The sequence below is a fragment of the Agromyces subbeticus DSM 16689 genome, assembly GCF_000421565.1.
Lineage (GTDB): Bacteria > Actinomycetota > Actinomycetes > Actinomycetales > Microbacteriaceae > Agromyces > Agromyces subbeticus.
This window is the reverse complement of record NZ_ATXG01000010.1, coordinates 1-57,671: the sequence shown is the minus strand read 5'-3', so window position 1 is coordinate 57,671 and position 57,671 is coordinate 1. Positions and strand designations below refer to the sequence as shown.

48 protein-coding genes (1 of these 48 running past the window's edge) are annotated in these 57,671 nt (G+C 69.7%); 27 read left to right on the top strand and 21 right to left on the bottom strand.

The window, feature by feature from the left end:
- Nucleotides 1-728 carry the 3' portion of a hypothetical protein gene (locus H521_RS0113745; protein ID WP_022893608.1) on the top strand. Its footprint begins 1,075 nt before the window's first position, so 728 of the gene's 1,803 nt are visible here — the last part of the coding sequence; the start codon falls outside the window, past its left edge; it ends in the stop codon at nt 726-728.
- Here H521_RS0113745 and H521_RS23410 read toward each other — a convergent pair.
- The 3 genes from H521_RS23410 to H521_RS0113730 all read right to left on the bottom strand — a co-directional run bounded on the left by H521_RS23410 (nt 707) and on the right by H521_RS0113730 (nt 4,675).
- Nucleotides 707-2,014 (bottom strand): O-antigen ligase family protein, encoded by a 1,308-nt coding sequence (locus H521_RS23410; protein ID WP_022893607.1) that lies wholly within the window; start codon nt 2,012-2,014, stop codon nt 707-709. The genes H521_RS0113745 and H521_RS23410 overlap by 22 nt on opposite strands.
- Entirely contained in the window at nt 2,011-3,393 is a 1,383-nt protein-coding gene (locus H521_RS23405; RefSeq protein WP_022893606.1) for an O-antigen ligase family protein, read from the bottom strand. The genes H521_RS23410 and H521_RS23405 overlap by 4 nt, the downstream gene beginning before the upstream one ends.
- A 103-nt stretch (nt 3,394-3,496) precedes the next feature.
- Nucleotides 3,497-4,675: an acyl-CoA dehydrogenase family protein gene (locus H521_RS0113730; protein ID WP_022893605.1), complete on the bottom strand. Its 1,179-nt coding sequence runs from the start codon at nt 4,673-4,675 to the stop codon at nt 3,497-3,499.
- Between the two features lie 105 nt (nt 4,676-4,780).
- On the opposite strand from H521_RS0113730, the gene manA reads away from it, so the two are divergent.
- On the top strand, nt 4,781-6,058 hold the full coding sequence (manA, locus tag H521_RS0113725) for a mannose-6-phosphate isomerase, class I (RefSeq protein WP_022893604.1): 1,278 nt from the start codon (nt 4,781-4,783) through the stop codon (nt 6,056-6,058).
- Nucleotides 6,059-6,382: 324 nt separating this feature from the next.
- A complete protein-coding gene (locus H521_RS23400; RefSeq protein ID WP_084512373.1) occupies nt 6,383-11,044 on the top strand; it encodes a family 78 glycoside hydrolase catalytic domain in 4,662 nt (1,553 codons plus the stop codon).
- On the opposite strand, the gene H521_RS0113715 is transcribed toward H521_RS23400, so the two are convergent.
- Nucleotides 11,041-11,997, bottom strand: a complete 957-nt coding sequence (locus tag H521_RS0113715; protein WP_022893602.1) for a GlxA family transcriptional regulator — start codon at nt 11,995-11,997, stop codon at nt 11,041-11,043. The two genes, H521_RS23400 and H521_RS0113715, sit on opposite strands and share 4 nt — an antisense overlap.
- An 86-nt stretch (nt 11,998-12,083) precedes the next feature.
- Here H521_RS0113715 and H521_RS25880 point away from each other — a divergent pair, with 86 nt between their 5' ends.
- The 5 genes from H521_RS25880 (at nt 12,084) to H521_RS0113690 (ending at nt 18,591) form a co-directional block, all read left to right on the top strand.
- Complete coding sequence (locus H521_RS25880; RefSeq protein WP_022893601.1) at nt 12,084-12,233, top strand: hypothetical protein; 150 nt, start codon at nt 12,084-12,086, stop codon at nt 12,231-12,233.
- A 124-nt stretch (nt 12,234-12,357) separates the two neighbouring features.
- Complete coding sequence (gene galE / locus H521_RS0113705) at nt 12,358-13,326, top strand: UDP-glucose 4-epimerase GalE (RefSeq protein ID WP_022893600.1); 969 nt, start codon at nt 12,358-12,360, stop codon at nt 13,324-13,326.
- Nucleotides 13,327-13,478: 152 nt separating this feature from the next.
- Complete coding sequence (locus tag H521_RS0113700) at nt 13,479-13,799, top strand: WhiB family transcriptional regulator (protein ID WP_022893599.1); 321 nt, start codon at nt 13,479-13,481, stop codon at nt 13,797-13,799.
- A 120-nt stretch (nt 13,800-13,919) separates the two neighbouring features.
- Entirely contained in the window at nt 13,920-17,132 is a 3,213-nt protein-coding gene (locus tag H521_RS23395) for a glycosyltransferase family 2 protein (RefSeq protein WP_022893598.1), read from the top strand.
- On the top strand, nt 17,122-18,591 hold the full coding sequence (locus tag H521_RS0113690; RefSeq protein WP_022893597.1) for a DUF5719 family protein: 1,470 nt from the start codon (nt 17,122-17,124) through the stop codon (nt 18,589-18,591). Before H521_RS23395 ends, H521_RS0113690 begins: the two co-directional genes overlap by 11 nt.
- Before the next feature lie 17 nt (nt 18,592-18,608).
- Here the strand turns inward: H521_RS0113690 and H521_RS0113685 are convergent, their stop codons facing one another.
- Nucleotides 18,609-19,052: a hypothetical protein gene (locus H521_RS0113685; RefSeq protein ID WP_022893596.1), complete on the bottom strand. Its 444-nt coding sequence runs from the start codon at nt 19,050-19,052 to the stop codon at nt 18,609-18,611.
- An 85-nt stretch (nt 19,053-19,137) separates the two neighbouring features.
- On the opposite strand from H521_RS0113685, the gene H521_RS0113680 reads away from it, so the two are divergent.
- Genes H521_RS0113680 through ahcY form a run of 3 tightly spaced genes read left to right on the top strand, consistent with a single transcriptional unit; the run spans nt 19,138 to nt 22,303 of the window.
- Nucleotides 19,138-19,353 (top strand): DUF3499 family protein, encoded by a 216-nt coding sequence (locus tag H521_RS0113680; RefSeq protein ID WP_022893595.1) that lies wholly within the window; start codon nt 19,138-19,140, stop codon nt 19,351-19,353.
- Nucleotides 19,350-20,783: a phosphomannomutase/phosphoglucomutase gene (locus H521_RS0113675; protein ID WP_022893594.1), complete on the top strand. Its 1,434-nt coding sequence runs from the start codon at nt 19,350-19,352 to the stop codon at nt 20,781-20,783. The genes H521_RS0113680 and H521_RS0113675 overlap by 4 nt, the downstream gene beginning before the upstream one ends.
- A gap of 41 nt (nt 20,784-20,824) precedes the next feature.
- Entirely contained in the window at nt 20,825-22,303 is a 1,479-nt protein-coding gene (gene ahcY / locus H521_RS0113670) for an adenosylhomocysteinase (protein ID WP_026482282.1), read from the top strand.
- Nucleotides 22,304-22,335: 32 nt separating this feature from the next.
- Here ahcY and H521_RS0113665 read toward each other — a convergent pair whose 3' ends face one another.
- The gene (locus H521_RS0113665; RefSeq protein ID WP_022893592.1) at nt 22,336-23,178 is read right to left on the bottom strand and encodes an RDD family protein; all 843 of its coding nucleotides are present in this window, start codon (nt 23,176-23,178) and stop codon (nt 22,336-22,338) included.
- A gap of 17 nt (nt 23,179-23,195) precedes the next feature.
- Here H521_RS0113665 and H521_RS0113660 point away from each other — a divergent pair, with 17 nt between their 5' ends.
- The gene (locus H521_RS0113660) at nt 23,196-24,191 is read left to right on the top strand and encodes a stage II sporulation protein M (RefSeq protein ID WP_022893591.1); all 996 of its coding nucleotides are present in this window, start codon (nt 23,196-23,198) and stop codon (nt 24,189-24,191) included.
- 98 nt (nt 24,192-24,289) lie between these two features.
- Here H521_RS0113660 and aqpZ read toward each other — a convergent pair whose 3' ends face one another.
- The 6 genes from aqpZ to H521_RS26450 all read right to left on the bottom strand — a co-directional run bounded on the left by aqpZ (nt 24,290) and on the right by H521_RS26450 (nt 30,807).
- Nucleotides 24,290-25,045 carry an aquaporin Z gene (gene aqpZ / locus H521_RS0113655; RefSeq protein WP_022893590.1) on the bottom strand — a complete coding sequence of 252 codons (756 nt, stop codon included), beginning with the start codon at nt 25,043-25,045 and terminating at the stop codon, nt 24,290-24,292.
- Between the two features lie 172 nt (nt 25,046-25,217).
- Nucleotides 25,218-26,555 (bottom strand): DUF58 domain-containing protein, encoded by a 1,338-nt coding sequence (locus H521_RS0113650; protein ID WP_022893589.1) that lies wholly within the window; start codon nt 26,553-26,555, stop codon nt 25,218-25,220.
- Between the two features lie 19 nt (nt 26,556-26,574).
- Complete coding sequence (locus tag H521_RS0113645; protein WP_022893588.1) at nt 26,575-27,564, bottom strand: AAA family ATPase; 990 nt, start codon at nt 27,562-27,564, stop codon at nt 26,575-26,577.
- Nucleotides 27,561-28,871: a DUF4350 domain-containing protein gene (locus H521_RS23390; RefSeq protein ID WP_022893587.1), complete on the bottom strand. Its 1,311-nt coding sequence runs from the start codon at nt 28,869-28,871 to the stop codon at nt 27,561-27,563. The genes H521_RS0113645 and H521_RS23390 overlap by 4 nt, the downstream gene beginning before the upstream one ends.
- Nucleotides 28,868-29,581 carry a DUF4129 domain-containing protein gene (locus H521_RS26455; RefSeq protein ID WP_022893586.1) on the bottom strand — a complete coding sequence of 238 codons (714 nt, stop codon included), beginning with the start codon at nt 29,579-29,581 and terminating at the stop codon, nt 28,868-28,870. Before H521_RS26455 ends, H521_RS23390 begins: the two co-directional genes overlap by 4 nt.
- The gene (locus H521_RS26450) at nt 29,578-30,807 is read right to left on the bottom strand and encodes a glycerophosphoryl diester phosphodiesterase membrane domain-containing protein (protein ID WP_022893585.1); all 1,230 of its coding nucleotides are present in this window, start codon (nt 30,805-30,807) and stop codon (nt 29,578-29,580) included. Before H521_RS26450 ends, H521_RS26455 begins: the two co-directional genes overlap by 4 nt.
- 171 nt (nt 30,808-30,978) lie before the next feature.
- On the opposite strand from H521_RS26450, the gene mtrA reads away from it, so the two are divergent.
- The 6 genes from mtrA to secA all read left to right on the top strand — a co-directional run bounded on the left by mtrA (nt 30,979) and on the right by secA (nt 39,742).
- Entirely contained in the window at nt 30,979-31,659 is a 681-nt protein-coding gene (gene mtrA / locus H521_RS0113625; protein WP_022893584.1) for an MtrAB system response regulator MtrA, read from the top strand.
- A gap of 8 nt (nt 31,660-31,667) precedes the next feature.
- Entirely contained in the window at nt 31,668-33,410 is a 1,743-nt protein-coding gene (gene mtrB / locus H521_RS23380) for an MtrAB system histidine kinase MtrB (RefSeq protein WP_022893583.1), read from the top strand.
- Entirely contained in the window at nt 33,403-35,088 is a 1,686-nt protein-coding gene (locus H521_RS23375) for an LpqB family beta-propeller domain-containing protein (protein ID WP_169513994.1), read from the top strand. The genes mtrB and H521_RS23375 overlap by 8 nt, the downstream gene beginning before the upstream one ends.
- Before the next feature lie 94 nt (nt 35,089-35,182).
- Nucleotides 35,183-35,935 carry a ComF family protein gene (locus H521_RS23370; protein WP_022893581.1) on the top strand — a complete coding sequence of 251 codons (753 nt, stop codon included), beginning with the start codon at nt 35,183-35,185 and terminating at the stop codon, nt 35,933-35,935.
- 101 nt (nt 35,936-36,036) lie between these two features.
- Entirely contained in the window at nt 36,037-36,744 is a 708-nt protein-coding gene (hpf, locus tag H521_RS0113605) for a ribosome hibernation-promoting factor, HPF/YfiA family (RefSeq protein WP_022893580.1), read from the top strand.
- A 214-nt stretch (nt 36,745-36,958) separates the two neighbouring features.
- Entirely contained in the window at nt 36,959-39,742 is a 2,784-nt protein-coding gene (gene secA / locus H521_RS0113600; RefSeq protein WP_022893579.1) for a preprotein translocase subunit SecA, read from the top strand.
- Nucleotides 39,743-39,826: 84 nt separating this feature from the next.
- On the opposite strand, the gene H521_RS23365 is transcribed toward secA, so the two are convergent.
- The gene (locus H521_RS23365) at nt 39,827-40,279 is read right to left on the bottom strand and encodes an Rv3235 family protein (protein WP_022893578.1); all 453 of its coding nucleotides are present in this window, start codon (nt 40,277-40,279) and stop codon (nt 39,827-39,829) included.
- Nucleotides 40,280-40,462: 183 nt separating this feature from the next.
- Here H521_RS23365 and H521_RS0113590 point away from each other — a divergent pair, with 183 nt between their 5' ends.
- Nucleotides 40,463-41,062 carry a hypothetical protein gene (locus H521_RS0113590; protein ID WP_022893577.1) on the top strand — a complete coding sequence of 200 codons (600 nt, stop codon included), beginning with the start codon at nt 40,463-40,465 and terminating at the stop codon, nt 41,060-41,062.
- A gap of 47 nt (nt 41,063-41,109) precedes the next feature.
- Here H521_RS0113590 and H521_RS0113585 read toward each other — a convergent pair whose 3' ends face one another.
- Nucleotides 41,110-41,403: a helix-turn-helix domain-containing protein gene (locus H521_RS0113585; protein ID WP_022893576.1), complete on the bottom strand. Its 294-nt coding sequence runs from the start codon at nt 41,401-41,403 to the stop codon at nt 41,110-41,112.
- A gap of 122 nt (nt 41,404-41,525) precedes the next feature.
- Between H521_RS0113585 and H521_RS23360 the strand changes: the two genes are divergently transcribed.
- The 3 genes from H521_RS23360 to H521_RS0113570 are packed head-to-tail and all read left to right on the top strand — an operon-like array spanning nt 41,526 to nt 44,924.
- Entirely contained in the window at nt 41,526-42,155 is a 630-nt protein-coding gene (locus H521_RS23360) for an SAF domain-containing protein (protein ID WP_022893575.1), read from the top strand.
- 1 nt (nt 42,156) lies between these two features.
- The gene (locus H521_RS23355) at nt 42,157-43,404 is read left to right on the top strand and encodes a CpaE/TadZ family protein (protein ID WP_022893574.1); all 1,248 of its coding nucleotides are present in this window, start codon (nt 42,157-42,159) and stop codon (nt 43,402-43,404) included.
- A 26-nt stretch (nt 43,405-43,430) separates the two neighbouring features.
- A complete protein-coding gene (locus H521_RS0113570; protein ID WP_022893573.1) occupies nt 43,431-44,924 on the top strand; it encodes a sensor histidine kinase in 1,494 nt (497 codons plus the stop codon).
- A 65-nt stretch (nt 44,925-44,989) separates the two neighbouring features.
- Here H521_RS0113570 and sigJ read toward each other — a convergent pair whose 3' ends face one another.
- Nucleotides 44,990-45,907 (bottom strand): RNA polymerase sigma factor SigJ, encoded by a 918-nt coding sequence (sigJ, locus tag H521_RS0113565; RefSeq protein WP_022893572.1) that lies wholly within the window; start codon nt 45,905-45,907, stop codon nt 44,990-44,992.
- A 107-nt stretch (nt 45,908-46,014) separates the two neighbouring features.
- On the opposite strand from sigJ, the gene H521_RS0113560 reads away from it, so the two are divergent.
- Nucleotides 46,015-46,947, top strand: coding sequence for an NAD-dependent epimerase/dehydratase family protein (locus H521_RS0113560; RefSeq protein ID WP_022893571.1), 933 nt, complete (start codon nt 46,015-46,017; stop codon nt 46,945-46,947).
- Nucleotides 46,948-47,060: 113 nt separating this feature from the next.
- Complete coding sequence (locus H521_RS0113555) at nt 47,061-47,981, top strand: cation diffusion facilitator family transporter (protein ID WP_022893570.1); 921 nt, start codon at nt 47,061-47,063, stop codon at nt 47,979-47,981.
- A 41-nt stretch (nt 47,982-48,022) separates the two neighbouring features.
- Here H521_RS0113555 and H521_RS0113550 read toward each other — a convergent pair whose 3' ends face one another.
- Both H521_RS0113550 and H521_RS0113545 read right to left on the bottom strand, forming a co-directional pair.
- Complete coding sequence (locus H521_RS0113550) at nt 48,023-48,763, bottom strand: DedA family protein (RefSeq protein ID WP_026482279.1); 741 nt, start codon at nt 48,761-48,763, stop codon at nt 48,023-48,025.
- 174 nt (nt 48,764-48,937) lie between these two features.
- On the bottom strand, nt 48,938-49,591 hold the full coding sequence (locus tag H521_RS0113545) for a biliverdin-producing heme oxygenase (protein WP_022893568.1): 654 nt from the start codon (nt 49,589-49,591) through the stop codon (nt 48,938-48,940).
- Between the two features lie 169 nt (nt 49,592-49,760).
- On the opposite strand from H521_RS0113545, the gene H521_RS0113540 reads away from it, so the two are divergent.
- Complete coding sequence (locus tag H521_RS0113540; protein ID WP_022893567.1) at nt 49,761-50,627, top strand: LLM class flavin-dependent oxidoreductase; 867 nt, start codon at nt 49,761-49,763, stop codon at nt 50,625-50,627.
- A 78-nt stretch (nt 50,628-50,705) separates the two neighbouring features.
- On the opposite strand, the gene H521_RS0113535 is transcribed toward H521_RS0113540, so the two are convergent.
- Nucleotides 50,706-51,404 carry a response regulator gene (locus H521_RS0113535; RefSeq protein ID WP_022893566.1) on the bottom strand — a complete coding sequence of 233 codons (699 nt, stop codon included), beginning with the start codon at nt 51,402-51,404 and terminating at the stop codon, nt 50,706-50,708.
- Nucleotides 51,397-53,109, bottom strand: coding sequence for an ATP-binding protein (locus H521_RS23350; RefSeq protein ID WP_022893565.1), 1,713 nt, complete (start codon nt 53,107-53,109; stop codon nt 51,397-51,399). Before H521_RS23350 ends, H521_RS0113535 begins: the two co-directional genes overlap by 8 nt.
- A 164-nt stretch (nt 53,110-53,273) precedes the next feature.
- Between H521_RS23350 and H521_RS23345 the strand changes: the two genes are divergently transcribed.
- Together H521_RS23345 and H521_RS23340 are read left to right on the top strand one after the other, a co-directional pair.
- Complete coding sequence (locus tag H521_RS23345) at nt 53,274-54,701, top strand: cation:dicarboxylate symporter family transporter (RefSeq protein ID WP_022893564.1); 1,428 nt, start codon at nt 53,274-53,276, stop codon at nt 54,699-54,701.
- Nucleotides 54,691-55,599: an HpcH/HpaI aldolase/citrate lyase family protein gene (locus H521_RS23340; protein ID WP_022893563.1), complete on the top strand. Its 909-nt coding sequence runs from the start codon at nt 54,691-54,693 to the stop codon at nt 55,597-55,599. Before H521_RS23345 ends, H521_RS23340 begins: the two co-directional genes overlap by 11 nt.
- A gap of 46 nt (nt 55,600-55,645) precedes the next feature.
- Here H521_RS23340 and H521_RS0113515 read toward each other — a convergent pair whose 3' ends face one another.
- Nucleotides 55,646-55,825, bottom strand: a complete 180-nt coding sequence (locus H521_RS0113515) for a hypothetical protein (RefSeq protein WP_022893562.1) — start codon at nt 55,823-55,825, stop codon at nt 55,646-55,648.
- A gap of 161 nt (nt 55,826-55,986) precedes the next feature.
- Nucleotides 55,987-57,671: YncE family protein (locus tag H521_RS25875; protein WP_040424708.1), on the bottom strand; the 1,685-nt coding region annotated here is incomplete at its 5' end.

Below are 57,671 nucleotides of genomic sequence, written 5' to 3'. Positions count from 1 at the left end.
TCCTCGTCGCGGGCATCCTGCTCCGAAAACCGGTGTGGTCGGCGTACGCAGTCGGTGGCGGTTCAGCGTGGCTGCTGCTCTCGCTCAACGACCGGTGGGGCGCCAATGCTGAGCCGTACCGAATGTGGATCGACGTGTTCGCTCTGCTGTCGATCACTGTGCTTCCCGTGATGGTCGACATCGCTCGGGGCATACGCTCGGGACTGCGTCAATCACCGCAGGCTCGTTCATTCCGATGGTGGTCTGTCGGTGCCACTGTGCTCATCGCCGCGCTCGCCGCCGGTTCGAGTGTCGATTACGTGCGATTCGTCGCGGACTCAGCCGTGCATCAGGTCGAGGACTCACTCACGGCGCAAGATCGAGCCGCAGCGGAACTCGTACTCGCCACGGATGCTGATCGGACCGGTGAACTGATCGCAACAGATCCGTGCATCGTGCCGATGTATCTGAAGGTGAACAGCGGAGCACCGATCGCGTTCTTCCATATGGGAATGGCTTGGCCGGAACGGCACGATCCCCTGGGAGACGTCGTGGTATTGCGGAACGCTGGGGAATTCCCGGTGGAGGAGGCGCGAGCTGGGGGTGTCGGCTGGGTGGTGACCGAATCATCCTGCGACTGGGAACAGCGCTATACGAGCGATCTCGACTACGTCGACTCGATCGCTGTGACTGAATCGAGCACCGTCACGCTCTGGCGGCTCCGAAGTCAGGCTGACGCGGCCGACTGAGCACTTGCTGCGAACAGCGCATCCCGCCAGCTCATGTCGCGCGCCGCCTTGACTGCGCACACCACGAGCAGCATCCACCCGCCCTCGACGAGCGCGAAGCTCTCTGCGAACGACGTCACGGCGATCGCGACGAGCATGAGGGCGGGCCATACGTAGACGACGCTCCGCCGTGTCGAGGCGAGCAGCCACGCTCGAACCAGTGCGACTCCCAGCAGCGCGATGAAGAGCAGCGCCCCGATGACGCCGACCTGGAAGTACACGTCGATATACGCGTTCAACGCCGAACCGTGCGGCCGGCCGGTGGCCAATTCGATCCACGTGTACGGCGGGGCATCCGGCCACGGCCCGACCCATCCCCATCCCTGCAGGGGATTCAGGTTGAGGTAGCGCGAGAGCTCGCGCCACACGTCGAGCCGAACGTCGAACTCGCTGCGCGCGTCGAGGAGCTCGATGATGCGGATCCGGAAGATCCAGCCGGCGATGATCGCCAGCAGGCCGGTGATCAGCAGGCCGATCTGCCAGCGCCATCGGGTCGGCGCCGAGGCCCGCCTGAGCCCGTACAGCGCGAGCAGGGCGACGAGTGCCGCCCCCAGCGCGAACCACGTCGTCGGTGATCCCGAGAAGACGAGACACAGGCCGGCGAGTGCGAGCGACGCGAACGCGCGGGGCCGCCGAGCGATTTTGGTTCGCCACTCGACGATGAACGTGAGCAGTGCGATGAGCGCGACGAAGCCCAGCATGTTGCGCGACCCGAAGATGCCCTGAATGGGTCCGAATTGCGCGATGTCGCCCTCGATGCCGAGCGCCCTGATCGGCAGATCGAGGATGATCCCCGACAGCACTTCGAGTGCGAGCGAAACGCCAAGCAGCACGCGCAGCACATCGCCGAAGGCGCGCACGATCTGGATCGTGTCGCGCATGAGCGCGACATAGACGCCGACGAACGCGAAGGCGATGAGGTAGGCGAGCCTGGCGATCGAGGTCAGCGCCGGCAGACTGCTCCAGATCACGGAGGCCGCGCACCAGCCGATGAAGACGAGGATGGTCAACGGCAGGATGCCGTACCACTCGACGGCTCGCCAGCGGGCGACCAGCGAGACGGCGCACAGCACGAGGAGTCCCAGTAGTGCTGCCAGCAGGCCGGCCGTGCCCATGAGCGTGCGCAGGGCGTGGGTCGAGAACGCAAGTCCGACCGCGAGCAGCGTGAGGGCCTGCGCGAAGCGAGCAGAGCCGGCGAACTCGCGCACGGCGACCACGAGTCGCGACGAATCCGGGGTCGGCGTCATTGCTCGCTGAGCGTGCCGTGGCGGGGGAGGTTCCCATCGACGGGTTCCGGGAACGGGCGGGGAGCGGCCGCGGCCGGCAGAGGCTCGTGCTCCCATTGCCGCCGCTTCGTCGACCAGGCGACCGCGATGAGCAGCATCCATCCGCTCTCGACGAGGATGCGGCTCTCGGCCAGGCTCTGCCCGATGAGCGCCACGAGTACGAGGAGGGGCACGAGGGCCGCGGCCGAATGGGGGAGCGGCCGGCCCGCAGCATCCATGGGCCGGTCGACGGCCAGGAACCACGAGCGCCACAGTGCGCCGATCACCATCGACGCGAACGCGATGAGCCCGATGATGCCGAGCTGCATCCACACGTCGAGCCAGGCGTTATGCGCTTGGAAGTACTGCACGCCCTTGCGCTCCGCGAGGCCGTTGAAGGGTTCGACCCAAGGCGCCCAGTAACTCACCCAGCCCCACCCGAACCACGGGCGCTCAAGAGCAAGACCGATCACCGAGTTCCAGATGTCGAACCGGCCGGTGAGGTCTTCGCTCTTGCCGAAGAGCTCGAGCAGGCGGCTCCAGAACACGATGAGCAGGGCGACGGATGCCACGAGTGCGCCGCCCGCGGTCCAGTACACCGCCGCCCGACGATTCGGGCCGACGCGCCGTGCCCACAGCACGAAGCCGAGTGCGACGAGCACGATCGCAGCGACGAGGATCACGGTCGCCGACCTGGTGAGGGCGAAGACGAGGCCGGCGACGACGAGCCAGCCGATGCCCGATGCGCGGCGCACACTGCCCGCGGCGAGCAGGGCGCCGAACACGATGAGCCCGAGCAGCGCCATCATGCCGAGAAGATTGCGGCTGGCGACGATGCCCTCGATGGGGCCGCCGTCGAACAGCAGGCCCCGCGACCAGTAGAAGGCCATCGGGAGCTTCTCGCCCGTCACCTCGAAGTCGGGGAAGTTTGGGAGCAGGGGGCCGCCGATGAACACCGCGACCCACAGCTCGAACGCGAGTGAGAGGGCGAGCACCCATTTGATCGCTCCGGCGAGACAGCGCACGAATCGTGTCCAGTCGAGGCACAGCACGAGGGCGACCGCGGTGAAGCTCGTCGCGAGCGTCGCGGCGAGCCCGACGGCAGTCGCGTCGGGGTAGAACGACCACGTGATCGAGGCGGTCGCGAGCAGCAGGAACACGAGCGTCGACTTCGGCACCCGGCGCCACTTCCAGGCGGGACGTACGCGCACGAGGAGCACGACCGCGCCGATGAGCACGACCGCGACCACGACCGCGAACCCCCACCAGCCGAGGAGATTGCGCCAGAACTGGCCGGCCAGCACGGTGAACAGCGCGAACGTGGCATACGCCGTGATCCAGCGTCGTCGGGCGGTGCTCATGCGGTACAGGCTATCGCGGCGAGGGTTGCGAACAGGTGACGAACGAAGTCGGATGCCGCGGCGGGAACGATCCCCGCCGCGGCATCCGCCATCGCGCCGGAACTCAGACGAACGCCGCCTTGCCCGTGATCTTGCGCCCCACGATGAGCGTGTTCATCTCGCGGGTACCCTCGTACGAGTAGAGGGCCTCGGCGTCGGCGAAGAAGCGGGCGACGTCGTACTCGAGCGTGATGCCGTTGCCGCCGACCGCTTCGCGGGCCCATGCCACGGTCTCGCGCATGCGCGCCGTCGTATACGCCTTCGCGAGGGCCGAGTGCTCGTCGCGTTGCTCTCCGCGGTCGAGCATCTCCGAAACGCGCACGACCATGCCGAGCGAGGCGGTGATGTTGCCGAGGCACTTGACGAGCAGGTCTTGGATCAACTGGTGCGAACCGATCGTCTTGCCGAACTGCACGCGCTCGCCCGCGTACTTCACGGCGGCCTCGTAGGCGCCGACCGACGTGCCGACAGCGGCCCACGCGACCTCGGCGCGCGTGAGGCGCAGCACGTTCGCGGTGTCGCGGAAGGAATTGGCGTTCGCGAGGCGCAGCGATTCGGGCACGGCCACATTCTCGAGGGTGATGTCGGCGTTCTGCACGGCGCGCAGGCTGATCTTGCCCTCGATCTTCGTGGCCGTGTAGCCGGGAGTCGAGGTCGGCACGATGAAGCCCTTGACCTGGTCGTCGGCGACGTCCTTCGCCCAGATGATCGTGATGTCCGAGAACGTGGCGTTGCCGATCCAGCGCTTGGAGCCGTTGAGCACCCAGGTGTCGCCCTCACGTCGCGCGGTGGTGCGCAGGCCCTGCGCGGAGTCGGAGCCCGAGAGCGGCTCGGTGAGTCCGAAGGCACCGATCACCTCGCCGCTCGCGAGCTTCGGGATCCACTCGTCGCGCTGCTCCTTCGAGCCGCACACGCTGATCGTGCCGGTGGCGAGGCCGTTCTGCACGCCGACGAACGTCGCGACCGAGGGGTCGATGCGTGCGAGCTCGAAGGCGACGAAACCGCGGAACACGGCCGAGTTCTCGAACGGCCGAGTCTCCTCCCAGTTGTAGGAGAGGGTGCCGAGATCGGCGAGCGGCTTCACGATCTGCATGGGGAACTCGGCACGCTCCCAGTAGCCGCCGATGATGGGCTTGACGTCGGCCTCGAGCCAGGCGCGCAGCGTGCCGAGCGCCTCCTTCTCCTGGTCGCTGGGGAGGGACTCGTAGGCGTAGAAATCGCTCGCGAGAGGCTCGAAGGTCATGGCAGCTCCAGTACGTCGTCGGATGCGTCGAGCCTATGCCGCGGCAGGGCGGCGCCCCGTGGCGTTGGTAGTTTTGACCCAAACGACCGAGAGGAACTCCCGAGCATGTTTGTGGCGATCGGCAACACCCCGCGTGATTACGCCTGGGGCTCGTCCACCGCGATCGCGGAGTTCCGCGGCACGGCGTCATCGGGCGGACCCGAGGCCGAGCTCTGGCTCGGCGCGCACCCCGGCTCACCGGCGCGCGTGCTCGACACGGCATCCGTCGGCCATGACGATCTCGCCGCCTGGATCGCCGCCGACCCCGAACGCGCGCTCGGGCCTCGCCTGGCGGCGCAGGGTGCGCGGCTCCCATTCCTCCTGAAGCTCCTGGCTGCCGCTGAGCCGCTCTCGCTGCAGGCGCATCCGACGCCCGAGCAGGCGCGAGCCGGCTTCGCCCGTGAAGAAGCCGACGGGGTGCCGCTCGCGGCCTACGATCGCAACTACAAGGACCGGTTCCACAAGCCCGAGCTCATCGTCGCCATCAGCGAGACGTTCGACGCACTCTCGGGATTCCGCCCGCTCGACGAGGTGCGCGGGGTGCTCGATGTGCTGCGGGCGGCGGATGCCGCGTCGACGGCGCCCGAGCCGGGCGCACTCGATCTGCTCGCCGACCATCTGACGGGCGAGCACGCGCTTCGCGACACCGTCGAGTGGCTGCTGCGCGACGGACGGGGCGGCGATACCGGCGAGGCGAGCTGGGTGATCGAGCGCGTCACCGCACTCGCTCGGTCGGAGCCGGCACTCGAGTCGGCGTACGCCCTCTCGTTCGAGACGGTCACCGTGCTCGCCGAGGCCTACCCCGGAGACCCGGGCGTCGTGATCTCGCTGCTGCTCAACCGGGTGCGTCTCGCCCGCGGCGAAGCGCTCTACCTCGCGGCCGGCAACGTGCACGCCTACCTCGACGGGCTCGGCATCGAACTCATGGCCGCGAGCGACAACGTGCTCCGCGGCGGGCTCACCCCGAAGCACATCGACGTCACCGAGCTCATCGACGTGCTCGACTTCACCCCGATCGCGCCGCCGCGGCTTCGACCCGACGAGCTCTCGCCGGGCGTCACCGCCTTCCGGCCCGACGTGCCCGACTTCGTGCTCTACCGCGTCGAGGCGGGCACGGATGCCGCGCGGGTCCCGCTCGACGGCCCGGCCATCGTGCTCGTCGAAGGCGACGACCGCGTGCGGCTTCAGGGCCGCTCGGGTGAGGTCGCCCGGCTCGGCCGCGGCGAGTCGGCGTACGTCACTCCTGATGAGGGCATGCTCGAGATCACCGGCCCCGGCATCGCGTGGATCGCGACGACGGGTGCTGTCGCGGCATCCGCCGCCGAGGTGTTCTCAAGCTGGTGATGCTCGGGCGGGCAGGGTGAAGCCGGGGCGCACGTGGAATCCATTCTTGTCTCGTCGAGCGTGACACTCGGCGTCGAGCAGCCGACCGTCGCCCGTGGGCAGCGCGTCAGGCTCTTTGGCGTAGAACGTTTCAAATTCCGGCTGATGCAGTGACGGTCGTGACCCGTATGGAGCTCCGCGCGCGCATCCGGTGATTCTGCATCTGCCGCGATACGACGGGGATCGACGCTTGAGTGTCATGGGTTGCCGTCGGCGTGCGAGGCGGATAGGCTCGAAGCGAATCCAAATGAAACGATTCAATTCGCGTCAAAGGAGACGTCTGTGATGTTTTGGAGATTCCGCGCGGTCTCACGGCGCACAACCGTGTCGGCGCTGGCCGCACTGCTGGCCGTCTCACTCGCCGGCACCGGCACGGTCGCGTTCACCGATGTCGAGAGCGGCGAGGTCGTTGTCGGAACGCTCGCCGTGAACCACCTCGAGGACGCGATCGGCATCCCGACCGCGCCGCCGGTCTTCTCCTGGCAGCTCGAGGGGCGCGAGCGAGGCATCGTGCAGTCGGCGCGGCAGATCCAGGTCGCGACGTCGGCCGACGGCCTCGACGATCCCGACGTGTGGGACAGCGGCCGGGTCGACGGCCGCGAATCGGTGAACGTGGCATACGACGGCGAAGCGCTGGAAGCGCAGACGGAGTACCACTGGCGGGTCCGGGCGTGGGACGGCGCCGGGTCGCCCACCGAGTGGAGCGAGCCGAGCAGCTTCGAGACCGGGCTGGCGGCCGACGCCACCACGGCCGAGGCATGGGGCGCTGAGTGGATCGGCGGCCCTCCCGACGGCACCCTCGGCGCCGAGTGGAGCGACTACACGCTCCGTATCCGCACCAGCAACATCACCGACGCGCTCGGCATCGTCTTCTACGCCGACTCCACGGTCGCCAACTCGTACATGTGGCAGCTGTCCGCTCGGGGCGAACCCACCCTGCGTCCGCACAGCCGGGTCAACGGCGGCTGGGGGCTGCTCGGCGAGGTCCCGATCCCGGGCGAAGCACTCCCCGGCGGCTTCGCGGGTGAGCACGAGATCACGATCGAGCTCGCGGATGACACTGCGACGACGAGCATCGACGGCCGCGTCATCGACACCCGGCCCATCCCGCTGCGATCCTCGGGCACACTCGGATTCAGGTCGGCGCAGGGCGAGTCGGGCGACGTCGAGGAGGTGACCGTCACCCGGGGAGACGAGACGCTCTTCCACACCGACTTCTCCGACGGCGTGAATCCCTTCGCGATCGGCACCGTCAGCGACGGGCGCCTGAGGGTCTCGGGCGTCGTCGAGACCGGCGTGTTCGCGAGCGAGGACCGCCCGCTTCCACTGCTCCGCAAGGACTTCGACATCGACGAGCCGATCAGCTCGGCGCGGCTCTACTCGACGGCGCTCGGCGTCTACGGCGCCGAGATCAACGGCGAACGTGTCGGCGATCACGAGTTGGCCCCCGGCTGGACCGATTACAGCCAACTGGTGCAGTACCAGGTCTACGACGTGACCGAGTTGCTGCAGCAGGGCGAGAACACGATCGGCGCGAAGCTCGGCACCGGATGGTACGCCGGGCACCTCGCCTGGGTCGGGCCGCACCGCTACGGCACCGACCCGGCGTTCCTCGGCCGGCTCGAGATCACCCACGACGACGGGACGACCTCGGTCGTCACGACCGACGGCTCCTGGAAGACCGCGCCCGGACCGATCGTCGACGCCGACATCCTGATGGGCGAGACCTACGACTTCGGCCGTGAGGTTCCCGGGTGGAGCGAACCCGGCTCCGCGAACGGGTGGTCGGCCGCCAACGTATTCACCCCCGCTGTCGGCGAGCTGCGCGCCCAGATTGATCCACCTGTCAGGGTCACCGAGGAACGACCCGTCGAAGCCGTGACTGCGCCGGCCGACGGCGTCACCATCTACGACCTGGGTCAGAACATGGTCGGCTGGGTCCGCGCCCGGCTGACGGGCGCACCCGGCGACGTGGTGACGATCCGCCACGGCGAAGTCCTGAACCCCGACGGCACCCTCTACACTGCCAACCTGCGCACCGCGCGGGCCACCGAGACGGTCACGCTCGGCAGCGACGGCACGGTCGAGTACAGCCCGAGCTTCGTCTTCCATGGGTTCCGGTACGTCGAGATCACTGGCCTCGCCTCGCCGCCAGCAGCCGAGGACCTCACCGGCATCGTGGTCGGCACCGACAATCGGCCGACGTCGACCTTCGACACGTCCGACCCGATGCTGAACCAGTTGCAGTCGAACATCGTCTGGGGCGTGCGGGGCAATTTCCTCTCGGTGCCGACCGACACCCCGGCCCGTGACGAGCGGCTGGGCTACTCCGGCGACCTGAACGTCATCGTCGACACGGCGACGTTCAACCACGACGCCTACGCGTTCCTCACCAAGTGGCTGCGCGACATGCGGCTCCGGCAGGCGCCCAACGGGGCGCTCCCGGGAGTCGCTCCCGGCACCGAACCGGGCGTCGGCGAGAGCAACGTCTCCGCCGGATGGGGTGACGCGGCCGTCACCGTCACCCACGCACTGTGGAAGCAGTACGGCGACACCCAGGTCATCGACGACAACTGGCAGATGATGGACGACCTGCTCGGTTTCTGGAGCTCCGTAGCGCAGTCCGGCATCGTGCCAGAGGGGCACGGCATCGGCGACTGGCTGAACCTCGATGACCCGACGTCGAATTCGCTGATCGCCACCGCCTACTACGCCCATGACGCGAACCTGCTGAGCGAGATGGCACGGGCCACCGGACGCGACGAGGAGGCGGATGCGCTCAGCGCGCTGTTCGACGAGATCAGCGCCGCCTTCGCTGCCCGGTTCATCGCCGCCGACGGCACCATCGACACCGGCTCGCAGGCGGCGTACACGATGTCGATCGGGATGGGACTCGTGCCCGAAGACCGCCTGGCCGCGGTGGGCGATCGGCTCGTCGAGGCGATCGAAGCCCGCGATTGGCACCTGTCCACCGGGTTCCTCGGCACGCCGCACCTGCTGCCGGCGCTCTCGGCGGTGGGACGCGACGACGTCGCGTACCGGCTGTTGCTCGAGAAGGAGTATCCATCGTGGCTGTACGAGCTCACGATGGGCGCGACGACGACCTGGGAGCGGTGGGACTCCATCCGGCCCGACGGCTCGTTCCAGGACCCGGGCATGAACTCCTTCAATCACTACGCCTATGGCGCGGTTGGCGAGTGGATGTACTCCTCGATCGCCGGCATCACGGCGACCGGGCCCGGCTACTCGACCTTCGACGTCGCGCCGCGGCCCGGTGGCGGGCTGACCCACACCGATGTGAGCCACGAGTCGCCCTACGGCGAGATCCGGTCGTCGTGGAAGCGGCAGTCCGGCCACGAGCTCAGCCTCGACGTGACCGTTCCGGCGAACGCCACCGCGCTCGTCCACGTCCCCGCGGTCGGTGAGCACGCCGTGCTCGAAGGCGGCATCGCCGCGCACGAGGCGCCGGGCGTCGAGTTCGTGCGGATGGAGGATGGGGCCGCGGTCTTCGAGGTCGGTTCGGGCACGTACGCGTTCGCGTCGGATGACGTTCGCGGTCACATCGGCGACGCGGTCGATGAGGCCGCCGCCTTCCACCGCGACGTCGACGACCTCGTCGAGGCGGGCGACGTCGACCGAAAGCTCGGCAAGCGCCTGCTGACGCAGGCATCGGCGCTCCTCCGCGCCGTCGTCGCGAGTCGCGCGCACACCGACGACGGCGCGACGGGGGAGGCGCTCGACGCGGCGAGGAAGGGCGTCGCCACGGCGGCGAAGCTCACGGAGCTGATCGAGGGCGCGTCCTCCGACGAGTCGATCGCCGCGACTGACGCCGAGGCGTTGCTCGCGTCCCTTCAGCGGGTCGATGCCGCGCTGTCGGCGATGACGACGCTGCTTCTCGGCGTGTCCGTATCGTTGGCCTTCGCCGAAGCCGACGTGGTTCCCGGTTCCACCGCCGTGCTCGAGGCGACGATCGTCAACACGGGCGACTCGAGCCTGAGCCGTCCGGCGCTGTCGCTCGACCTGCCGGCGGGCTGGTCGGCGACACCAGGATTCACCCCGCAGACCGTGGACCCCGGGGCGTCGGCGGTGGTGCCGTTGATCGTCTCGATCGGCGGCGACGAGCCGATCGCCGACGACGTCGCGCTCGCAGGAGCGGTGACCTATCGCCGGGGCCAGGCCACGGTCACCGTCCCGGTGGCGACGGCGGTGAACGTGGTGTCCCCGGTCGAGATCGTCTCGGTCCAGGCCGATCCGGCGGTGCTCGCGCACGCCGGCGACTCGACGACGGTCACGGTCACGATCCGCAACCGCCGTGCCGCGGCACCGCTGGCCGGCTCGATCCGGTTCACGGCGCCGGACGGCTGGGGCCTGGATCCGGCGACCATGCCGTACGACCTCGCTGGAGGAGCTGAGGGGATCGTGCGCACCTCTGTGACGTCGCCCGCCGCCGCCGAACTGCCGTCGGGAACCGTGGGCGTCACCGCTGTGTACGGAGACGCCGAGGTGCCGGGCGACCACGACGAGGTGCGCGTCACTTCAGAGCTGAGAGCGTGGAACTTCGAGACCGCGGGCGACGCCGAGGGCTGGGCACCGACAGGTCAGCTCACCGGCTTCACAGTCGCCGACGGGGCACTTCATGCGACATCCATCGGCGGCGATCCGAACATGGGCTTCATGGGATCGATGTCGCTGGATGCCTCTGCGGGAGCCGTGGTGGAGATCACGATGACGTCGTCGATCCTGACTCAGGCGCAGCTCTTCTGGGGCACGGCCGATCAGCCGGGCGCCGCCGAGAGCCGGAGCGCCAGGTTCAAGGTCGAGGCGGGCGGGCCGTACGTGTACCGGGTGAGCATCCCGCCGCAGGGCAGTCCGCTCACCACGTTGCGGCTCGACCCGCTCACCGCCCCCGGCGATCTCCGGATCGAGAGCATCCGGGTGCTCCGCTAGGAGGCGACCCGCACACCGAAGAGTCGGCGGTAGGCGGTCGGCGTCGTCTGCAGCACCTTCACGAAGTGGTGTCGCATCACGGCTGCCGCGCCGAATCCGGTGTCGCGCGCGATCTCCTCGAGCGTGAAGGAGGTCTCTTCGAGCAGTTGCTGCGCGCGCAGCAGGCGCTGGCGGTTGAGCCAGGCGTTCGGCGTGGTGCCCGTCTCGGCGCGGAAGCGCCGGGCGAAGGTGCGCGGCGACATGAGCGCTTTGCGAGCGAGCAGGTCGACGGTGAGGTCTTCGTCGAGGTGCTCGACCATCCACTCGGTGATCTTCGCGAACGAATCGCTGCGGCACTCGGCGACCGGCGTCTGGATGAACTGCGACTGACCGCCGTCTCGCTGCGGCGGCACGACCATGCGACGTGCGATGTTGTTGGCGGCGCTCGCGCCGAGCTCGGTGCGCACGATGTGCAGCGCCGCGTCGATGCCCGCCGCGGTGCCGGCGCCGGTCACGATCTTGTCGTCGTGCACGAAGAGCACGTCGGCATCGACGTCGGTCTCGGGGAACATCTCGGAGAGGAGGTCGGTGTACATCCAGTGAGTCGTCGAACGGCGCCCGTCGAGCACGCCGGCGTGACCGAGGGTGAATGCGCCCGAGCAGACCGAGAGCACCCAGGCGCCTCGATCGACGGCGTGACGGATGACGTCGAGCACCCGGTCGTCGGGCCGCGTGCCGATGAGCGATGCCGGAACGGCGACGAGATCGGCGGTGTAGGCGGCGTCGAGCCCCTCGTGCACGACGACGTCGAAGCCGAGTTTCGTGGGAATGGGGCCTGGCTCGGCGGCGACGACATGGAAGTCGAACGTCGGACCGCCCGTGTCGGCGCGATCGATGCCGAAGACCTCGCAGATCACGCCGAATTCGAAGGGCGCCATCTGGGGCATGGCGATGCAGGCGATGGACTGGAGCATGGCGCCTCCGGGTTTGGCAGGAATCGATCGTTTGATGGCCACTCTGCCACTGTCGGCAGGATCTGGCAAGCCATAGATTTACTGCCATGACCACGATCATCTTCCTCGTCCTCGCGGGACTCGCCATCTGGGGCGTGCTCGCCACCGTGCTCCGCCTCGACACCGATGGCTACGGCCGCCCTGAGATCCGCGACCGCACCCGCCACGCAGAGCACCAGCCGGTACGCCAGGCCTGAGACCGACGCCGCAAGCGCCCGCCGCGGTTGCCGCTGCGCCGGTTGAGCCTGTCCGCCGCGGCGCTGCGCCGCCGCCGGATACGATCGTTCCCGGTGCGGAGGTTCCGCGCCGGGAGGCGGGAACATGAGCTGGCTGGTCACCGGAGGAGCGGGATACATCGGAGCGCACGTCGTGCGCGCGTTCGTTGCGCAGGGCATCGATGCGATCGTGCTCGATGATCTGTCGTCGGGGCGTCACGGGTTCGTTCCCGAGGGCACTCCGCTCGTGCACGGGAGCATCCTCGACGGCGGTGCGGTCGAGCGGGCGATCGATCGCTACGACGTCCAGGGCGTCGTGCATCTCGCCGGATTCAAGTACGCCGGCGTCTCGGTCGACCGCCCGCTGCACACCTATCAGCAGAACGTGACGGGCACCGCGACCCTGCTCGCCGCGATGGAGGCCAAGGGCGTCGACCGCATCGTCTTCTCGTCGAGCGCCGCCGTCTACGGCACGCCCGACGTCGCTCTCGTGACCGAGGCGACCCCGAAGCAGCCGCAGTCCCCCTACGGCGAGTCCAAGCTCATCGGCGAGTGGCTGCTGGCCGATCAGGCGAAGGCGCGCGGCCTCGCGCACACGAGTCTTCGGTACTTCAACGTGGTCGGCTCGGGCACGCCCGAGGTCTTCGACGTCAGCCCGCACAATCTCTTCCCTCTGGTCTTCGACGCGCTGCTCGACGGACGTACGCCCCGCATCAACGGCGACGACTACCCGACCCCCGACGGCACGTGCGTGCGCGACTACATCCACGTCGCCGATCTCGCGGAGGCCCACGTCGTCGCGGCCCGACGACTCGCGGCCGGCGAGCCGCTCGAGCCCGTCTACAACCTCGGCTCCGGAGACGGCGTCTCGGTCGGCGAGATCATGCGGGCGGTCGCCGAGGTCACCGGCATCGCCTTCACCCCCGAGGTCGCACCGCGCCGGCCTGGTGACCCTGCTCGCATCGTCGCCTCGGGCGAACTTGCAGCCCGAGACCTCGACTGGCGCATGCGCCACTCGCTCGCCGAGATGGTGGAAAGTGCGTGGCAGGCCCGCCGCGCGGCATCCGATTCGTAACGTCTGATCATCACCCGGCGTGTCGGCGCGGTCTTCAAGCCTCGACAGCGGCTTGAGGGTTTACGATCTGCGACTTGACTCTCGCGAATTACACCGGTGTAATTGTCATGACACACCCTCTGGGTGGTCGGTACAACTGGGTGGGAGACGATATGGGCAATCCTGAATATCGTTCTGGAGTACCTGACGATTGGTTCGTCGATCCGGTCAGGCTGGGCGTTCCGGGGGTTCGTTCGGTCGCAGACGATGACAATCCGTTGGCATGGCAGAGCGACGCGCTATGCGCACAGACCGATCCCGAGGCGTTCTTCCCCGAAAAGGGCGGATCGACGAGGGACGCGAAGAAGATCTGCACCGGATGCGAGGTACGAAACCAGTGCCTCGAGTACGCGCTCGGCAACGACGAGCGCTTCGGCATCTGGGGCGGTCTGTCTGAACGCGAGCGTCGCAAGCTCCGCAAACGAGCGGTCTGAGTCGCGGGGTCTGCTTCGGCAGACCCCGCGCTCGTTCAGCCAGGCGACTTCGTCTCGTCGTTTCGAGGCACGCCGTAGCGATGACGGATGCCGCGTGGCGGGCCGCTTAGGCTGACCTCGATGTTCCCCAGAGTCACCGCCGTCCTCGTCGCACATCACGGTGGCGACCACCTCAGACGCACGCTCGAGGCGCTCCGAGCGCAGCGCCGCATGCCCGATGCGCTCATCGTGGTGCTCAGCGAGGCGGATGCCGAGGCCCGTGAGCTCGCCGATGGCGCATCGCCCAGCCACGTGGTGGAACTCTCCCAGCGGCTCTCGTTCGGTGAGGCCGTGCGCGCCGCCGAGCGCGTGCTCGACGCACCCACGTCCGACGGAGATGCCCTCTGGCTTCTGGCGGAAGATACTGCTCCCGCCCCCGATGCCCTCGAGCGACTCGTGGCGAACCTCGAGACGGCGAAGTCCGTCGCGATCGCCGGGCCGAAGCTCCGCGAATGGGACGATCCCGATCGCATTGCAACGTTCGGTCGCACGATCACGCGGTTCGGACGCAGCGTCGGGCTCGTCGCCGACGAGCTCGACCAGGGGCAGCACGACGGGTTGAGCGACGTGCTCGGGCTCGATCCTGCAGCGATCCTGGTGCGGCACACGGTCTGGCGTTCGCTCGACGGCTTCGACCCGGGGCTGCCGACGGTCGACGATGCACTCGACTTCTCGATCCGGGCACGCCTGGCCGGTCACCGGGTCTCGGTCGTGCCCGAAGCGCACGTGCACTTCGCGGGCGATGGCGTGGCGGGCCCACCGTCCGACCCGCGCGCTCGCGCCAGCCGGCGTCGAACGCGTGCCGCTCGAGCGGCGGCACTGCATCGACGACTCGTCTACGCGCCCGCGGCCGCGGTGCCGGTGCACTGGCTCGTCTTCCTTCCACTCGCGATCATCAGGTCGATCCGGCTCCTGCTCGTGAAGTCGCCCGGAGCAATCCCCGGGGAGTTCTCGGCCGCGCTCGGCACGATGTTCTCGGGAATGCGGGTGGCACGCGCCCGGCGCACGCTCAAGTCGGCGCGAACCGTCGGCTGGTCGGCGATCGCGCCGCTGCGCATGCAGCCCGACGAAGTGCGGCGTCGTCGCCAGCACGCGGCCGAGGCGCGGCGGGCGAGGGCGCGAGGCCGCAAGCACGAGCTGCAGTTCCTCGGAACGGGCGGCGGCTGGGTGCTGCTCGCGTCGATCGCGGCATCCGTCGCCCTCTTCTCCTGGTTGCTCGGTGCACGTGGCCTCAGCGGCGGCGGCATCCTGCCGCTGTCGAGCGGCCTCGACGAGCTCTGGCGCAATGCCGCCTATGGCTGGCGAGACATCGGCGCCGGCTTCGTCGGCGCCGCCGACCCATTCGCCGGCGTGCTCGCGGTGCTCGGCTCGATCGCGTTCTGGGCGCCGTCGTTCGGACTCGCGCTGCTCTGGCTCCTGGCTGTTCCGGTGGCGACGCTCGGCGCTTGGTTCGCCGCGTCGCGGCTGACCGAGCGCGGTTCGGTGCGTGCCGTGGCCGCGCTCCTCTGGGGCCTCGCGCCGCCGTTGCTCGTCGCCCTCGCCGACGGGCGACCGGGCGCCGTCCTCGCGCACATGCTGCTCGGCTGGCTCGCGTTCGCCGTGTTCGGTGCGGCGACGTCGTGGGCAGCAGCGGCGACGGCTTCGCTGCTCTTCGCCGGTGTCATCGCCGCCGCCCCGAGCCTCGCTCCCGCCTTGCTCGTCGCCTGGCTCGTCGGGCTCGCGGTGAGCGGGCGGGCAGCCGTTCGTCTCGCGGGACTGCCGCTGCCTGCCGCGGTGCTCTTCGTTCCGCTCGTGATCGCCCAGCTCGGCCGCGGAACGCCCCTCGCTCTGCTCGCCGACCCGGGGCTTCCGCTCGACAGCGCGGCGCCATCCGCGTGGCAGCTCGCGCTCGGCTTCCCGGGTGCACGGTGGGGTGCCTGGGGCGACTTCCTCGGCGGCGCCGTGCCACTCGATCCGAAGTTGCTCCTCACCGTGCTCGTGCTGCCGCTGCTGCTCGCCGCGCTCGCATCGGTGCTCGCGCCCGGCATTCGAGCGGCCGTGCTCAGCCTCTCCATCGCCCTTCTCGGGTTCGCGACGGCGGTCGCGGCAGCGCACCTCGCCGTGGCCCTCGCCGGTCCCACGGCGGTGCAGCTCTGGCCCGGCGCCGGCCTCAGCCTCCTCTGGCTCGGCCTGCTCCTCGCGGCCGTCGTCGCGCTGAACGCCGTGCCGCGCGGTGGCCCCGTCATCGCGTGGGTCGTGGCCGTCGCCGCCGTCATGGCCGTCGTACCCACCGGAGTCGGCATCGCCACGGCATCGACGGCGATCGCGCCCGCAGCCGAACGCACGCTGCCGGCGTTCGTCGGGGCGGAGACTGACGGCGACCCCCGTGTGACGACCTTGCGCATTCAGCCGGAGGCCGACGGCAGCATCCGAGCGACGCTCGAGCGCGGCGCCGGCACGACCCTCGACGAGCAGTCGACGCTCGAGCAGACGCGCGAGGAGATGACCGATGACGAGCGAGAGCTCGCCGAGGTCGCCGGCAACCTCGCCTCTCGCAGCGGCTTCGACCCCGATGCCGCGATTCGCGAGTTCGGCGTCTCGTTCGTGCTGCTCGCCTCGACGACGGGCGACGAGCGCGAGGCCGAGGCGACGACGGAGCGGGCGCGCACGGCTCTCGACGGCAACGCAGCGCTCACCTCTGTGGGTGAGACCGATTTCGGCATGCTCTGGCGGTTCAGCGCGGCAGAGCCGGATGCACCCGCGGCGCAGATTCCCGCAGGGGCCGGTGGTGCGCTCTCGGGCATCATCACTGCGGTGCAGATCATCGTGCTGGGTGCCACGCTCCTGCTCTCGGTGCCGACCGGTGCGGGGCGCGAGGCCGATCGTCGGCCGGTGCGCCGTCGGCCCGTGCGGCGTCGCCCGCAGCGGAAGCCGCGCGGGAAGCTCGCGGCCACGGAGTCCGAGGAGACGCCGGCGGCGTCGGATGGCGAGACGGACGCCGACCACGGCGAGACCGCGACGTCGTCAGGCGAGTCAGCCGAACCCTCCGAGCAGTCCGAGACCGTCGAGGTCGCAGCCCAGGCCGACGAGGCGGTCGACGGAGCAGTGCCGGCCGACGATGCCGACGATGCCGACGATGCCGACGATGCCGACGAGGCGGAGCCGGCCCCGACCGAGAAGCCAGTCGAACCGGCCGAGTCCGCGCACACGTCGGGAAGCGAACCATCGCCCAGCGCGGCCGATGAGCCACCACCATCGGAACCACCCGCCCCAGCCCAACCCGAAGCGCCGAAGGGAGACGACGATGAGCGTTAGCCGCCGCATCGCCCGCATCGGCGGTCGCGCCGCCGGATTCCTCGTGGCGGTCGCACTCGCGGCCGCCACCCTCACCGCGGCCGCCCTGGTGCCATGGCCCGAGCTCCGGGTGGCGCCGCCGTCGCTCGTGGTGCAACCCGCGGAGAGCCGTCAACAGCGCGTCTGCGCCGGCCCCCTGCTCACGCTCGCCGACGACGCCGCCGCCGCGACCACCGCCTCCTCCATCGGTTCGGCCGACCTGACCACCGGTGCCGAGCCCGACGAGGCCGAGATCACCGAGACCGCGCTCGACGCGCCGGGCAACCCTCGCGCCGACCGCGACGGCACACCGGTCGTGCTCAGCGTGGAGCCGGGAACCGTCGACGCCGGCATGCTCGCCGGAGCGCAGTCGCAATCCGCCTCGACCGAGACCATGGCGGGGTTCGCCGCGATCGCGTGCGCCGAGGCGAGCGCCGAGTCGTGGCTCGTCGCGGGGGCGACGACGCTCGGGCGGACCAGCCTCGTGTCGCTCGGCAACCCCACCGATGTCGCCGCGACCGTCGACGTGCGCGTGATCGGCGAGACCGGTGCCGTTGAAGCCGGCTCTGCGCTCGGCATCATCGTTCCCGCCGGGGCTCAGCGCGTGGTGTCACTCGCGGGGCTGGCACCGAACCTCACCTCGCCTGTCGTGCACGTGACGAGCACCGGCGGCATGGTCGCTGCCGCGCTCGAGCAGTCGGCCGTCGACGGCCTCGCACCGGCGGGCGTCGAGTTCACGGGCGCCGCCGCGGCGCCCGCGAGCAGCCAGGTGATCCCCGGCTTCGTGGTCGCCGAGACCGGCGGCGTCGATCCCGCCGATGACCACGCCGAGGGTGACGGGTTTCCTGCGGTGCGCATGCTCGCGACCGGCGATGAGCCGGTCGACGTCTCGATCGGGCTCATGCCCGAGGGCGGTTCGGGAGCAGGGGGCTCCACCATCGAGGTGACGCTGCAGCCCGGGCGCACGACCGACGTGCCGCTGGGGGTACTCGATGCCGGCGCCTACACGGTGCGTCTCGACGCCGACGGACCCATCGTGGCCGCGGCGCGAGCGACGACGGGAACGCCGGGCGCTGATCCCGTTCCCGGGCAGTCGGATGCCGCGGCATCCGTCGATCTCGCCTGGACCGTCTCGACCACCCCGCTCCTGGCCGACGCGGTCGTCGCCGTGCCCGACGGCCCGTCGCCGACCCTGCACCTGGCGAACGCGAGCGGTGAGAGCGCCGACGTGGAGTACTCGATCGACGGGCAGGCCCGCACGGTGACCCTCGAGGCCGGCAGCGCGACATCCGTCGACCTCGAGGCGCGTACGACCGTCCGGCTCGCCGGTGTCGAAGGGGTGCACGCCTCGGTCTCGTTCGCAGGCGTGGGCGAACTCGCGTCCTTCGGCGTACAGCCGCCCGGCCCGCTGGACTCACCGATCCGCGTGTTCCCGCGGTAGCGGGCGAGCAGCGCGGCTCAGAGGTGCCGGTAGCGCCCCGGCGCGAGTTCCCATGGGTCTTTGCCGAGCAGGTCGGCGATCGCACGGAAGACGCAACTCTCGATGAGCAGCTTCTCTTCGCGCTCCTCGCCCTCCTGCAGGCGCAGGAAGCGCACGATCGGCAGCCGGTAGAACACGATGCGACGCTCGTCGTGGAAGACCTTCCAACGGTCGACGTGATCGTCGTGGATGGCCTCGGCCGGCCCCTGCGAGACCTCGAAGACGACGCCCTCGAGCTCGGGCCAGAGACCGCGAAGGTAGGCGGCGGTCGTGCCGACGGTGAGCTCGAACTCGTCGAGCCGGTTGTGCAGCATCGGCAGGTGCGGCCCCGTGACGGCGGAGCGCAGGCCGCGGCCGTGGCGATCGCGGGCGAGCCGCCGTGGCGAACGCGGCTCGGAGGCGACGCGGCGAGATCGGGGCATACCCCCATCGTACTGAGTCGCTCGCCGCGATCGGCCTGAGTCGTTCGCCCCGATCGTCGGTGGCGCTCGCTACTCTGGGGGAGCCATGAGACGTTGTTCGCGCACCGCATGCCCCGCCGAGGCGGTCGCCACGCTCACCTTCGACTATGCCGATTCGATGGCCGTGCTCGGCCCGCTCGCGCTGACGCGGGAGCCGCACGGCTACGACCTCTGCGCGCGTCATGCCGAGCGCACCTCGGCCCCGGTCGGGTGGCAGGTCGTGCGGCATGTGAGCCTCGGTGAGGTAGGTTTCAAGGCATGAATTCCGCTGCATCATCGGGTGCTCGCGCGCGCCTCGACGCCATCGTGAAGGCCTACGATGTGCGAGGCATCGTCGGCGAAGGACTCACTGCTGAGACGGTCGAAGCGCTCGCTGCGGCGTTCGTCGACGAGGTCGGCGCGGGCGGCGGCCGGGTGGTCGTCGGGCACGACATGCGCGACTCCTCGCCCGGGTTCGCCGAGGCATTCGCGCGCGGCGCTACGGCGCGCGGGGCCGACGTGGTCTCGATCGGGCTCTGCTCGACCGATGAGAGCTACTTCGCCTCGGGTTCGCTCGACGCAGCAGCCGCGATGTTCACGGCGAGCCACAACCCCGCTGCCTACAACGGCATCAAGTTCTCTCGCGCGGGCGCGCAGGGCATCTCGCAGGACACCGGGCTCGCAGCCATCCGCGACGGCGCGGTCGACTACCTCGAGCAGGGCATCGTCGCCGTCGCCTCACCCGGTTCGGTGACGCACACCGACGTGCTCGCCGACTACGCCGCCTACCTGCGCTCACTCGTCGACCTCAGCGCCGTTCGGCCGCTCAAGATCGTCGTCGACGCCGGCAACGGCATGGGCGGGCTCACGGTTCCGGCCGTGCTCGGCACCGCGGCCGGGCTGCCCGAGCTGCCGCTCGAGATCGTTCCGCTCTACTTCGAACTCGACGGCACCTTTCCCAACCACGAGGCGAACCCGCTCGAGCCCGCGAACCTCGTCGATCTGCAGCGCGCGGTCGTCGAGCACGGCGCCGACCTCGGCCTCGCCTTCGACGGCGATGCCGACCGCTGCTTCGTCGTCGACGAGCAGGGCGGCGCGATCACGCCCTCGGCCGTCGCCGCGATCGTCGCGGTTCGCGAGATCGCGAGGGTGCGCGCGGCAGGCGAGACGGATGTCTCGGTCATCCACAACCTGATCACCTCGCGCTTCGTCGCCGAGGCGATCGAGCAGGCCGGAGCGAACCCGGTGCGCACCAGGGTCGGGCACTCGCTCATCAAAGACCAGATGAAGTCGACCGGTGCCGTCTTCGGCGGCGAGCACTCGGCGCACTACTATTTCCGCGACTTCTGGGGCGCCGACAACGGCATGCTCGCAGCGATGCACGTGCTCGCCGCGTTCGGCGAGCAGCTCGCGCCGCTCTCCGAGATGTCGGCGCGCTTCACTCCCTATTCCCTGTCGGGCGAGATCAACTCGGTCGTCGGCGACGTGCCGTCGGCGTACACGCGCATCGTCGAGGCCTTCACCGGCCGGGCCGAGTTCGATGAGCTCGACGGCCTCACGGTCACCGGCACGACCGACGGCGACGAGCCGTTCTGGTGGTTCAACGTGCGCCCCTCGAACACCGAGCCGCTGCTGCGCCTGAACGCCGAGGGTCAAGACGCGGCCACGATGGCCGCGGTTCGCGACGAGGTGCTCGCCCTCATCCGCGGCTGACCCGGCGGCTCGCACGGCGCGAGCCTGCGAGAATGGTCGACATGGATGCTGCCGTCACCACCGCCCTCCCGTTCAAGATCGCCGATCTCTCGCTCGCCGAGGCCGGCCGGCACCAGCTGCGGCTCGCCGAGAACGAGATGCCGGGGCTCATGGCCCTCCGTGAGGAGTTCGGCGCGTCGAAGCCCCTCGCCGATGCCCGCATCGCCGGCAGCCTGCACATGACCGTGCAGACGGCCGTGCTGATCGAGACCCTCGTCGCGCTCGGCGCGCAGGTGCGCTGGGCGAGCTGCAACATCTTCTCCACGCAAAACGAAGCCGCGGCGGCCGTCGTGGTCGGCCCCGACGGCACCGTCGATGCGCCCGCAGGCGTGCCGGTCTACGCGTGGAAGGGCGAGTCGCTCGAGGAGTACTGGTGGTGCACCGACCGCATCTTCGACTGGTCGGCCGAGGCCGCGGCATCCGGAGCCGACTGGATCGGCCCGAACATGATCCTCGACGACGGCGGCGACGCCACGATGCTCGTGCACCACGGCCGTGACTTCGAGGCAGCGGGCGCGGTGCCGGCAGCAGCCGACGACGCGAGCCACGAGTACCGGGTCGTGCTCGACACGCTCCGCCGGTCGCTCGAACTCAGCTCCGACCGCTGGACCCGCATCGCGGCCGAACTCCAGGGCGTCACCGAAGAGACCACGACCGGCGTGCACCGGCTCTACGAGCTGCACGCGAAGGGCGAGCTGCTCTTCCCGGCGATCAACGTCAACGACTCGGTCACGAAGTCGAAGTTCGACAACAAGTACGGCATCCGCCACTCGCTGCCCGACGGCCTCAACCGCGCCACCGATGTGCTGATGGGCGGCAAGGTCGCCTTCGTGGTCGGCTACGGCGACGTCGGCAAGGGTGCCGCCGAGGCGCTGCGCGGGCAGGGCGCTCGCGTCATCGTCTCGGAGGTCGACCCGATCTGCGCGCTGCAGGCCGCGATGGACGGCTATCAGGTCGCCCGTCTCGACGACGTGATCGGCGACGTCGACATCTTCGTCACCTGCACCGGCAACAAAGACGTCGTTCGAGTCGAGCACATGCTCGCCATGAAGCACCTCGCGATCGTGGCGAACGTCGGCCACTTCGACAACGAGATCGACATGGCCGGGCTCGAGTCACTCGCCGGCGCCGAGCGCATCGAGATCAAGCCGCAGGTGCACGAGTGGCGCCTGCCGACCGGCCGCTCGATCCTCGTGCTCTCCGAGGGTCGGCTGATGAACCTCGGCAACGCCACGGGGCATCCGTCGTTCGTCATGTCGAACTCGTTCACCAACCAGGTGCTCGCGCAGATCGAGCTCTGGACCCGCCCCGAGCAGTACCCGATCGGCGTCTACGTGCTGCCGAAGCACCTCGACGAGAAGGTCGCCCGACTGCACCTCGACTCGCTCGGCGTCGAGCTCACCGAGCTCTCGTCCGAGCAGGCCGCCTACATCGGCGTTCCGGTCGAGGGGCCGTACAAGGTCGACCACTACCGCTACTGAGTTCGAGGCGGATGCCGCGAGCTCGCGGCAACTCAACGAACGGGGAAGCCCGGCGGTGTCGCGGTGAGCACCGGCTCGAGCGCCGTCATGCGCGCGTCGACGAGTGCGAGCGCCGTGGCGTCGCGGTCGCGCCGAAGCGCGGCGACGGCGGCGAGGAAGAGCTCGGGCGACGCGTCGGGCAACGGCGACACGAACGGCGCCACCTCGGCGGCGAGGGATGCCGCGGCACGGACGCGGCTCTCGGGCGAGAGGTGCTCGGCGTTGGTGAAGAACGACGCGACCCGGCGCGCGATCGGGTCGGGCAGCCGCCCGACATCGGCGATCGTCGCCCAGCCGGCGAGCTCGCCCGGCACGCCGAACGCGGTCGAGGGGAGCTTCGGCACGCGTTCGACCTGGGCGTGCGTGCCCGCGAGCAGGTCGCCGAGCCGCTTCGACGACGGGTTCAGGAAGCCGACGAGCACGGCCAGACCGCCGAAGGTCAGGTAGATCTCGAGCACGCCGGTGAGGGCGCGGATGAAGGCGTGCCGGAACCCGATCGCGCCGCCGTCGTCTCGCACGACTCGCAGGCCGAGGGCGAGCTTGCCGAGCGAGCGACCACGACTCGCCGTCTCGACCGCCGTCGGCACGACGACGATGCACGTCACGATACCCGCGGTGAGAACGGCCTGGAAACCCGTCGGGTCGATGCCGAGGCCCGCGAACGCGAACAGCAGCCCGATGATCAGGAGCACGGTGACGAGCACGTCGATGGCTGCGCCGCCGGCCCTCATGAGGGCGCTCGCCGGGCGGATGTCGAGCGAGACGGCCTCGCCGGTGACCACGCCCTCGTCGTCGAATCGGGCGATGCGCTGTGCGCCGGCGGGGGCTTGTGCCATGGGTAGTATTCAAGCAGATGGACCTCGATGCACTCGCCTCCGCCCGCCACGACGACTGGCAGCGACTCGACGTGCTCGCTCGTCGCAAGCGCCTCGACGGCCCCGGGGCCGATGAGCTGATCGAGCGCTATCAGAGCGCGGCATCCGACCTCTCGCTCGTGCAGACGACCGCGGGGGCGACACCCCTCGGAGATCGGCTGTCGGTCTCGCTCGCGCGGGCGCGGCTGGCCTTCACCGGTGCCCCCGAGAACCCGTTGCGACAGTTCACCCGGTTCGCGGTCGTGACCCTGCCGGTGGCGCTGTACCGGTTGCGATGGCTCACCCTCGCGGTGGCGCTCGCGACGGTCGTCGTCGCGGCGCTCTACGCGTGGTGGCTCGGCAGCGACCCGCGAGCGCTCGCCTCGGTCGGCAGCGAAGACGAACTCCGTCAGATCGCCGAAGAGGGCTTCGTCGCCTACTACTCCGAGAACCCGGCGGCGTCGTTCGCGGGCGCGGTGTGGACGAACAACGCGTGGATCGCGGCGCAGTGCGTCGCGTTCGGCATCGTCGGCGTCTGGGTGCCGTGGGTGATCCTGCAGAATGCGCAGAACCTCGGCATCAATGCCGCCGTGATGTTCGCCTACGACGAGGCCGACACCTTCTTCCTCTACCTCGCCCCGCACGGCCTGCTCGAGCTCACGTGCGTCTTCGTCGCAGCCGCCGCCGGGCTGCGCATCTTCTGGGCGTGGGTCGCCCCGGGCGCGCGCTCACGCGGCGTGGCGCTCGCCGAAGACGCCAGGGCGCTCTTCAGTGTCGCGCTGGGGCTCGTGTTCTTCCTCTTCGTCTCGGGAATCATCGAGGGGTTCGTCACCCCGGCGCCCTGGCCGTGGCCTGTGAAGATCGGCATCGGCGTCGCGGCGCTCGGCGGGTTCCTCGCGTACATGCTCGTGCTCGGTGGGCGCGCGTGGCGCGCAGGCGAGACCGGCGACCTCTCCGAGTTCGACGCCGGCGCCCGGCGCATCGTCGCCGGCTGAGACACCACACACCTCGACCCGTCGCGCCACGTGCAGGAACGGCGATGGCGGATGCCTCGAGGGACATCCGCCATCCCGTGCGACGTTCGGGGAGTGCTCTACGCCGTGAGCTGCTTCGTGCGATCGAAGACGAGCTTGTAGACGAGGCCGGCGATGACGGCTCCGACGATCGGCGCGACGATCGAGACCCAGAGCTGCGTCCAGGCGATGCCGCCGCCGTAGAGCGCCGTGGCGATCGAACGTGCCGGATTGAAGGAGGCGTTCGACACGGGGATCGCGATGAGCGCCAGGAGCGTCAGGGTGAGGCCGATCGCGAGCGGGGCGAAGCCGACGGCGGCGCGAGCGCTCGTGACGCCGAGGATCACGAAGAGGAAGACCGCCGTCGTGACGGTCTCGATCAGGAAGACCGAACCGAGGCCGAAGCCGCCGGGGGAGAGCTCGTCGTAGCCGGTCGACGCGCCGGTGAAGATGACGATGTCGAACTTCGGACCCACCGAGAGCACTCCGAGCAGCACGGTCGTCGCCAGGATGCCGCCGAGGATCTGCACCGCGATGTAGGGGCCGACCTCCTTCCAGGCGAACTTGCCGGCGACGGCGAGCCCGAAGCTCACCGCCGGGTTGAAGTGGCCACCCGAGACCGGGCCGAACGCGTACGCGCCGACGACGACCGAGAGGCCGAGGGCGAGGGCGACGCCGAGGAAGCCGACGTTCAGCCCGCCCTCGCCACCGCCGAAGCCGGCCGCGAAGACGACGGTGCCGATGACGCCGAAGACGAGGATGAAGGTGCCGAGGAACTCGGCGGTGAGCTTCTGCGCCGTCGAGGGAGCCTCGATGACGGTTGCCGTGTCAGACACGTGGGTTCCTTTCGTAGGAGGACAAGACGGAATCGGCGCCAACCCCCGGGCGCCTGAGGTGACGATATCGAGCCGAACCGTCGCGGAGCGTGAACCTGACGCGAATGTTGGGAATCAGCTGAACGCGGCGACACCGAGGGTCACGCGGCGACATCGGCGCCGCGCCGGCGACTCAGAGTTTGCCCGACGCCTTCAACTCGAGGTAGAGGTCGGCCAGAGCCGGCGGCAGCTCGTGAGGGGCGGCCGTCACCGTGAGCGCGCCGAGGCGGCGCACGGCAGCGCCGACCCGCTCTCCGTCGAGGAGGCCCCGCTCGGCTGCGGCCGCCACGTAGACCTGCTCGAGGTCGTCGCGTGCGCGCGCGGCCTCGATGAGCGCGGGGTCGGCGACGGATGCCACGACCACCGTGTGCCGCGAGGTCAGTTGCGGGAGCACCGAGAGCAGCCCGCGGGCGCTTCCGGGCGAATCGGCCCCGGTGAGCAGCACGACGAGGGCGTGCCGGTTCGTGATGCGGCGCACCTGCCCCGGCACCGAAGCCCAATCGGCCTCGATCAACTCGGCGTCGATGCCGGCCATGGTGTCGACCATGCGGGCCAGCAGTTCTGGGCCGCTCGCGCCGTGCACCCGGCCGCGCAGTCGACGGTCCCACGCGAGGAAGTCGACGCGGTCGCCGGCGTGCGAGGCGAGTGCGGCGAGCAGCAGCGATGCCTCGAACGCGGTGTCGAGTCGCGGTTCGTCGGCGATGCGGGCGGCCGCCGTGCGTGACGTGTCGGTGACGATGACGATGCGCCGGTCGCGCTCGGGTCGCCAGGTGCGCACCATGAGCCGCATGTTGCCCGGCACCTCGGGGTCGGCGTGCCTCGCCGTCGCCCGCCAATCGATCGAGCGCACGTCGTCGCCGCGCACGTACTCGCGGATCGAGTCGAACTCCGTGCCCTGCCCGCGGATGAGCAGCGGCGTGCGACCGTCGAGTTCGCGCAGCCGCGTGAGCCTCGATGGCAGGTGCACCCTGGAGTGGAACGGCGGCAGCACACGCAGTCGCGCGGGCGCGGCGAGGGTGGCTTGTCGCGACCAGAGCCCGAGCGGGCCGGCCGAGCGCACCGTGACCTGCTCGGTGCGGCGGTCGCCGCGTCGCCACGGAGAGAGCTGCAGGGTCACCCGGCGGCGCTCGGCCGGCGGAATGCGCAGTCGCGCGCGGTTGCTGCCCGCGAGGCCGGCCGATGGTTCCCACGCATCGCGCACGGTGGCCCGAAGCACCCGCTGGCCGAGGTTCTCGACACTCAACACCGTCGTCACCGACTCACCCAGCCTGACCCGGTCGGGCACCTCGCGGTGCAGCGCGACCTGACGCGGCGACGCGGCCAGCGAGAGGTCGAGCACGCCGGCGCCGATCGCGAGCACGAGCCAGCCGACGAGCGCGAGCCACGCCTCTGCCGCGCCCACGGCACCCGCCACGACGACAGGAACGACGCCGAGGGCGACGAGGAGTGCGAACCGACCGGTCAGCGCCATTTCAACGTCCGAGTCATGTTCAGAGCGGCACCTGCACCTGTTGCACGATGGACTGCAGCACGGCGTCGACCGACACGCCCTCGAGCTCGGCCTCGGGCCGAAGCTGCACTCGGTGGCGCCAGACGGGCAGCAGCATCGCCTGCACGTGGTCGGGGGTGAGCGATTCGTAGCCCGTGAGCCAGGCCCACGCCTTCGATGCGGCGAGCAGGCCGGTCGTGCCGCGGGGGCTCACGCCGAGACGCATCGACGGGCTGCGCCGCGTGGCGCGCGCGAGGTCGACGAGATAGCCGAGCACGTCGTCTTCGACGCGAACAGCGGATGCCGCGGCGCGGGCCGCCGCGAGCTCGGCGGCGCCGAGCACCGGCGTGACGCCGGCGGCGGCGAGATCGTGCGGGTCGAAGCCATCGGCATGACGCCGGAGCAGGGACAGCTCGGCCTCGCGCTCGGGCACGTCGAGCACGAGCTTCAGCAGGAACCGGTCGAGCTGGGCCTCGGGCAGGGAGTACGTGCCCTCGTACTCGATCGGGTTCTGGGTCGCCGCGACCATGAACGGGTCGGGCAGAGGGCGGGTCACACCGTCGGCCGAGACCTGGCGCTCCTCCATCGCCTCGAGCAGCGCCGACTGGGTCTTCGGCGGGGTGCGGTTGATCTCGTCGGCGAGCAGGATGTTCGTGAACACCGGCCCCTCGCGGAACGCGAAGTCGCCCGAGCGCGGATCGTAGGCGAGCGAACCCGTGACGTCGCCGGGCATCAGGTCGGGCGTGAACTGCACACGCCGCGTCTCGAGCTGCAGGGTTCGACTGAGCGTGCGCACGAGCAGCGTCTTGGCCACACCCGGCACGCCCTCGAGCAGCACGTGCCCGCGAGTGAGCAGGGCGATGATGAGCCCCGTCACCGCGCCCTCCTGCCCGACGACGGCCTTGCCGACCTCGGTGCGAACGCGATTGAGCGCCGCGCGGAGCTCGTCGTCGGTCGCGGCTCCCGTCGGAGTGGTGGTGGGGTCGGTCATGGTCGCCTTCCTGTGGGGTCGTCGCGATCGGGCGATGCGTCGGAGGTCGGGGCACGGGGTGCCGCCGCGCGCGGGTCGAGCGTACGCTGCACCTCGGCCTCGAGGCGCGCGAGCTCTCCGGCGAGTTCCACGAGCTCGCGGTCGTGGGCTGGTTGCACGTCGGCGAGCAGCTGTCGCACGGCGGCCTCGTCACGGCCGGTCGCCTGCGCCGCGGCATCCGCCACCTCGGCGAGCTCGGCGGAGCGCGGCAGTCGAAGCACGCGAGCGATGCGACGGACGGTGCCGATGCGCAGTTGGTCGAGCGCGTGGGTTCGCGACGCGGTGCGTGCGTAGAGGCGCGCCCGGCCGGCACTCGTCTCGCCGGCCGGCACGTGCACCGGCAGGTTCTCGACGACGAGCGGGCCGAAGCGGCGGCCGCGCCAGATGCCGACGACGATCACGATCACGATGGCGAGCAGCATGACCGGGCTCACCCAGCCCGGCGTCAGCTCGCCGATCGTCGGGGCGTCGGCGGCGTCGGCGTCGGCCGGGCCGGGCAGGTACCAGACGAGGTCGTCGGTTACGCCGGTGAGCCCGATCGCGAGCGCCGCGTTGCCCGACTCGGCGATGGTCTCGTTGGCGAACACGGTGGTCGCGCCGACCATGGTGAGTTCGCCGCCACCGGCGCCGGGCCCGGCGACGACCGCGAAGCCGAAGTCGCCGTCACGGAAGCAGCCCTGCCAGCCGGCGTCGGCGGCATCGTCGTCGATCGTGAGCAGACGTTGCCCGTCGGAGAGTGCGCCGGCTCGTTCGGCCGCGCCGAGATCGCAGCCCACGGCATCGACCGGGCCGCTCGCGGCCCCGGCGAGGCGAACTCCGGGGGCGAGCGCCTCGAGCGCGCCGAACGCCGGTTCGACGACGACGAGCCGGTCGGATGCCGCGGCGAGTTCGCGGAGGCGGCGGTCGTCGAGGATGCCGGACTCGTCGTAGAGCAGTACCGTGGCGCCGCGCTCTGCGGCGGCGAGGGCGGGTTCGTAGGAGCGGCTCTCGGTCACCGTGATGCCATGATCGCGCAGCACCTCGACGAGCGCCTTCGCACCTGCCGGTGCGGGATTGTCGGCGCCCATCGCCGGGCCGGGCGTTCGTGCGCCGCCCTGGATCGCGAGCACGAGCAGGGCGCCGAGCACGAGAACGGCGCCGATCACGAGCCAGGCGCGTCGATGGCGCAGGAACGCTCGCACCGTCGGCGTCACAGCGGGGGCCGTCGGCGTCGCGGCGTCGGTCACGGTCGTCGTCGACGGCGCCGTATCGACCACGGGCGGCGTCATCGAGCGGCCCCGGCGCCTGGGGGTGCATCGTCGCCGACGGGCGCTCGGCCCGTTCGATCGGCGGCGAAGCTGCCATCGGCGCTCGCGGGCCGCGCACCCGCGATGTCGCGCTCGAGCGTCGTCAGCCGCTCGTAGTCGTCGGCGGAGCCGCCGCGCCCGAGATACCGGACGCCATCGAAGTCGCGTGCCGCCGACTCGAGCGCCGTTCCGAGACCGGGGAAGGACTTCGCGGCGGCAACCGAGAACCCGCGAGCGGTCGTGCCGGGATGAACCGTGACCACGTCACGGTCGACGAGACCGCGCACGAGCGCGCGGAACCGCTCCTCGATCGCGAGGGGCCAGTCGCCCGCCGCCGCTGCGCCGGATGCCGCTCGGCGCAGCGTCTCGAGATCACGTCGGTCGTGATCGTCGAAGAGCGGCACCTCGCCGCGCCGTCGCCGTCGCAGCCGAGGCAGCCCGAAGACGAGGAGCCTGATCACGACGACGGCGATGACGAGCAGCACGAGCAGCAGGGTCAGGAGCGGCCCCGGCAGACCGGTGGCGCCGTCGAAGAGGCCGAAGAACCAATCGCGGATCGCCTGCATCGCGAGGTCGAACGGATTCGGCTTCGCGGCCTGGTACTCGGGCCCCGTCAATTCGTCTTCGAGCCATCGACGCGCCTCGTCGGCGTCGGGGTCGAGCGGGGAGCCGCGGAGCAGAGTCGGAGTCACGGGGTCGCGGGCGCGGCCGATGGAGCGGGCGCGGCGGCCGGCGGGCGATACGGGTCGTCGACCGGCGCGCCGGCGTCGCGCTGTTCGATGTGCCGCACGAGTTCGAGGTCGAGGGCTTCTTTGCGCATGCGCAGGTCGATGTAGATGACCGCGACGAGTGACGCCTGCACGACCGCCGTGATCGCCCCGATCAGCAGGGAGAGGATCATCGTGATCACGAGTGTCACCACGGTGATCGGGATGGCGGCACCGTTGCCGGTCGGATCGATGATGGCGGCGAGGATGGTGCCGACGAGCGACACCGGCTGCACGACGACCTGTGCGGCGAGGTTGAGGATGACGGCGACGAGCAGCAGAGTGCCGAAGGTGCGCCAGAAGAATCCCTCGGTCAGGCGCCACGATCGTCGCATCGCGGTGCCGACGCCGGCGCCCTCGAGCACGATGAGGCTCGGCACCAATGAGAGTTTCGTGCCGATCCACGCGGCGACGACGAACACGCCGAGCCCGGCCAGCAGCAGCACCAGAACCGTGACGATGATCGTGACCGGGTCGAAGAAGGTCGCCGCCACGATGATCGCGACGAATGCGGCGAACACGACCACGATCGCACCCGTGAGCATGGCGGTCCAACCGAGCAACGGCCAGATCCGCTTCGCCGCTCGCTTCCACAGGGCGCCGAACCGCAGCCGCTCTCCGAGGGTGCCGGTGGCGACTTCGACGACCATCACGCCCTGCAGGAACGCGCTCGCGATGAGCGAGACGATCACCGGCACGAGCATGAGCAGCAGGAATCCGCCGACCGCTCCGGACAGGAGCGCGTCGGCGTCGTCGGAACTCGCTGCGCCCTCGACCCGGGTGACGATGAAGATCGCGAACGGCACGAACACCGCGAGCGTGCCCACGACCGAGATGAGCTGCACCACGAGGCCGGTGCCGAACGTTGCGGCGGGGTTGCGGCGCAGCACCTTGAACGGCGCCCAGAGCACGGTTCCGAAGCCCAGCGGATGCAGCGGGATGAGGCCCGGCTTCGGCGGGGGAGTCCAGCCCTGTGGGGCGCCGAACGCAGGCGAAGCGGGAGCCGCCCAGTGCTCTGGCGACGGTGCGGGCCATTGCGCGGGTTGCTGGTGCGGGCCGGGAGCCTGCTGCAGGCCGGGAGCCGGCTGCGGCTGCGGAGCCGATTGTGGGGCGGGAGCGCCGCCGGGCGCCTGCCAGTCGTGGTCTGACACCTGTGGGGCTCCTTCCGGCGGATTCCCACCATGCTCGCACATTTCCGGGCCGCGCCGATGCCCTCCGCCGGGCGTCAGGGGCGCCTTGGCGCCCGACCGACTACGCTTGACGACGACGCTCGGCCCACTGATTCCGGCTAGGGGCCCGACGGTGCTGACAGGAATGAACGGATGACCTCTCGCGTACTCGTCGTCGACGACGACACGGCCCTGGCCGAGATGATCGGCATCGTGCTGCGCACCGAGGGCTTCGAGCCCTTCTTCTGCGCCGATGGAACGAGCGCGCTCGCGGCGTTCCATGAGACGAAGCCCGACCTCGTGCTGCTCGACCTCATGCTGCCCGGCATCGACGGCATCGAGGTCTGCGGCCGCATCCGTGCCGAGTCGGGCACTCCGATCATCATGCTCACCGCGAAGACCGATACGGCCGACGTCGTGAAGGGCCTCGAGTCCGGCGCCGACGACTACATGGTCAAGCCGTTCAACCCGAAGGAGCTGGTGGCACGCATCCGCACCCGGTTGCGTCCGACTCCGGATCCCGTCGCCGCCACCCTCGGCATCGGCGACCTCACGATCGACGCGGCCGGTCACGAGGTGCGACGGGGCGAGACCCGTATCAATCTCACCCCGCTCGAGTTCGACCTGCTGCTCACACTCGCGTCGAAGCCCCAGCAGGTCTTCACCCGCGAGATGCTGCTCGAGCAGGTGTGGGGCTATCACTACAAGGCAGACACCCGCCTCGTGAACGTGCACGTGCAGCGACTGCGAGCGAAGGTCGAGCACGACCCCGACAACCCGCGCATCGTGATGACCGTGCGCGGCGTCGGCTATCGAGCCGGCGCGACCACCTAGGCGAGCGGATGTCGCAGGCGGAGGCCCCGGCCTTCTTCAGCACGGGTTCGTGGCGCGAACTGGCGCGGCGCGCGGCGACCCTGCCGCGGCACGTCGCCGAGCTCTGGCGGCGTTCCCTGCAGTTCCGCACCGTCATCATCACGTTGGCGCTCTCGTCGCTCGCGATCTTTGTCATCGGCCTCTACATCTCGTTCAGCGTGGCGTCGAACCTCTTCCAGACCCAGCTCGAGGACGCGCTCGACGACGCCAACAATGCGACGACTGCGGCTGAGAGCATCCTCGGGGCGGCAGACGCCGCCGATCCGGATTCACTGCAGGAGGTGATGGCGCAGGTGGAACGCTCGGTGCGCTCCGTCTCCGGCAGCTCCTCGATCGCCTACTTCCAGCCCGACGACGCGTCGAGCGGTGCACCGCCGACCCGCATCGCGCCGAGCCTGAACGGGGTCATCACGCCCGAGCTGCGCGAGCAGGTGCAGGGCGCCGACGGCGGGCAGTACTGGCAATCGGTCTCCCTCGAGGACGCCGACGACGGCGCCGACGACCCGGGCATCGTCGCCGGCAGCACGATCCTCGTGCCCGGTGCCGGCGAGTACGAGCTCTACATCGGCTACAACTTCGCGGCGGCGCAAGAGACGCTCGCGTTCATGCAACTCGTCGGGCTGATCGGCGCTGCCGCACTGCTCGTGCTGCTCAGCGTCATCACCCTGCTCGTCGTGCGGTGGGTCATCGAGCCGATCCGCTCCGCGGCGACCACGAGCCGGCGGCTCGCGGCGGGCGACCTCGGAGTGCGCATGCCCGAGAAGGGTGAAGACGAGCTCGCGACGCTCGCGGCCTCGTTCAACGGCATGGCCGACAGCCTGCAGGCCCGCATTCGCGAACTCGCCGAGCTCTCGGTGATGCAGCAGCGCTTCGTCTCCGATGTCTCGCATGAGCTCCGCACGCCGCTCACGACCATCCGGCTCGCGGGCGACGTGCTCTACGGTCAGCGTGACGACTTCCCCGGCCCGACGTCTCGCACGGTCGAACTGCTGCACACGCAGACCGAGCGGTTCGAGACCCTGCTCTCCGACCTGCTCGAGATCAGCCGCTACGACGCCGGATCGATCGAACTGGCGACCGAGCCGACGAACCTCGTGCACCTCGCTGGCGACGCGATCGAGTCGATGCACGAGCTCGCGCACAGTCGCGGCAGCGAGTTGCGACTCGACGCCCCCGGCGGTCACCTCGATGCGAGGGTCGACCCGCGCCGCATCCGCCGCATCGTGCGCAACCTGCTCGGTAACGCCATCGAGCACGGCGAGGGTCGGCCGATCGTCGTGGCCGTCGACAGCAACGAGAGCGCCATCGCACTCTCGGTGCGCGATTACGGCCTCGGCATGACCGCCGATGATGCGGCCCGGGTGTTCGACCGCTTCTGGCGGGCAGACCCGAGCCGCACCCGCACGATCGGCGGCACGGGCCTCGGCCTCGCGATCGCCCTCGAAGACGCCGTGGCTCACGGTGGCGACCTCGAGGTGTGGTCGCGGCGCGGCTCCGGCACGGTGTTCCGCCTGACCTTGCCGCGCGACATCGCCGACACCGAGGTGGTCTCACCGTTGCCGCTCGAGCCAGAGGACATCGACGCGAGCGGGCCGCCGCCGACCGGGGTCGTGCGCGCGGTCGAGACGGAGACGACGGTCGAGACGGATGCCGCGGGGCGGGCGGCCGCGGCGAGGCGGGCCGATGCCCGGAGGGAGGTGCACGATGCGTAGTCGTGTGATCGGTGCATCCGTGGTGCTCGCCGTCTCGGTGCTGCTCGCCGGATGCGTCTCGATTCCGAGCTCGGGCGGGGTCAACGCAGGTTCGCCTGCGCTCGGCGAGGAATCGCTCGAACTCGACACGATCGTGCCGCCGCCTGCGAAGGACGCGACTCAGGAGCAGATCCTGCTGGGATTCTTCGACGCCGCGGCGAGCCCGCGCAACAACTATCAGGCTGCGCGCCAATTCCTGACACCGGCGTTCGCCGCCGAGTGGCGCGCGAATGCCGACACGACCATCGACGTGCGCGCCGACCGTGACCTGACGGCGGTGAGCGACACCTCGATGGTGGTCGACGCCACTCCGGCGGCGTCGCTCAGCGAGAGCGGGCAGTACGACGTGTCGGAGTCCAGCGCCCCGCTCTCGCTGTCGTACACCTTCGAGCAGATCGACGGGCAGTGGCGCATCTCGGCAGCGCCGCCGGGTCTGCTCATCGACGAGACGACGTTCACGCAGGTCTTCCGAAGCTACGCCCTCTACTTCTTCGACCCGGGGTTCGACCACCTGGTGCCCGACCTCCGCTGGTTCGCCGGTCGCGACTCGGCGCAGACGAGCATCGTGCGGGCGCTCCTCGCCGGCCCCGCGGAGTGGCTCGACCCCGGTGTCGTCTCGGCATTCCCCGACGGTGCGCGGCTCGATTCGGCGTCGGTGCCTGTCGCCGATCGAGAAGCCGAGGTCGACCTCTCGGGCGCGACATCCGACGACGTCTTGACGGTGCAGCGCATGGAGTACCAGCTGCAGCAGAGTCTCGACGGCGTTCCCAACGTCGACGGCGTGGCCCTGTCGCTGAATGGCGTCGAACAGGATGTTCCCGAACTCTCTCCGGGGCCGCTGAAGAACTCGCCCATCGATCCACGCCCAGCCGTGTTCGACGGCACGACCTTCGGCCACCTCGCCACATCCGGAGAGGGCATCGAGCAGCTCCCCGAGCTCTCGCCGCAGATCGAGGCGCTGAATCCGATCGGCGTCTCGCTCGGTGCCGGAGACGAAGCGGCCGCGGTGCTCGGCGATGGGGTGTCGCTCGTGCGTGCCGGGGAGGATTCCGTGCTGCTCGATCCGCGCGACGGGCTCATCGTGCCGGCGATCGACGGGTTCGGCTACGTCTGGTCGGTACCGGCTGATCACCCCGACCAGCTGGTCTGGTTTCCGGCCGACGGTTCGGCCGAGGGCGTGCAGATGCCCGTGCCGTGGAGTGCATCCTCGATCGCGGCCCTGGAGATCTCGCGGGACTCGACTCGACTCATCGCCCTGCTCGGCGACGGAGCGAGCACGCACTTCGTAGCTGCGTCGATCGAGCGCGACAGCGCCGGGCTCCCGATCGCACTGAGCGCGATCACGCTCGGCCTCGCGGATGTCGCGGGCACCCCGCTCGACGTCACGTGGGTCGATGCCCGCACCGTCGCCTCGCTCACGGCGCTGCCCGGCGGGGGCACTCGAGTCATCACCCAGGAGCTCGGCGGCTTCGCCGTGTCGCGGCCGGGACCCGAGGGTGGCATCGCGATCGACGGAGGCAACAGCGTGCGCGACCTCCGGGTGCTGCTCGAGACCGGGGAGCTCGATGCGCCGAGCGGTGTCGGCTGGCAATCGCGGGCGAGCGGCATCCGGCTCATCGCATCGCAGCAGGCCAACTGATCCCACTCCTCCTCCACAGGTCTCGGTCGCTCCCGACGTCGCGAACTGCGCCGTGGATCGGCCCGACCATCCGACGCGGGGCCAGGGTCGTTGCATGGACCGACCGTCAGGAGCCCGAGACCGATTCGCTCGAACGAGCCTCGTCGAGGTCGGCCGGCATGCCGTCGAGGCCGTGCGAGACGCCACCGCGGTGCTGTTGCCCGTCACCTGCTCGGGGTGCGGCGCATTCGATCGCAGCGTGTGCGGCGACTGCCGGCGTGCCCTGCTCGCGCACCCGCGTCGGGTGGAGCGTGCCGGGCTCGAGATCTGGGCGGGCCTGGCGTACCGGGGCTCTGCCGCCGCCGTGATCGGGGCCTTCAAGGACGGGGGTCGAGCCGACGCCGCCGGGGCGCTCGCGCCGGCATTGGGCACGTCGGTGCACTCAGCGCTCGCCGCGGTTCCGAGTGGTCGGCCGATCGAGGTGTGCACGATTCCCTCCTCGCCTGCCGCACGGCGTTCCCGCGGGTATGTGCCGGTCGAGGTGCTGCTCGGGCGATGCGGCATCCGCTCGTCATCGGTGCTGGCGTTCACGAGACTCCACGCCGATCAGGCGGGTCTCGATGCCGAGGCCCGCAGGCGGAATTCGGCCGGGGGGCTCGTCGCCCGACCTGATCGGCGGTGGAAGCCGCGCAGCGCTGCCGGCCTGCTGGGACGCCGGTTCCTGCTCGTCGATGACATCGTGACGACCGGGTCGACGCTCGCCGAGGCAGTGCGTGCACTGGCTGCGGCCGGTGCCGAGACGGCTGCGATCGCCGTGCTGGCGGAGACGCCGCTGAGGTTCCCGCGGCATGCAGGCAAGTCACGGTAAACACTCCGTGACTTTGCCGCGCAACGGGGCTACCGTGGCAGAACAGGCGTGGTCGATCCACCCTTCAGAACCGGGTGACACGTCGGTGAACGGAGGTCGTCATGGAACTGAACATCGTCGGACGAAACCTGGGGGTCACAGACCGATTCCGCGCCTATGCGGCGGAGAAGTCCGAGAAGGTGACGCATCTTGCCGAGCGCGCGATCTCGCTCGACGTGAAGCTGAGTCGCCACAACGAGAAGAACGGCAACCCCGGCCCCGACCGCGTCGAACTCACTCTCGTCGGAAAGGGACCACTGGTCCGGGCCGAGGCAGACGGGTCCGACAAGTATGCGGCGTTCGACGTCGCGCTCGGACGATTGCTCGAGCGCATCCGGCGGGCGAAGGACCGCCGCAAGGTGCATCGCGGGGGGTCCCGTCGGCCGACCTCGCTCCGTGAGGCCACCGATGGCGGGTTCTCCGATGTCGGCGTGCAGGCTGCGGCATCCGAGGTGCTCGCGCAGGTGCGCACCGGCGCCGTTCCCGTCGTCGATGAGGCGGAGCCGCACGTCGAGGAGGACGAGGTCTACAGCCCCGTCGTGATCCGGCGCAAGGTGTTCGCCTCCGCACCGATGACGGTCGACGACGCCCTCTACTTCATGGAACTCGTCGGGCACGATTTCTACCTCTTCGTCGATGCGGAGTCGGGCCGGCCGAGCGTGGTCTACCGCCGTAAGGGCTGGGACTACGGTCTCATCGGACTCGACGAGCAGTCCGAAGAGCATGCACCGGCCAACTCCTCGATCGAGTTGCAGCGGGCCAGCGCCTGACAACGGCGCATGCGAACGGCCGGCTCGGCCATCCTGAGCCGGCCGTTCGTGCGTCTGGGGGCTTGGGGCATCGGGCCGGCACCGTCCGTCCGGTAGGCTCCGGCGCCCGGCCCGTTCACCGCTAGCATGGCTATGATGGCCGTCTGCATGGCGGCAACGGGCGTGCCCGGCTTCGACCCGCGGCCGTGCGCCCAACGACAACAGGAGAACATTCGTGGCTTCGATTCTGGAAAGGGTCCTCCGCGTCGGTGAGGGCCGAACCCTCAAGCGGCTGGAGAACTACGCAGCGGCGATCAACGCCCTCGAAGACGGGTTCCATTCGCTCAGCGACGACGAGTTGCGGGGCGAGACCGCCGAGTTGCGCGAGCGCTACTCCAACGGCGAATCGCTCGACGACCTGCTGCCCGAGGCCTTCGCCGCGGTGCGCGAGGCCAGTCGTCGCACGCTGGGTCTCCGGCACTTCGATGTGCAGCTCATGGGCGGCGCTGCCCTGCACCTCGGCAACATCGCCGAGATGAAGACCGGTGAGGGCAAGACGCTCGTCGCGACCACCGCGGCCTACCTCAACGCCCTGACCAGCCGTGGCGTGCACATCATCACGGTCAACGACTTCCTCGCGAGCTACCAGTCCGAACTCATGGGCCGCGTGTTCCGCGCGCTCGGCATGACGACCGGATGCATCGTGGCCGGCCAGAACCCGCAGGTTCGTCGCGAGCAGTACGCCGCCGACATCACCTACGGCACCAACAACGAGTTCGGCTTCGACTACCTGCGCGACAACATGGCGTGGCAGGCGAGCGACATGGTGCAGCGCGGGCACTACTTCGCGATCGTCGACGAGGTCGACTCGATCCTCATCGACGAGGCTCGAACGCCGCTCATCATCTCGGGCCCCGCGTCGGGCGAGGCCAACCGCTGGTTCACCGAGTTCGCGAACCTCGCGAAGCGCCTCGTGCCCGACGTCGACTTCGAGGTCGACGAGAAGAAGCGCACCGTCGGCGTGCTCGAGCCCGGCATCGAGAAGGTCGAAGACTACCTCGGCATCGACAACCTCTACGAGTCGGCCAACACCCCGCTCATCTCGTTCCTCAACAACTCGATCAAGGCCAACGCGCTGTTCAAGCGCGACAAGGACTACGTGGTCATGAACGGCGAGGTGCTGATCGTCGACGAGCACACCGGCCGCATCCTGGTCGGCCGCCGCTACAACGAGGGCATCCACCAGGCGATCGAGGCGAAGGAGGGCGTGCAGGTCAAGGCCGAGAACCAGACGCTCGCCACCGTCACGCTGCAGAACTACTTCCGCCTGTACGGGAAGCTCTCGGGCATGACCGGTACCGCCGAGACCGAGGCGGCCGAGTTCATGGCGACCTACAAGCTCGGCGTGGTCGCCATTCCCACGAACAAGCCGATGGTGCGCATCGACCAGGCCGACCTCGTCTACAAGAACGAAGAGGCGAAGTTCGCCCAGGTCGTCGAAGACATCGTCGAGCGCCACAAGCACGGCCAGCCCGTGCTGGTCGGTACCACGAGCGTCGAGAAGAGCGAGTACCTGTCGCGTCTGCTCGCCAAGAAGGGCGTGCGGCACGAGGTGCTGAACGCGAAGAACCACGCTCGTGAGGCGGCCATCGTCGCCCAGGCCGGACGCCACGGCGCGGTCACCGTCGCGACGAACATGGCCGGTCGCGGTACCGACGTCATGCTCGGCGGCAACGCCGAGTTCATCGCCGTGCAGCTCATGCACGAGCGCGGCCTCAGCCCGGTCGACACTCCCGAGGAGTACGAGGCCGCGTGGGACGAGGTGTTCGAGAAGGTGAAGGCCGAGGTCGCGGTCGAGGCCGAGAAGGTGCTCACCGCCGGCGGTCTCTACGTGCTCGGCACCGAGCGTCACGAGTCACGACGCATCGACAACCAGCTGCGCGGTCGTTCCGGCCGTCAGGGCGACCCCGGTGAGAGCCGGTTCTACCTCTCGCTCACCGATGACCTCATGCGCCTCTTCAACGCCGGTGCGGCCGAGAGCCTCATGTCGCGTGGCGTACCCGACGATGTCGCCATCGAGTCGAAGGTGGTCTCGCGCGCCATCCGTTCGGCGCAGTCGCAGGTCGAGGCGCGCAACGCCGAGATCCGCAAGAACGTGCTGAAGTACGACGACGTGCTGAACCGTCAGCGCGAGGCGATCTATGGCGACCGTCGGCACATCCTCGAGGGCGACGACCTGCACGAGCGCACGCAGAAGTTCCTCGAAGACGTCATCGACGAGGTGCTCGACTCGCACACCGCCGAAGGCAACCCCGAGGAGTGGGACTTCGACGCGCTCTGGACCGAGCTCAAGACGCTCTACCCCATCGGCATCACGATCGACGAGGTCGTGGCGGAGGCCGGCGAGAAGGGCAAGGTCAACCGCGACTTCATCCGTCGCGAGATCCTCTCCGACGCGAAGGTCGCGTACAGCCGCCGCGAACAGCAGCTCGGTTCGCCGGCGATGCGCGAGCTCGAGCGGCGGGTCGTGCTCTCGGTCATCGACCGGCGCTGGCGCGATCACCTCTACGAGATGGACTACCTGAAAGACGGCATCGGCCTGCGTGCGATGGCGCAGCGCGATCCGCTCGTGGAGTACCAGCGCGAGGGCTACGCGATGTTCCAGCAGATGATGGGCTCGATCCGTGAAGAGACGGTCGGGTTCCTCTTCAACCTCGAGGTCGAGGTGGCGCCGCAAGCAGGAGCCGGCGCGACGATCCAGGCGAAGGGCCTCGGGCGACAGGGCGCCGCCGACGACAAGCTCAGCTACTCGGCACCGAGCGACGCCGGTGGTGTGGAGGTGCGCAACCAGCGCGGCCAGGTGCAGCAGGCGGCGACGCAGCGTGCGCGCCGTGCAGTGGCCGAGAGCCAGGCGCCGGCGGCCGAAGAGGCGCGCGGCGCATTCGGGCAGCGCACCGGCGGCGAGGTCGAGCCGCAGAACCGTGCTGAGCGCCGGTCGCAAGAGCGCAAGGGGCGCTGACAACCGACGAGAGGCCCGGCCGGTGCACTGCACCGGCCGGGCCTCTCGTGTTTCGTGACGTCGCGGCTCAGAGCACTCGGAGGCTCAGAGCACGCCGATGGCGCTTGCACGCCAGCGCTGGTCGAACCCCTCGATGCGAATCGCGACCGCCCTCGACCGCGCCTTCTGGTGCACCAGCACGACGGCTTCGACGACGCCGTCAGTGGGCTCGCACATGTGCACTCGCCCGACGGAGAAGGCCGGCCGCTGCGGGGACTGCCCTTTGACGCGGCGCGCGCGTGCTGCGAGCACCACCCGCTTCGAGAGGTTCCGGTAGACGTCGTCGTTCACCCACCTCGCGAGCTGCTCGAGATCACGAGCGCCCGACAACGCCTCGATGACGCAGTGCGTGAGGTTTCGCAGCATGGGCTCGGGGTCGGGCAGCTCGGTGCGACGAGCAGGCTGGCGGCCGAAGTACTCGTCATCGTCGTCGAGGTAGTGCGCTGCGGATCCTCGGATCACTGCGGTTCTGCCGGCGATCGCGTCGTTTGCGGTCATCTGTGCTCCAAGGGAGAGGAGGGCTCGCCGGCCTTTCGGCGTGACGATGGGGATCACCCCCGGATGGGGGACAGCGGGCGATCCCTGAATGAACCGTAATCAGGGGCCGTAACCGTGTCAAGAGATTTCCTCGCCTGTGGAAAACGTTGCTCACCCGTCGGCGATGCGCTGTAGCGTCACTGCATGCGCTGGGACCTCCTTTTCGATGATCTCGAGTCGCAGATCGACCAGGATCAGCGCGATGAGGAGCGAGCGCTCGCCATCGAAGAGGAGCGACTGCGACTCGGTCGGCTGACGCTTCGAGACCGACTGGCGGCCATCGCGCGCTCGGCGGCCGATGATCCCGATGCACACATCGCCATCGAGCTGCACGGTGGCAGGGTGCTCGCTCTGCGACCCCAGGTCTTCGGCCGCGACTGGGTCAGCGGTCGTTCCGCCACCGCCGGCGCCGCGGGCCTGCAGTGCGTCGTGCCGATGGCGGCGATTGCGGCCGTGCTGCCCACCCGAGCGCAGCTCGAGCCGAGTCTCGAGTCGGTGCCCGAAGCCACCGCGCGGCTCGCCGAGCGCATCGGGCTCCCATTCGTGCTGCGAGATCTCTGCCGCCGTCGCACCCCCGTTCGGCTGAGCACGATCGACGGAGAGACGCACGGAACGATCGACCGGGTCGCGCGCGATCATGTCGACCTGGCCCTGCATGAGCCGGGGGCGACCCGGCGCGAGAACGCGGTGCACGGATACCGCATCGTGCCGCTCTCGCGACTGCTCGTGGTCGACTTCCGCTGACTCGGCGCCGTCGCAGCAGTGCAGCCGCTGACGACTCCGATTCGACGTCAGTCGACGGGACGGATGCGCGAGTTGCGCGCGCCCGAGAGCTCGACGATGTTCGCGTACTCGCCCTGATTCCAGACCGCGTGCTTGCGGGTCTCTTCGTATTGCAGTTCGATCCAGACCTCGAGCTGCGCGCGCTCGATGCGCCACGGCCCGGTCGTGCCGATCCGGATCGCCGGCAACTCGCCGGATCGGACCAGCTCGTCGACGGTCGCCACGTCGACGGCGAGAATCTCAGCCGCGTCGGCGAGCGTGAGGAAGCGGCCGATCTCGTCGCCCGAACCTGGAGAGGTCATGACTTGATTATCGACCGATCGAGTGGCGGGCGGGGGGACTGTGGATAACTTCACGCCGGACTCGCGGGTTCGGGTGACGATAGACGCCGGCGCGACACGCGCCCCGCAGAAGGGAACACACGATGGCACGTCGACAGGAACGAGGTGAGCGGGGAGCCCTCCGACTCGACCCGCGTCTCATCATCGGGATCGTGCTCATCGCCGGCTCGACCATCGGAGTCTGGACTCTCGTGTCGGGCCTCGACGACGGTGTCGAGGTCTATGTCGCTCGCGACACGCTCACGCCGGGCACGACGATTCAGGCCGACGACCTCGGCACCGAATCGGTGCGCCTCGGCGCGGCCGGTGCGCACTACCTGGCTGTCGGCGATGTCCCGGCCGACGGCTTCGTCATCACGCGCACGGTGCATGCCGGCGAACTCGTGCCCGATGCTGCCGTCGACGAGGCCGATCGCACCGGACTGGCGACGATCGTCGTCCCGAGTCGTGGGCCATTGCCGGCCGGCATCGCCGCCGGTGCGCAGGTCGACGTCTGGACCGCGAAGCAGGTCGAGCGAGGAGGCTTCGAGCCGCCCTCGGTGCTCGTCTCGGGCGCCGAGATCGCGGGCATCATCGAGAGCGAGGGCATGGTCTCGACCGACGGAGTCTCGGTCGAGCTGCTGATTCCCCGCGAGAAGGTGGCTGCGCTGCTCGAGGCACTCGCCGCAGCCGATGCGATCGATCTCGTGCCGGCTCGCTCGGCGGGCGAGTGAGATGGCGCGCCTCGCACTCGCGCTCGACGGCTCGATCGAAGACCGCCTCCTCGCCGACGTCATCGAACACGGTCACACGATCCTCGCGCGGCTCGTCGGCTGGCGCGATCTCCTCGACAGCCTCGAGGTGCTCGCACCCGAGGTCGTCATCGTCGGTGCAGGCAGGGGCACGCTCAGCGCCGAACTGCTGACCGCATGTGACGAGCGCGGCATCCGGGTGGTGGCACTCGCCGTGAGCGACGCCGAGCGCGCACACGCAGCACACCTCGGCCTGCACGAGGTCGTCGATGCCGCAGCTCCGTGGAGCGAGATCGAATCGCTCGTGAGCGGGGGAGTGCCGGTGCCGTCGCGTCTCGGCGACGTTCGAGTGAGCCGCGAGCGTGCGGCATCCGTCATCGCCGTGTGGGGGCCAGGAGGCGCGCCGGGGCGCACCACGCTCGCGGTGAACCTCGCCGCAGAGATCGCCGCTGCGGGCCACACCGTCGCGCTCGTCGACGCCGACCCCTACGGCGGCGCGATCGCACCATCGCTGGGCCTGCTCGACGAGGCTCCCGGGTTCGCCTCGGCGTGCCGGCTCGCGGGAGCCGAGGCGCTCGATCGCGCCGAGCTCGAACGCATCGCCCAGCGGTACTCGGCGCCGCGCGTCGCCTTCAACGTCTTCACGGGGCTCGTCGGCCCGAGCCGGTGGCCGGAACTCTCCCGCGAGCGCGTCACCGCGGCGCTCGGCGCGATGCGCACCTGGGTCGAGTACGTCGTCGTCGACACCGGCTTCAGCCTCGAGCACGACGAAGAGCTGACGAGCGACCAGTTCGCTCCTCGCCGCAACGCTGCGACCTTCGCCGCGCTCGCTGCAGCCGACCGGGTGGTGGCCGTCGGGCTCGCAGATCCGGTCGGGCTCTCGCGGCTGCTGCGCGGGCACGGCGAACTCATCGACCTCGTCGAGCCTGAGCGAGTCGACGTCGTGGTCAACCGGGTGCGCACGAGCGCGCTCGGCATCGATGCCCATGCTCAGGTGCGTCAGACGCTTCGGCGCTTCGGTGGCATGACCGAGGCGACGCTCCTGCCGCACGATGCGAAGGCGACCGATGCCGCGATCCTGACCGCGCGCACCCTGCGCGACGCCGCGCCGCGGTCTCCGCTGCGCGCAGCGATTCGCGACTACGCACTCGAGGGCCTGCTGCCCGTTCCTCAGCCGGCGCGGCGTCGCGGCTTCTCGATTCCAGCGCTGCGGCGGGCTGCGACTGGCTGAGCGCCACTCCGCACTACGCTGGAACTGTGTCGACCCTCAGTGATCTCGTCCTCGCCCAGGGCCGCAGCAGTCAGGCCGATGTCGATTGGCTGCACATGCTGGTCGGCGACCTGCAGTTGCTCGCCGACCTCGCCTTCGCCGATATCGTGCTGTGGGTTCCATCGGGTGACGACGCGTTCGTCGCGGTCGCGCACGCCCGGCCTTCGAGTGCGGCGACGCTCTTCTACCGGGACTTCGTGGGCCAGGAGATCAAGCCGCAGTGGCGCGAACTCGTCGGCCAGGCGTACTCGAGCGCCCGCATCGTCGATTCGTCGGCCCCTGACTGGTACGAAGAGATGCCCACGCGTGTGCGGGCTGTGCCGGTCATGCGACGGCTGACCACCGCCGGCACGAATGTCGCCCCAGAGCCGGTGGCGGTGATCACCCGCCACACGAACCTCGGCGCCACTCGTACGCCGAGCCGTCAGGAACTCACGTTCAACGAGTGCGCCGAAGAGCTCTTCCAGATGATCGCCTCCGGCGATTTTCCCGACCTCGGTGCCCCGACCGGTCCCCGTCGCGGCGCCCCGCGCGCCTCCGACGGCCTGATTCGGCTCGACGTCGACGGCATCACGACGTTCGCAAGCCCCAACGCGCTCTCGGCCTTCAATCGCATGGGGTTCGACGACGAGCTCGAGGGCGAGTCGCTCGCCGAGGTGACGACTCGATTGCTCGCGGGCAAGCTCGTCGTCGACGAATCGCTGCCCCTCGTGGTCACCGGCCGTGCGCCGTGGCGCACCGACGTCGAGTCGCGCGGCGTCACCGTGTCGCTTCGTGCGATCCCGATCCGGCACCGCGGCGAGCGCATCGGCGCCATCGTCCTGAGTCGCGACGTCACCGAGCTGCGCCATCAGGAGCAGGAACTCATCACGAAAGACGCGACGATTCGCGAGATCCATCATCGGGTGAAGAACAACCTGCAGACGGTCGCATCGCTCCTGCGCATCCAGGCCCGCCGAACGCACTCGAACGAGGCACGAGAGGCCCTCACACAGGCCATGCGCCGGGTGGGTGCGATCGCCGTCGTGCACGACACCCTCTCCGAGGGGCTGTCGCAGAACGTCGACTTCGACGCGGTCTTCGATCGCGCGCTGCTGCTCGTCGCCGAAGTCGCCTCCGCGCACAACACGACGGCGCATCCGAAGCGCTCGGGGTCGTTCGGGGTGCTGCCGAGCGAGTACGCGACGCCGCTCGCGCTCGCGCTCACCGAACTCGTCACGAACGCCGTCGAGCACGGCCTCGCAGGTCAGGAGGGCGATGTCGAGATCACGGCCGACCGCTCGCCGACGACACTCACCGTGCAGGTGCGCGACACCGGTTCGGGCCTGCCCGAGGGCAAGGTCGGCGAGGGGCTCGGCACGCAGATCGTGCGCACCCTGATCCAGGGTGAGCTCGGTGGCACGATCGACTGGCACACCGTCGTGGGCCGCGGCACCGAGGTCACGATCGACGTGCCGTTGCGCTGGATCGCTCCGGCCTGATCGAGCGGATGCTGCGGGCGCGCGGCATCCGGCCACAGCCTCGACCATGGCGGCGCATGCGTTGCTCAGGTCTGAGCGCGACCGCCGAAGAGCGCGACCGTGTCGCCGACCGGTCCGAGGTGCGCGAGCTTCTCGGGGTTGAGCTGGTTCGCGATGACCTGTGCCGAGCCGGCGGCGAACTCCACGACGAGCACGCTCAGCAGCGCTCCGTCGGGTGCCCGCACCCACAGTGCAGGAGCGCCGTTCACCGGCCGCCGCTCGAAGCGCACTCCGACCGTGGCACCGCGTCGAACGAGGCCACCGAGGAACCGTGCAACCGCCACCGCGCCGTGCATCGCGTGCTGGATCGCGGGCGCCTTGCCGCCGCCGTCGCCGTAGAACACCACGTCGTCGGCGAGTCGGTCGACGAGCTGCTCGACGTCGCCAGCCTCGAGCGCGGAGAAGAACGCGTCGGAGAGGGCGGAGTCACGTTCGTCGATGCCGTCGAACCGTCGTCGACTCTCGGCGATGCGTGCCTTCGCCCGGTGCAGGATCTGGCGGCACGCCGTCTCATCGCGATCGACGACCTCGCCGATCGCACGGTAGTCGTAGGCGAACACCTCGCGGAGGAGGAACACGGCCCGCTCGACCGGGCCGAGCCGTTCGAGCACGGCGAGGAATGCGAACGACAGTGTCTCATCGCGCTCGATGCGGTGGGCGGGATCCGCGTCGTCGTCGGGTAGGGGCTCCGGCATCCACGGGCCGACGTAGACCTCGCGGCTCCGTCGCGCCGAGCGCAGCACGTCGATGGCGAGCCGGGTCGCGACCGTGACGGCGAAAGCATCGGGATTCCGGATCTCGTCGCCCGCAACCGCACGTTCCTGCAAGCGCACGTAGGCATCCTGCACGACGTCCTCCGCCTCGACGACGCTGCCGAGCATGCGGTACGCGACGGAGAACATGAGGGGTCGAAGCGCCGCTTGCGTCTCGTCGGTCATCGACATGCTTCGAGGATGGCACATCGCGCTCGGCAGCAGCGAGGCATCTCGTGTGCCGTGTCACAGATTCAGTGGCATCCGCGTCGGGGATGGTGAGAGAAAGAGAGACCGAAATGCGAGTGTTCATCGCCGGCGCCACTGGCGCCATCGGAAGGAGGCTCGTGCCGCTGCTCCTGGCAGACGGCCACGAGGTGTTCGGCACGACGACGAGGCACGAGGGGGTCGCCGGCGTCGATGCGGCCGGGGCGCACGGACTCGTGATGGACGGGCTCGACGGGGCGTCGGTGCGCGCCGCCGTGCTTGACACCAGACCAGACGTGATCGTGCATGAACTCACGGCGCTGTCGGGCGGCATCGACCTCAAGCACTTCGACCGCACCTTCGCCACGACGAACCAGCTGCGCACGCACGGCACCGACCACCTGCTGGCGGCGGGCGCCGAGGTGGGCACGACGCGATTCATCGCGCAGAGCTACGCGGGCTGGCCGAGCGAGCGCACCGGCAGCCCCGTGAAGACGGAGGAGGATCCGCTCGACGCTCACCCGACCGATGCCTCGCGGGAGTCCCTCGCGGCGATCCGGCATGTGGAGGAGGTGACGACGGCCGCCGGCGGCCTCGCGCTGCGTTACGGCGCGCTGTACGGCCCCGGCCAGTCGCTCGGCCGGCGCGGCGAGATGGTGACGATGCTCGAGTCGGGCAAGCTCCCGCTCGTGGGCGGCGGCACCGGAATCACCTCGTTCTGCCACATCGACGATGCGGCATCCGCGACCGCCGCCGCGGTGCTTCGGGGCGCGGCCGGTGTGTACAACATCGTCGACGACGAACCGGCTCCCGTCTCGGAGTGGCTGCCGGCGCTCGCCGAAGCGATCGGCGCCAAGCCGCCGATGCGCGTGCCGGCTTGGCTCGCGAAGCCGCTCATCGGCGAGCACGGAGTCTCGATGATGACGCAGGTGCGGGGGGCGTCGAACGCGAAGGCGAAGCGCGAACTGGGGTGGACGCCCATCTGGCCGAGCTGGCGGGAGGGCTTCCGCAGCGGGCTCGGGTGACCGGACCGCGGTGGGAGTGCTGCCGGCGACCGCGGCGCCGGCAGCACTCCCGAGAACGCGACTCATTCCTATCTTGGAGCGGGCGACGATTCCCGGCATACGCTGGTGGAGACATGGCACACGATCACGCTCACGCGACGACCTCCAACCGCACCCGCCTCTGGGTGGCGATCGCCATCATCGGCGCCTTCCTCGTGGTGCAGCTCATCGGCGCGGTCATCAGCGGGTCGCTCGCGCTCCTCGCAGATGCCGGGCACATGATGAGCGACCTGATCGGTCTCGTCGTCGCGCTCATGGCCGCCGTGGTCGCCGCACGCCCGGCGACCGACCGGCAGACGTACGGGTATCGACGGGCCGAGGTCTTCGGGGCGTTGATCAACGGTGTGATCCTCGTCGTCGTGGCGGTGTCGGTCGCGATCGGTGCGGTCGGGCGGCTCCTGAGCGGCGCCGAGGGTGAAGCGCATGAGGTGCAGGGTGTGCCGATGCTCGTCGTCGCCGCCATCGGCCTCGCGGCGAACGTGGCGGCGATGCTCGTGCTGCGCGGCGGTGCGAAGGACTCGATCAATCTGCGCGGCGCCTACCTCGAGGTGCTCGGCGACCTGATCGGCTCGGTGCTCGTCATCGCGGCGGCGCTCGTGATCGTGTTCACCGGTTTCGATGCGGCCGACCCGATCGCCTCACTCGCGATCGCCGCCCTCATCGTTCCGCGCGCGCTCGCGCTGCTCCGTGACGTGGCGCGGGTGCTCTTCGAGTCGGCGCCGGCCGACACCGACGTGGCCGAGATCCGCACGCACATTCTCGGTGCGCCCGGCGTGGTCGCCGTGCACGACGTGCATGTGTGGGCGATCACCTCGGGGTCGCACGTGTTCAGCGCGCACGTCGAGGTCGAACCCGAGGTGTTCGCATCGGGTCGCGCGGGGGAGCTGCTCGACGAGCTCGGCGGATGTCTCAGCGACCACTTCGACGTGGCGCACTCGACGTTCCAGCTCGAGCCGGCGGGGCGCGCCGAGCACGAGCAGCCGCAGCACCCCTGACTGAGGATCCGAGGCGGGTCGCTCGATGGCGCCCGGTCGGACTAGCGCTCGTCAGTGCCGCGGTCGAAGACCTCGGGGTCGAGCACGAGCTGCTCGGCCTCGGTGTGATCGGTCACGACATCGGCACCGGCCGCGGCCGCCTTGCGTGCCTTGTGCGCCGAGGAGAAGTAGTGCCACAGCGTGGGAATGAGCGTGAGCACGACCGCGCCGAGCAGGATGACGTCGATGTATTCCTGCACGAAGTCGGCGACCGGCGGGATGTAGCCGATGAGGAAGCCGAAGTACGTGAGCCCGACACCCCAGATGATCGCGCCGATGAAGTTGTAGAGCGTGTACTTCTTGTAGTTCATGTGGCCGACGCCCGCGGCGACGGGTGCGAAGGTGCGCACGATCGGAACGAAGCGGGCGAGGATGATCGCGAGCGCGCCGAAGCGCTCGAAGAAGGCGTTCGTGCGTTCGACGTTCTTGACGCTGAAGAGACCGGACTCCTTGCGTTCGAAGATGCTCGGGCCGAACTTGTGGCCGATGAGGTAGCCGACCTCGCCGCCGAGGAACGCGGCGAAGCCGATCGCGAGGCACACCCACCAGATGTCGACGCCGAAGACGAGCACGGTGTGCGTGAGCAGACCCGAGATGACGAGCAGCGTGTCGCCCGGCAGGAGGAATCCGACGAGCAGGCCGGTCTCGGCGAATACGATGGCGCAGACCACGACGAGCGCCCAGGGGCCGGCGCCGGAAATGATGGTCTCAGGATCGAGCCACGGAATGAGCGCGGTGTGGATCACGGGAGGAATCTCCTGTCGTCGTGGGGCACGGCGCGCCGTCAACCCTCAGAGAGGGGGTCGGCAGCAGCGTGGTGTTCGTAGCAGTCTACCGAGGGCGCTTGCGTGCGACATCCGACTGGAGGATGACTCGGCGCTCGACGTCCGTCGTCGCCCAGCCGAGTTCGGCCCCGGTCAGGCCGCGAGTGCCTCGAAGATCGCGCCGTTCAGCCGGAACGACTCGCGAACCTCGGCGATGAGCACGTCGACCTGCTCGGGAGACAGGGCGAGGTCGTTCATCGCCTCGCGGTAGCCGCGCTTGTAGCGCACGACGCCGTCTTCGGCGATCTCGAATCGGTAGAAACCGAGCTGCTCGGGCGTCGCGCCGTAGTGCCGAGCGACGAGACGTGCGATGGCCTGGCCGCCCGAGAGGTCGCCGAGGTACCGCGTGTAGTGGTGCGCGAGATAGCGCACGTCGTCGTCGGCGATCGCGCGGAGGTGGGCGGCGTAGGCGGCGGTCGCCGGCAGCGGCGGGTGCGCCTCGCGCCAGTCACCGGCGCCGAGCGCCGCGAGGTCGGACTCGATCGCCGCCATGCGCGCGAGCTCGGGATCGAACACCGCGGGGTCGCCGTCGCGACCGCCGCGCTCCTCGAGCGCCTCGTACACCCACCCGAACTGTGCGAGGTAGCGCGTGTACTCCGCGAGCGAGAGCTCACCGCCCATGAGCTGCACGATGTAGCCGCGCGACTCGGCCGCGCGGTGGTCGTCGGCCGACGCGGCGCGCACGAGCGCGGCGACATCGAGTGGCTGCGCGTCGGTGCGGGTCGAGGCAGGGGGAGCGATCGTCATCAGGCGACCCTTCGAGTTAGGTAAGGATTACCTCACCAGCCTAGAGGGCGTTCGGGCCAGTGGGAAGCGAAACGCTCGCGAAGCAGCTCGATCTGCTCGATTCACCGCAACAGCCACGAGATCGCATCGAGCGAATCCGTTGTCGGGGGTCGGAGGTAGCGTCGGCCACATGGAGCAGGGATTCATCTTCACCGGCACCGATCCCGGCCTCGCGGTCGAGCTCGCACCGCTCGCCGAAGCGCACGGTTGGCACGGCTTCTTCGTGTGGGAGGGCATCTGGGCGACCGATCCGTGGGCCACGCTCGCGGCGGCCGCCATGGTGACCGATCGGATCCGCCTCGGCACGATGCTGACGCCTGTGCCGCGGCGTCGCCCGTGGGAGCTCGCCGGGCAGACGATGACGGTCGACCGGCTCTCGAACGGCCGTGTCATCCTCTCCGCGGGGCTCGGTGTCTCCGAGGCCGAACCGAGATTCTGGATCTTCGAAGACGACCCCGGCCGACGGCAGCGGGCCGAATTGCTCGACGAATCGCTCGAACTCGTGCAGCACCTCTGGCGGGCCGAGCCGTTCGAGTACGACGGAGCGCATTTCCACGCGAAGCGCACCGATTCGATGCTGCCGCCCGCGATCGTGCAGCAGCCACGCATTCCCACCTGGGTCGTCGGACTCTGGCCCCGCATGAAGTCCATGCGACGGGTCGCGGCATACGACGGCTGGATTCCGAACTACGCGCCGCCAGGGGCCTCACCGTCGAGCGCCGACGAACAGGCGAGCCTCTATACCCCCGAGATCGCTGCCGAGGCGATCGCGTGGATCACTGCCGAGCGTGCGGCGCTCGGACTCTCCGATCGACCGTTCGACGTGATCCAAGAGGGCACGACGAGCGGCACGGATGCCGCGGCGGACGCGGCACTCGTGCAGCCGTGGGCCGACGCGGGCGCCACCTGGTGGCTCGAGTCCGATTGGAGCGTAGCCGCAGACGAGGTCGCCGACTACGCGCGTGCGCGACTGCGAGCCGGGCCGCCGCTGTCGTAATCGTCTTCGCCCGTCGAACGCATGCCACCGTGGCGCGTTGGCGTGCGTCGGCGTCGGTGCTGTGCGAACACGCGGCGCTCAGCGACGCCGGTACTCGACTTCTGGCCGACCGGGCGTGCCGTACCGGCCTGCGCGTTCGACGACGCCGGCGTCGGCGAGGTGCTCGAGATAGCGGCGGGCGGTCACTCGCGAGAGGTCGAGCAGTGCGGCGAGCTCGGCGGCCGACATCGCCGTGGTCGGAGCGGCGCGCACTGCGGCGCGCACTCGCTCGAGCGTCTCGCGGGTCAGGCCCTTCGGGAGATCCGCGCCCGACGAGGTGCGAAGCGCGGCGAACGAGGCATCGACCTCCTGTTGATCGGTGATGCCGGCCGAGCCGACCCGGGCGTGGTAGTCGTGATAGGCGAGCAGCTTCTCGAGGAACGCCGCGAAGCCGAACGGCTTGATCAGGTACTGCACGATGCCGAGCGATACCGCCGACCGCACGACAGCGGCGTCGCGCACCGCGGTGACTGCGATGACGTCGATCTCGATGCCAGCGGCGCGAAGCGCCCGGCACAGCTCGATGCCGGTCGTGTCGGGCAGGTTCACGTCGAGCAGGATGAGGTCGAACGGGGCAGTGCGGCCGTCGCGCGCGGTGCGAAGCAACCGGAACGCCTCGGAGCCGGTGTGCGCGACACCGGCGACGACGAAGCCGTCGACCCTCATGACGTAGGCCGCGTGGGCTTCGGCGGTGATCGGGTCGTCTTCGACGACGAGCACCCGGAGCGCCTCAGTCATGTGGGTGCGCCGCACTCGACGTCGCAGAGGACGACGACGATGGGGATGACGACGCCGACCGGGGCGAGGGCATCGACGACGGCGACGGCGGGTTCCCGGGGGCGAGTGCGGGAGGCACGCGAACGGCGAACGTCGAGCCGTGCACGCGGATGTCGCCGCCGAGGCGCGAAACCGTCTGGCGCACGAGCGCGAGCCCGATGCCGTGCCCGGCCGCGTGCTTCGTCGTGACGCCGAGGTCGAAGACGTGGTCACCGGCATCCGGGCCCGGGCCGCTGTCGCTCACGGCGATGCGCAGCTCGCCCGGCTCAGCCTCGACGGAGACCTCGACGCGCGGTGCCGGTGTGGATGCGGCGGCGTCGAGGGCGTTGTCGATGAGGTTGCCCACGATGGTGATCAGGTCTCGAGCGGGCACCGCGGTCGCCTCGAGCCGGTCGGGCAGCTCGATCTCGAAGACGATGCCGCGTTCGCTCGCCTGCGCGGCCTTGCCGAGCAGGAGAGCGAGCAGCACCGGCTCCTCGACCGCCGACAGGAGCCGATCGGCGAGCGCCTGGCTGAGGGCGAGCTCCGAGCTCGCGAGCGCCGCGGCATCCGCTGCCCGGTCGAGTTCGATGAGCGCGATGATCGTGTGCAGGCGATTGGCGAACTCGTGCGCTTGCGACCGCAGCGCGTCGGAGAGCGTCGTCATCGTCTCGAGCTCTCCCGTGAGCTCCTGCAGCTCGGTGTGGTCGCGCAGGGTGGTGACTGAACCGATTCGTCCGCCGGCGGGGGCGCGCTCGCGCTCTCGCGAGACGATGACGTCGCGGTCGATCACGAGCACGTGCGTCGGCGTGATGGCGATCGCGTCGACGACGGCATCGTTGCGCGAGAGCACCTCGGCCACCGCCGGCGCCAGCTCAAGATCGGCCAAGGGCACCGGTGCCGCGTCGTCGCTGCGGCCATCGCGGCGTTCGCGTCGAGGCAATCCGAGCAGTTCGGCCGCGCGATCGTTGTAGAGCACGACGGCGTTCGAGCGGTCTTGCAGCACGAGACCCTCGCCGATCGAGTGCATCACGCCCTCGTAGTACGAGAACATGCGGCTCATCTCCTCGGCCCCGCGACCCCACGTGACCCGCCGCAGGTAGCGGCTCAGCACCCACGCGATGACGGCGCCGATGCCGATCATGCCGAGGGCGGCGAGAAGAACCGTCGCGATGCGGGCGCCGAGCGCGACCTGCGTGTTCGAGACGGTGACACCGACGGCGACCAGCGCGACGATCTCACCGTCGTCGGCTTCGACCGGCACGACAGCTCGCACCGAGGGGCCCAGCGTGCCGGTGTAGGTCTCGGTGAATGCATCGCCGTCGAGGGCGCGATCGATGTTGCCGAGGAACTGCTGACCGATCTGCGCCGGATCGGGGTGCGTGTAGCGCACGCGATCGGGCGCCATGATCGTGATGAAGTCGATGCCGGCCTCGCGCATCACGTCGAGCGCGTACGGCTGCAAGTGCGATGACGGGTCGGTGGTGCCGAGCGCGGTCGCGACATAGGGGTCGGCGGCGAGCGTCTCGGCGACGGCGAGGCTCTTCGCCGCGGCATCGCGTTCGACATCCGTGCGCGCGTCGGCCCAGATCCACACCACGGTGATCGCCGCGAGCGCGACGATCATCACCAGCTGCAGCGCGAAGAGCTTCGCGGCGATGCTCCAGCCCCGAATCCACTGCACCATGGCTCACCTCGCAACGCCGCTCGTGATCACTCTAGACACGCTTCCGCCCGGCCGCCGCGAACAGTATGAACACAACCCGATGCCGCGGCATCCGGCGTCGCATTCTGGGTCGATACCGACTCATCGTCGACCGGCGATGACCGACCCACGGAAGGCAGACGGCAATGGCGCTCCAGTCTCAGGCCTCGGGCACGAAGCCCCGGCGCAGGATCGATTCCTCGCACTACCTCTACATCGCGGTCATCGTGGCCGTGTTCGCCGGCATCACGGTGGGCCTCGTCGTTCCCGACTTCGCCGTCGGCTTGAAGCCCATCGGCGACGCGTTCGTGCTGCTCATCAAGATGATGATCGCCCCCATCATCTTCTGCACGATCGTGCTCGGCGTCGGTTCGATCGCGAAGGCGGCCACCGTCGGCAAGGTCGGCGGGCTCGCGCTGCTGTACTTCATGGTCATGTCGACCTTCGCGCTCGGCATCGGCCTCGTGGTCGGCAACCTCATCCACCCGGGTGAGGGCCTGAACATCGGCAGTGCCACCTACGACACGAGCACGCTCGAGCCGAAGACCACGACCGAGTTCCTCCTCGGGATCATCCCGGTGTCGATGTTGTCGTCGCTCACCGACGGCAACATCCTGCAGGTGCTGTTCGTGGCGCTCCTCGTCGGCTTCGCCCTGCAGAAGATGGGGTCGAAGGGCGCACCCATCCTCGGCGCGATCCGCCAGATCCAGGCGCTCGTGTTCCGTATTCTCGCGATGATCATGTGGATCGCGCCGCTCGGCGCCTTCGGCGCGATCGCCGCCGTCGTCGGCAACACCGGTGTCGCGGCGATCATCAGCCTCGGCACGCTCATGATCGCGTTCTACATCACGTGCGCGATCTTCATCGTCGTCGTGCTCGGGTCGCTGCTCTGGGCGGTCGCGCGGGTCAACATCTTCCGCATGATGAAGTACCTCGGCCGCGAGTACCTGCTGATCGTCTCGACGTCGTCGAGCGAGGTCGCGTTGCCGCGCCTCATCGCGAAGATGGAGCACGTCGGCGTCTCCAAGTCGGTCGCCGGCATCACGGTGCCGACGGGCTACTCGTTCAACCTCGACGGCACCGCGATCTACCTCACGATGGCGTCGCTCTTCATCGCGAGCGCGATGGGCACTCCGCTCTCACTCGGCGAGCAGGTCGGCCTCTTGATCTTCATGATGGTGGCGTCGAAGGGGGCGGCGGGCGTGACCGGGGCGGGCCTCGCGACGCTCGCCGGCGGCCTCCAGGCGCACCGGCCCGACCTCGTCGACGGCGTCGGTGTGATCGTGGGCATCGACCGGTTCATGTCGGAGGCTCGCGCGCTCACGAACTTCACCGGCAACGCGGTGGCCACGCTGCTCGTCGGCACGTGGACGAAGGAGCTCGATCGCGAGCAGCTCGGCAGCGTGCTCGCCGGTGATCGGCCCTTCGACGAGGCCACGATGAGCGTCGACGACCACCTCTCGGGCGACGAGCAGGCCGAGCTCGAGCGCGAGGAGCGCCCGTCGACGGCGACGATCGCCGCCATCGTGGGAGAGCTCGAGCAGGAGAAGGCGGGCCAGACCCGTGGGCGCTGACGTTCGCGTCGCATCGTCGGCCACCGCCGGCACTGCTCCGGCGGGCACCGTTCCGACGGTGCCCGCCGGGCTCGCCCGCTCCTGGCTGCTCGTGCCCGGGTCGGCGGTCGACCTCACGACGCGGGTCGCGACGTCACGCGCCGACGCGGTGGTCGTCGACCTCGAAGACGGCGTCGCGGCGGCCGACAAGGGTCGAGCACGCCGCGCGCTCGCCGCGGCGGCCGAGAGCGGGTTGCGGCCATGGGTGCGCATCGGCGACGCGGCGTCAGATGAATGGCGCACGGATGTCGCACTGCTGCGCGGCCGCGAACTCGTCGCCGGCGTGGTGCTCGCCAAGGTCGAGGCACGCGATCACGTGCGACGCACCCTCGATGCGCTCGACGGCGCCCTGCCGATCGTCGCACTCGTCGAGAGCGCATGCGGCATCGAGGCGGCGCTCGAAATCGCCGAGACCGCGGGCGTCGCGCGCCTCGCCTTCGGCAGCGGCGACTTCCGCCGCGACACCGGGGCGGCGGATGACCCGCTCGCGCTGCTCTACGCGCGTTCGCGACTCGTCAGCACGAGTCGCGCCGCGGGCCTGCCGGGGCCGATCGACGGGCCGACGGTGCCTCGGGAGCCGGCGGCGCTGACGGATGCCTCGCAGCACGCGGCATCCCTCGGCATGACCGGTCGGCTCTGCCTCCGCGAGGAGCAGGTCGACGCGGTCAACATGGCGCTCAGTCCGTCGGGCGCCGAACTCGCGTGGGCGTTCGACGTGCTCGAGACGCTCGAGCGTTGCGGCATCCGCGATGGGAGCGATCTGCCCAGGATCGCTCGCGCACGCGCCATACGCGGTGCCGCGGAGACGTTCGACATCGAAGCGGATGTCGCGGCGCGCCGCTCCGACTACGCGGACTGACGTCGCGCACTGCGGCCGCCCCGCGATGACGTTCGCGCGGTGCCGCCTACTCGAGGTCGAGCGGTGAGGTCTCACCCAGGCCGTCGTCGTCGGAGTCGTCGATGGACGCCTCTCGATCGGCCTGTGCCGAGTCGATGAGGTCGTCATCGAGCTCGTCTTCGTACCGCGCGCCGGGGTCGCGATCGAGGTCGAGCGGCTCTTCCAGTGGATCGACGAAATCGGTCATGATCGGATCCTCTCCTGCGGGTACTGCCGGTGATCCGACGGTAGCGCGTCAGGACGCGGGACGGTAGAGGCTTGCGCCGCAAGACCGCCTGCAATGGTTCGAGGGAGCATGGATCGCCCCGCTCGGTGGAGCGGGGCGATTCACTGCGTCACCAATTGGAGTCAGCCGGCCGCGCGCTGCAGCCTGATCAGGCCGGTCGGGAAGCGATCGCGCGACGAGACGTACACGACTCCCTTCGCGGTGTCGACCGAGACGCCGTAGACCTTGTTGCCGAATGCGGTGACCCGGTAGTCATCGATCACCGTGAGGTCGTCGGCCTTCAGCACGAGCACGCCGCTCGCGTCGAAGGCATCGCTCTGGTGGCCGAGATAGAGCCGTTTCGCGATCGGGTCGACCGCGATCGAGCGCAAGTCGGGCGCCGAGGAGGTGAGGGTCTCGGCGACCAGCGCATAGTCCGCGTCGTCATACACGCGAACGGATGCGGTCGCCCCCGTCACGTCGGAGTTGCTGACGTAGATGCGCTTCGCGATCGGATCATAAGCGACGCCGTGCGAGCGCCAGTTCGCTCCCGGCGTTGCGACGGTCGTGAGCACTGCTCCCGTCGTCGCCTCCATGACATCGAACCCGCTCGCTCGACTGACCCCGAAGACCCTGCCGCCCGCGAGATCGACGTCGATGCCGCGCACGTTCCCCGAGGGGAAGGCGAACGGGCCTCGAAGCAGAGAGGAGTCGTCGAGCCTCAGCACCGCCCACGCCGCACCATAGGCGACGTACAGCTCGCGCTTCTCCGCGTCGATCGCCACATCTCGCACGCCTTCCGCCTCGCCGCCCGGCACGAGGTGAGTGGCGACGACGGCGTCGGTGAGGGGATCGATCTCGAGCACCCGTGCCGGCCTCTGCTCGTTGGCGACGAAGACGTGCCCGGTCACGGGGTCGACGACCGAGCCGACGGGCTTGACGTCGAGGTCGGGAGCCGACTCGGCGGAAGGGATCGCCGTGAGCGGCGACGGGGTGTAGGCGAGTCCCGTGGGCGGGTCGGTTGGATCGGTTGGATCGGTTGGATCGGTTGGATCGGTCGGATCGGTTGGATCGGTCGGATCCGTCGGGTCGATCGGCCCGCCCGAACCCACTCGCTGGCTCACGGTCACCGCGACGGCGTCGAGTTCGGAGCCGGGCGGGTTGAGGCGGAAGTCGCGGTTGGAGACGAACACGCGCTGGTGCTCCTCATCGACCGAAATACCGTAGCCATCCTTTCCGTACTCGGGGTCATCGAGATCGGCTTTCTGTTCACCCGTCTTCACATCGTGCACTGAGAAGCCACCTGAACCTGCCGCCGTGCCGGTGTAGCCGACGTAGACGAGCCCATTCGTCGAATCGACGTCGAGCTGACGCGGATTCGCACGTGACGGAATCGACCAGAGCTCCGCGAAGTCGTTCTCGACGTCGAAGGCGGCGAGATTCGTCGCGTCGGGCACGTCACTGAAGTAGCTCGTGGTGATGATGCCTGCTGCGGGGTCGGCGGCGACGTAGTACGCGTCGGCGGTGCCGTTGATGACGCCGAGTGAGGCGCCGGTGTTGGCGTCGAGGACTTCGACGCCGCGGGAGGGAACGGCGCCGTAGACGAGTCCGCGCACGGGGTCGACGTCGATGGAGCGGTTGGATTCGATGAACGGGAAGGGCCCGCGCACGACCTGGCCGAACGTGGCATCCGCGATCGAGACGACGACCCAGTTGCGGTTCTGCTGGCCGACGTAGAGCAGTTGCGCCTCATCGTCGATGCCGAGGTCGCGGATGTTCTCGGGTAGTTCCATCTCGCGGAGCACCTGATCGGTCTCGGGGTCGATCT

Coding starts and splice junctions, on each gene's coding strand:
- mtrB (WP_022893583.1), top strand. CDS start 31,668: ATGTCGCAGGCGGAGGCCCCGGCCTTCTTCAGCACGGGTTCGTGGCGC.
- H521_RS23400 (WP_084512373.1), top strand. CDS start 6,383: ATGTTTTGGAGATTCCGCGCGGTCTCACGGCGCACAACCGTGTCGGCG.
- H521_RS23375 (WP_169513994.1), top strand. CDS start 33,403: ATGCGTAGTCGTGTGATCGGTGCATCCGTGGTGCTCGCCGTCTCGGTG.
- H521_RS0113645 (WP_022893588.1), bottom strand. CDS start 27,564: ATGACCGACCCCACCACCACTCCGACGGGAGCCGCGACCGACGACGAG.
- galE (WP_022893600.1), top strand. CDS start 12,358: ATGAGCTGGCTGGTCACCGGAGGAGCGGGATACATCGGAGCGCACGTC.
- H521_RS0113715 (WP_022893602.1), bottom strand. CDS start 11,997: ATGCTCCAGTCCATCGCCTGCATCGCCATGCCCCAGATGGCGCCCTTC.
- H521_RS0113560 (WP_022893571.1), top strand. CDS start 46,015: ATGCGAGTGTTCATCGCCGGCGCCACTGGCGCCATCGGAAGGAGGCTC.
- H521_RS23345 (WP_022893564.1), top strand. CDS start 53,274: ATGGCGCTCCAGTCTCAGGCCTCGGGCACGAAGCCCCGGCGCAGGATC.
- ahcY (WP_026482282.1), top strand. CDS start 20,825: ATGGATGCTGCCGTCACCACCGCCCTCCCGTTCAAGATCGCCGATCTC.
- H521_RS0113700 (WP_022893599.1), top strand. CDS start 13,479: ATGGGCAATCCTGAATATCGTTCTGGAGTACCTGACGATTGGTTCGTC.
- H521_RS0113675 (WP_022893594.1), top strand. CDS start 19,350: ATGAATTCCGCTGCATCATCGGGTGCTCGCGCGCGCCTCGACGCCATC.
- H521_RS23370 (WP_022893581.1), top strand. CDS start 35,183: ATGGACCGACCGTCAGGAGCCCGAGACCGATTCGCTCGAACGAGCCTC.
- H521_RS0113540 (WP_022893567.1), top strand. CDS start 49,761: ATGGAGCAGGGATTCATCTTCACCGGCACCGATCCCGGCCTCGCGGTC.
- H521_RS23410 (WP_022893607.1), bottom strand. CDS start 2,014: ATGACGCCGACCCCGGATTCGTCGCGACTCGTGGTCGCCGTGCGCGAG.
- H521_RS0113545 (WP_022893568.1), bottom strand. CDS start 49,591: ATGACGATCGCTCCCCCTGCCTCGACCCGCACCGACGCGCAGCCACTC.
- H521_RS0113660 (WP_022893591.1), top strand. CDS start 23,196: ATGGACCTCGATGCACTCGCCTCCGCCCGCCACGACGACTGGCAGCGA.
- H521_RS23365 (WP_022893578.1), bottom strand. CDS start 40,279: ATGACCGCAAACGACGCGATCGCCGGCAGAACCGCAGTGATCCGAGGA.
- manA (WP_022893604.1), top strand. CDS start 4,781: ATGTTTGTGGCGATCGGCAACACCCCGCGTGATTACGCCTGGGGCTCG.
- H521_RS0113555 (WP_022893570.1), top strand. CDS start 47,061: ATGGCACACGATCACGCTCACGCGACGACCTCCAACCGCACCCGCCTC.
- H521_RS23405 (WP_022893606.1), bottom strand. CDS start 3,393: ATGAGCACCGCCCGACGACGCTGGATCACGGCGTATGCCACGTTCGCG.
- H521_RS23350 (WP_022893565.1), bottom strand. CDS start 53,109: ATGGTGCAGTGGATTCGGGGCTGGAGCATCGCCGCGAAGCTCTTCGCG.
- H521_RS25880 (WP_022893601.1), top strand. CDS start 12,084: ATGACCACGATCATCTTCCTCGTCCTCGCGGGACTCGCCATCTGGGGC.
- H521_RS0113535 (WP_022893566.1), bottom strand. CDS start 51,404: ATGACTGAGGCGCTCCGGGTGCTCGTCGTCGAAGACGACCCGATCACC.
- H521_RS0113665 (WP_022893592.1), bottom strand. CDS start 23,178: ATGGCACAAGCCCCCGCCGGCGCACAGCGCATCGCCCGATTCGACGAC.
- H521_RS0113585 (WP_022893576.1), bottom strand. CDS start 41,403: ATGACCTCTCCAGGTTCGGGCGACGAGATCGGCCGCTTCCTCACGCTC.
- mtrA (WP_022893584.1), top strand. CDS start 30,979: ATGACCTCTCGCGTACTCGTCGTCGACGACGACACGGCCCTGGCCGAG.
- sigJ (WP_022893572.1), bottom strand. CDS start 45,907: ATGTCGATGACCGACGAGACGCAAGCGGCGCTTCGACCCCTCATGTTC.
- H521_RS23355 (WP_022893574.1), top strand. CDS start 42,157: ATGGCGCGCCTCGCACTCGCGCTCGACGGCTCGATCGAAGACCGCCTC.
- H521_RS0113690 (WP_022893597.1), top strand. CDS start 17,122: ATGAGCGTTAGCCGCCGCATCGCCCGCATCGGCGGTCGCGCCGCCGGA.
- H521_RS0113685 (WP_022893596.1), bottom strand. CDS start 19,052: ATGCCCCGATCTCGCCGCGTCGCCTCCGAGCCGCGTTCGCCACGGCGG.
- H521_RS0113650 (WP_022893589.1), bottom strand. CDS start 26,555: ATGGCGCTGACCGGTCGGTTCGCACTCCTCGTCGCCCTCGGCGTCGTT.
- H521_RS0113515 (WP_022893562.1), bottom strand. CDS start 55,825: ATGACCGATTTCGTCGATCCACTGGAAGAGCCGCTCGACCTCGATCGC.
- H521_RS0113680 (WP_022893595.1), top strand. CDS start 19,138: ATGAGACGTTGTTCGCGCACCGCATGCCCCGCCGAGGCGGTCGCCACG.
- H521_RS23390 (WP_022893587.1), bottom strand. CDS start 28,871: ATGACGCCGCCCGTGGTCGATACGGCGCCGTCGACGACGACCGTGACC.
- hpf (WP_022893580.1), top strand. CDS start 36,037: ATGGAACTGAACATCGTCGGACGAAACCTGGGGGTCACAGACCGATTC.
- H521_RS23395 (WP_022893598.1), top strand. CDS start 13,920: ATGTTCCCCAGAGTCACCGCCGTCCTCGTCGCACATCACGGTGGCGAC.
- H521_RS0113590 (WP_022893577.1), top strand. CDS start 40,463: ATGCGCTGGGACCTCCTTTTCGATGATCTCGAGTCGCAGATCGACCAG.
- H521_RS23360 (WP_022893575.1), top strand. CDS start 41,526: ATGGCACGTCGACAGGAACGAGGTGAGCGGGGAGCCCTCCGACTCGAC.
- H521_RS0113730 (WP_022893605.1), bottom strand. CDS start 4,675: ATGACCTTCGAGCCTCTCGCGAGCGATTTCTACGCCTACGAGTCCCTC.